The following is a 52624-nucleotide window of genomic DNA, read 5'->3' on the forward strand; positions in this document are numbered from 1 at the left end:
GCCGCCGCCCCCACCGTGGCCGTCTTCCTGCGCTTCCAGCGCCACTTCGTGGCCGGACTGAACCTCGGAGCAGTCAAGTGACGCCGTACCAGCGCTGGACCCTGCGCACCGAACACACGAGCTACACGGTGCGCCTGTCCCCGGACGGCCCGTGGGCCGAGCTGGACGCCTGGGGACCGCACAGCGTCGAGATCGGACCGTCGGCACTCGACTGGTCGCACCGCACCCACTTCGTCACGCCCGCCGACGCCGCCCCCGCCGAGTATCTGCCGTACGGACTCAGGCCGTTCACCGGAGCGGAACTCGTGGCCGAGCGCGCGGACGGCGAGCGAGGCGTGTGGTGGGCCTTCGAAGGGGCGCAGGAGACTGCGGGAAAGCTGCGGCTCGCGTTCACCGACGAGACCCTGGGACTGCGTACCGTCCTGTGCTACGAGACCGTGCCGGGCACCGATGTGATCCTGCGCTGGACCGAGCACACCGCGTCGCGGGAACTGCGCCTGGAACGCCTCGACTCGGCGGCCGTGAACGTGCCCGTCACCAACGGGGCCCGTCTGACCTACCTCACCGGCCAGTGGTCCCAGGAGTTCCAGCGCACCCAACTCGACCTGACCAGAGGCACGTTCACCATGGGCAGCACCCAGGGCGTGCCCGGCCACGCCTACGCGCCCTGGCTCGCGGTGCAGGACGCGACGACGGACGACGCCCCCGCCTACGGTGTAGCCCTGGAGTGGCCCGGCAACTGGCACATCACCGCCGAGGCAGAGCCCGGCGGCGCGATCCGGGTGCGGGCCGGACGGGTCCCGCACGAGGGAGCCGTGGCCCTGGCCCCCGGCGCGACCCTGACCACGCCCCGCCTCGCCTGCGCGTTCAGCCCCGACGGACTCGACGGCCTGTCCCGCGTCTGGCACCGCTACGACCGCCACCTCACCGGCGAGCGCCTGCACCGCACCCGCAAGGTCCTCTACAACTCCTGGGAGGCCACCGGCTTCGACGTCGACGCCGCCGGCCAGCTCGAACTCGCCAAGACGGCCGCGGACCTCGGCGCCGAGCTGTTCGTCGTGGACGACGGCTGGTTCACCGGCCGCGAAGACGACACCGGGGGACTCGGCGACTGGTATCCGGACCCGGCGGCCTTCCCGCAGGGCTTCGACCGGTTCGTCGAGGAAGTGCGCGGCCTCGGCCTCGACTTCGGCCTGTGGGTCGAGCCCGAGGCCGTCAGCCCCGGCAGCCGACTCCACGCCGAACACCCCGACTGGGTCTACCGCATCGACGACCGGCCCGCCCGGCTGGTGCGCAACCAGCTCCTGCTCGACCTCGGCCGCACCGACGTCCAGGACTTCGTGATCGGGACCCTGGACCGGCTCCTGGGCACCTACGACATCGGCTACCTCAAGTGGGACATGAACCGGCCGCCCACCGAACGCGGCCGCCCCGGCGCCGGGCACGCCGACCTCGACGGCGAGCACGTCGCCGGATACCTGCGCGTCCTGGACCACCTGCGCACCGCCCACCCCGACGTCACCGTCGAGGGCTGCGCGGGCGGCGGCGCTCGCATCGACCATGCGACGCTGGCCCGCACCGACGTCGTCTGGCCCAGCGACAACACCGCCCCGCTGGACCGGCTCAGGGTCCAGTACGGCTTCCTGCACGCCCACGCGCCGCACGTCATGAGCTCCTGGGTCACCGACGCGCCCGGCGTCTTCGACCCGCGCCCGCGCACCCTCGCGTTCCGCTTCGTCAACGCCATGTGCGGAGTGCTGGGAATCGGCGCCGACCTGCGCGCCTGGAGCGCGGAGCAACGGGCCGAGGCCGCGCGGTGGATCGCCCGCTACAAAGACGTGCGCGAGGTCCTGCACCACGGGGACGTCCGGCTGCTGGGCTCCCCGGCGGACAGCACCTGCGGTGTGCAGTTCGACTCCGGCGACCGCACGGTCGTCGCCGCGCTGAGCACCGGACGTCTCGACGGTGCCCCTCTGGTGCCCGGACGCCCCGACCGGCTGCGGCTGCGGGCGTTGGAGCCGGCGGCGAACTATCGGGACACGGCGACCGGGACGACGTACAGCGGAGCCCATCTGCTGCACTACGGGCTGCCTTTCGCCTGGAGCCGCGATCACGACGCCGACCTGGTGGTACTGACACGCCAGTGAGCCGCATAGGTTTCCCGGACGGCCCGCCCCGCTCACCCAGCTCACGACGGACGCTCACAAAGGAGTCGACCCCACGATGGACCAGTCCCCACGCCGGCCCGGTGACCGCTTCACCGGCCGCACGGCCGTGGTCACCGGCGCGGCCTCCGGCATCGGCGCCGCCACCGCCGTCCGCCTGGCCGAGGAGGGCGCCGCGGTGGTGCTCGCCGACGTGGCGCAGGAGCGCGGCGCGGCGCTCGCCGAGCGGATCGCCAAGGACGGCGGCCGGGCCCGGTTCGTGCGGGCCGACGTGGCGGCCGAGGACGACTGGCGCCGGATCGTGGCCGCCGCCCACGACTTCGGGCCCGTGGACGTCCTCGTCAGCAACGCCTACACCGTCGACGTGGCCCCCGCCCATGAGATGACCCTGGAGTCGTGGCAGCGCCAGCTCTCCATCAACCTCACCGCGAGCTTCCTCGGCTTCCGGGCGGTCCTGCCCGACCTGCGGGAGCGGCGCGGCGCGACAGTGCTGACCTCGTCCGTCCACGCGCGCGTCGGCATCCCCGGACACCCCGCCTACGCCGCGTCCAAGGGGGCCCTGCTGTCCCTGTGCGGCCAGCTCGCCGCCGAGTACGGGCCCGAGGTCCGCGTCAACGCCGTCCTGCCCGGGCCGATCCTGACCGCCGCCTGGGACCGGGTGCCGCCCGAGGAGCGGGAGCGCAGCGTCGCCGAGACGGCGGCCCGTCGCTTCGGCACCCCCGAGGAGGTGGCCGCGGCCATCGCCTTCCTCAGCGCCGACGAAGCCTCCTACATCACCGGCACGAGCCTCGTCGTGGACGGGGGCTGGAGCGTCGTGAAGGCCTCGGCATGACCAGCACCCCCGTCCGCACCCTTCAGCAGAAAGGCTGTACGACATGACGCCCTACGCCCGCCGCGGCGTGCACGGCCAGACCGTGGAGGCCCTCGCCCGCCGCATCCTGGGCGGTCGGATCCCCGAGGGAGCCACGCTCGACCTGGTGGCGCTGCAGAGCGAGTTGGACGTCAGTCTCACCGCCCTGCGCGAGTCCCTGAAGGTGCTCGCCGCCAAGGGCATGGTCGACGCCCGACAAAAACGCGGCACGTTCGTCCGGGCCCGCGCCGACTGGAACCTCCTCGACGCCGACGTACTGCGCTGGCAGTTCGAGGGCGCCGACGAGGCCACCGACGCCGACCGGACACTGCTGCGCAACCTCGCCGAGGTGCGCGCCATCGTCGAACCGGCCGCCGTGCGCCTGGCCGCCGAACGCCGCACCGACGCCGACCTCGCGGCCCTTGAAGCGGCGCTGGAGGCGATGGGGGCGCAGGGCACCGACCCCGCGCAGGCCGTGGACGCCGACCTCGCCTTCCACCGGGCCCTGCTGACCGCCACGCACAACGAACTGCTGCAGCGCATGGAGATGGTCATCGAGCCGGGTCTCGCCCACCGCGACCGCATCGTGCACAGCCACCCCCACAGCGAGGACCCCGTACCGGCCCACCAGGCCGTCCTGGACGCCGTACGCGACCAGGACGCCCAGGCCGCCGAGACGGCGATGCGGGCCCTGCTCGCCCAGGCCGGACGCGACCTGGACCGGATCGACGGCCCCGCCGACGGGGGCCCCGACGACACGAAAGGCACCGGCGGCAAGTGAAGATCACGCGCATAGAAACCTTCCTGGTCCCGCCGCGGTGGCTGTTCTGCCGCATCGAGACCGACGACGGCGTGGTCGGCTGGGGCGAACCCGTCGTCGAGGGCAGGGCCGAAGTCGTCCGCGCAGCCGTGGACGTCCTCGCCGAATACCTCGTCGGCCAGGATCCGCTGCGTATCCAGGACCACTGGCAGGTGCTGACCAAGGGCGGCTTCTACCGCGGCGGCCCCGTCCTGTCCAGCGCCGTCGCCGGCCTCGACCAGGCCCTGTGGGACATCGCGGGCAAGACCTACGGCGCCCCCGTGCACGCCCTGCTGGGCGGACCCGTGCGCGAACGCGTCCGCGTCTACGCCTGGGTCGGCGGCGACGAACCCGCCGAGCTCACCGACCAGATATCCGCCCAGGTCGAAGCGGGTTTCACCGCGGTCAAGATGAACGCGGCAGGCGCGACCTCGCCGATCACCACCCCGGCCGAGACCGCCGCGGTCGTCGCCCGCGTCGCCGCCGCCCGCGACGTCCTCGGCCCCGACCGCGATGTCGCCGTCGACTTCCACGGCCGCTTCACCGCCGCGAGCGCCCGCCGCGTACTGGCCGAACTCGCCCCGCTGCACCCGCTGTTCGTCGAGGAACCCGTCGTCCCCGAACACGGCCACCTGCTGCCCGGCCTGGTCGCCTCGACCCCGATCCCCCTCGCCACCGGCGAACGCCTCTACTCGCGCGGCGAGTTCCTGCCCGCCCTCACCGCCGGCATCGCCGTCGCCCAGCCCGACCTGTCCCACGCCGGCGGCATCTCCGAGGTCCACCGCATCGCCTCCCTCGCCGACACCTACGGCGCCCAGCTCGCCCCGCACTGCCCGCTCGGCCCCATCGCGCTGGCCGCCAGCCTCCAAGTGGCGTTCGCCACCCCGAACTTCCTCATCCAGGAACAGAGCCGCGGCATCCACTACAACAAGGACGCCGACCTGCTGTCCTACCTCGCCGACCCCGCCCCCTTCCGGTTCGTGGACGGCCACGCGCCCCGCAACGACGCCCCCGGCCTGGGCATCACCATCGACGACGCGGCCGTACGCGCGGCCGACCGCGCCGGACACGCCTGGCGCAACCCGGTCTGGCGGCACTCCGACGACTCCTTCGCCGAGTGGTGACGACGGTGCTGGAGATCACCACCGACCCCGCGCACGGCGGCCGCTGGACCTCCCTGCGCTCACCCCGGCGCGAATGGCTGTGGCACCGCCCGGCGCCGGAACGGGACAAGGCCGCACCCGGCGACGCGTTCGTGGACGCGGGCGGGCTGGAGGAGTGCGTCCCCACCGTCCGCGGCCTCCCCGACCACGGAGACGCCTGGTCGCGCCCCTGGACCCGGACCGGCGACACCGAACGGGTACAGGGGGACTCCTTCACCCTCGCCCGGACCATCCGCCCCACCGTCGACGGCGTCCGGGCCGACTACACCCTCACCGCACAGCCCGGCTTCCGCTTCGTCTGGGCGGCCCACGCCCTGCTGGACCTGTCCGGGAACGCGATCGCGCGCATGCCGGACGGCGCCGCCACCCGCCTGTTCCCCGAGGCCGCCCCACTCCTCGTTGAGCCCTGGCCCACCGGAGCACCCTGGATCACCGGCCGCTGGCCCACCCCCCACGGGCTGCCGCTCCATCGACTCGGCCCCGACGACGGCACCGCGGTCGGGGCCGTCGTCGACACGCCGCTGTGCTGCGTCCACGACGACCACGACCGGCTCGCCCTGGAAGTACAGGCGGACGGACAGCCCGTGTCGATCGCCCTGTGGCGCAACCTCGCCGGCTACCCCCGGCCGCACCCCTACCGGAGCATCGGCGTGGAGCCCATGCTCGGCCGCGTCTTCGACCTCGCCGACGCGGGCCCCGACGACGCCGCGTGTGTCCCGCCGTCGGGCGAGGTCCGCTGGCACCTCACGATCACCGGGGACTGCCGCTGCCCCGCGACCTCCGCACCGAAGGAGCACCGTCCGTGGACCTGACAGCCGCGCTGGCCACCCACCGCCTGGTCGCGATCGTCCGCGGCGACGACGCCGACGCCGCGCGCGTCCCGCCGTCGGGCGAGGTCCGCTGGCGACTCACGATCACCGGGGCCTGCCGCTGTCCGGCGACCTCCGCACCGAAGGAGCACCGTCCGTGGACCTGACAGCCGCGCTGGCCACCCACCGCCTGGTCGCGATCGTGCGCGGCGACGACGCCGACGCCGCGCTGCGCACCGTGCTGGCCCTGGCCGAGGAGGGCGTCGAACTGATCGAGGTCTCGCTGTCCGGCAAGGACGCCCTCACCGTCATCGAACGCGCCCGCCGCACCCTCGGACCGGAGCGCCCCCTCGGCGCCGGCACCGTCCTGACCGCCGACGACGCCCGCGCCGCCCACCGCGCCGGAGCCGACTTCGCGGTCACCCCGGGACTGGGCGACGGCGTCGCCACGGCACAGGAGTTGGGCATGCCGGTCCTCGCCGGCGTGCTGACCCCGACCGAGATCATCGCCGCCCGCGCCCTGCGCGTGGCCGCGCTGAAGATCTTCCCCGCAGCCCAGTCCGGGGGAGCGGCCTATCTCAAGGCCCTGCGCGGCCCGTTCCCCGACACGCCGTTCGTCCCCGTCGGCGGCATCGACGAGGCGGCCGCCCGCGCCTGCCTCGCGGCCGGTGCCCTCGCGGTCGGTGTCGGCTCACCCCTGGTCGGCGACGCCGCCGACGGCGGCAGCATCACCGCCCTCAGGGAGCGCGCCCGCCTGTTCCGCACGATCGTGGCGGAGGCGACGCCATGACGGCGGACCTGCGCGCCGCGCGCCCCGACCGCCTCGAACTCGGCGAGGGCATCCGCTGGACCGGCACGGACGTCGTCCTCGTCGACATCCTCGCCGGGCGGCTGCTGTCCGCTCCGCACGAACCGACGGCACCCCTGCGCACACTGGCCCAACTCCCCGTCCCCCTGGGCGCCGTGGCCCCGGTCGCCGGGCACTCCGGCACCTGGATCGCCGCCGCCGGCACCGGCATCTGCCTGTTGCACGCCGACGGCACCCTCGACTGGCTGGCCCGGCCGGAGGACGACGCCCCGACCCGCATGCGCATGAACGACGCCGTCGCCGACCCGTTCGGCCGGTTCTGGGCCGGCAGCATGGCCTACGACGCCGACGACGGCGCCGGTTCCCTGTACCGCCTCGACCGGGACGGCACGGTCGTGCGGGTCCTGGACGGCATCACCGTGCCCAACGGGCCTGCGTTCACGCCCGACGGCGGCCTCATGTACCTGGCCGACAGCGCCCGGGGCGTGGTCCGGCGCCATGCGGTGGACCCGGTGACGGGCGACCTCGGCGCACCCGAGGAGTTCGTGACGATCCGCGGCGGCAGCCCCGACGGCATGGCGGTCGACGTCGAAGGCGCCGTGTGGATCGCCGTCTGGGGCACCGGCACCGTGCGCCGCCACCTGCCGGACGGCACGCTCGACCGCACACTGCGGCTGCCCGCACGGCAACCGGCCGGCGTGTGCCTCGCCCACGACGTCCTGCACATCACGACCGCCCGCGTGGGCCTGGGCGTACCCGGCGACGAGGACGGCGCCCTGTTCACCGCACGCGTGGACGTGCCCGGCACGCCGACGCCCGCCTGCCGGCTCGACAGCGTCCGCCACCCCTCGACCCTCGGGGATCCGGCATGACCGCTCCCTGGCGCCCCGCTCCCGGCCCGGTCGTCTGCGTCGGCGAGACGATGGCGGCCCTGGCCCCCGACCCGCCGAGCCCCCTGCTGACCGCGCCCCGGCTGCGGCTGTCGGTGGCGGGAGCCGAGTCGAACGTCGCCATGTACCTGGCCGACCACGGCATCCCGGTCGCCTGGCTGTCGGCCCTCGGCGACGACCCCCTGGGCCACCGCGTCCGCGCCACGGTCGCCGCGCCCGGCGTCGATGTCTCGTACGTGCGCAGCGACCCCCACCGCCCGACCGGCCTGCTGGTCAAGGACCCCGGCCCCGCCGGGACGCGGGTGCACTACTACCGCCGCGGCTCGGCCGCCTCCGCACTCGGCCCCGACCTGCTGGACGGCCCACCCGTGCGTGCGGCAGCCCTGCTGCACCTGACCGGCATCACTCCGGCACTGTCCGCGTCCTGCCGCGACCTGGTGGCCCGGGCGCTGACCGACGAGCCCGGCACCCGCCCGTACGCGGTGAGCTTCGACGTCAACCACCGTGCCGCCCTCTGGCCGGACGGCGTGGCTCCGGCGGTGCTGCGCGACCTGGCCGACCGGGCCGACATCGCCTTCGTCGGCCTGGACGAGGCACAGGCGCTGTGGGGCGAGCACCTGACCGCGCGGGCCGTACGGGAACGGCTCCCGCATCCGCGCGTCCTCGTCGTCAAGGACGGGGCGAACGCCGCGACCGCGTTCACCGGCGAGGGCGCCGTCACCGTGCCGACGCCGCGCACGACGGTGGTCGAGGCCGTGGGCGCCGGCGACGCCTTCGCGGCCGGTTTCCTCGCGGGCCTGCTGCGGGGCGCGACCATGACCGACGCCCTGCGGCTGGGCCACATCACCGCCGCTTCCGCCCTCCAAGTGACGGGAGACCACGGCCCGTTGCCCGCCCCGGGGGAGATTCAGGCACTGCTCGCCCTGTCGACGCGGGAGTGGGCGCAGAGGGCGGTCGTGCAGCCGTCGGCCTGAGCCTCACCGGTGCTCGATGCGCGGCAGAGTATTTGCCCGCCTATGCTCCATTTGTGTGACGACTCTCTTCCAAGAGCTGGTGGCGAAAGAGCGCGCGGCCGAGCAGGCACACGGCCGCGTGGAGGAGCTGCGCGGCATGTACGGACCGCCGACGCAGCACGGCGGCTGGAGCCCGCGGCAGACCGAGACATACAACACCGCGCTGCGGGCCTGGCGGGACCTGGCCCGGGAGGTGCAGCTCGCGCTGGCCGAGTACGCCAGGTCACGGGGCGAGACGCGCAGCGACGTCGAGGAGCAGGTGCGCAAGGCGGTCTGGCCCACGGAGAGCGGCGGCACCGGGGCATAGGGGAGCCGGCCCCCGGTGTCGGCGTTCCTCTTGACGCAGTCAGTCTCGTTACGCAACTCTGAAGGTCAAGGGCCTTCATCGGGGAAGGGGTTGGTGCGGGGTGGAGTGGACGGGCGCACGCTACGCGGACACACCCACGGTCGAGGTGCGGGCGTGGATCGACGCTCCGCCGGACCGGGTGTGGCAGATCGTCTCCGACGTGACGCTGATGCCGGGCATGAGCGACGAGCTCCAGTCGGTCCACTGGCTCGACGGCGCGTCCCGCCCCGCCGTGGGCGCTCGCTTCGTCGGCCGGAGCAGGCACGAGGCCCTCGGGGAGTGGGAGACCACCTCGCACGTCATCGAGTGCCAGTACCCGCGCGTTCTCGCCTGGGCCGTCGACGACCCGTCCCGGCCCTCCGCCGTCTGGCGCTTCCGGCTCGACGGCAAGGACGGCGGAACCGAGCTGTCGGAGTGGATGCAGATGGGACCCGGCCGGTCCGGTCTGTCCTTCGCCATCGACGAGATGCCGGACAAGGAGCAGAAGATCGTGTTCGTGCGGATGCGTGAGTTCGAGCGCAACATGACCGTCACCCTCGGGCACGTCAAGAAGCTGGCGGAGGAGCGATGAGGACCGCGACGACGATCGAGGCGTCCGGTCTCGGTACCTGGCGGCAGCAGGCGGACTTCGTCGTCGAGGCGGAGAAGCTCGGCCTGGACATCTGCTGGGTGGCCGAGGCCTGGGGCTCCGACGCGCCCTCCGCGCTCGGCTACTACGCCGCCCGCACCGACCGCATGCTGCTGGGCTCCGGCGTCATGCAGGTCGGCACACGCACGCCGGTGGCGCTCGCGCAGACGGCGATCACCCTCTCCAACCTGTCCCAGGGGCGCTTCCTGCTGGGCCTCGGCCCCTCGGGCCCCCAGGTGATGGAGGGGCTGCACGGCGTCCCGTTCGCCCGCCCGCTGGCCCGCGTCCGCGAGACGGTGGAGATCGTGCGGCAGGCCATGGGCGGCGACAAGATCGACTACTCCGGCGACGAGTACCGCATCCCGCTGCCCGGCGGGGACGCCGTCCCCATGAGGCTGTCGATGCGGGCCGAACACCCCGTGCCGATCTACCTGGCCGCCCTGTCACCGGCCATGCTCCGGCTGACCGGCGAGGTCGCCGACGGCTGGCTCGGCACCAGCTTCGTGCCCGAGGGAGCGGCCGACGCCTACTTCGCCCCGATCGACGAGGGCCTGGCGCGCGGCGGACGCGCCCGCACCGACCTGGACATCTGCCAGGGCGCGGAGGTCGCCTTCGCCCCCGACGAGGAAGCACTGGGCGCCATGGTGGCCGACCGCAAGAAGGAACTGGCCTTCAGCCTCGGCGGCATGGGCTCGGCGTCCACCAACTTCTACAACCGTGCCTACAGCCGCCAGGGCTGGGCCGAGGTCGCCGCGGAGGTACGGCAGCGCTGGCAGGCCGGGGACCGGGAAGGAGCCGCCGCGCTGGTCAGCGACGAGATGGTGCTCGCGACGACACTGATCGGCACCGAGAGCATGGTCCGGACACGGCTGCGCGTCTGGCGCGACGCCGGCGTGGACACCGTCCGCCTGTATCCGGCGGGTGCGGACCTGGCCGCCCGCCTCGACACCCTGGGCCGCGCGATCGAGCTGGTCCACGAGGTCGGAGGGCGGGCGTGAGCGCGCGTACGTCCTTCGCGAACTGGCCGTGCTCCATCGCGCGGACCCTGGACATCGTCGGCGACGCCTGGACGCCCCTGGTCCTCAGAGAGGCGTTCTACGGAAGCCGCCGCTTCGACGAGTTCCAGGGCGAGTTGAGGATCGCCCGGAACACGCTCACCGACCGGCTGCGGCGCCTGGTCGAGGCGGGACTGCTGGAGAGACGGCTCTACGAGAGCGAGCCGCCGCGCCACGAGTATCTGCTGACGGAGCAGGGCAGGGACCTCTTCCCGGTCCTGGCCGCGATGGCCCACTGGGGCGACCGGTGGCTCGCCGGCCCCGAGGGACCGCCGATCACCCTGCACCACGAGGCATGCGGCCACGACGGACACGCCGAGGTGGTCTGCTCCGCCTGCGGCGATCCGATGCACGCCGACGACACCGTCGCCCGGATGGGCCCCGGCTATCCGGAACGGCTCAAGTCCCGGCCCGACGTGCGACGCCGCTTCTCGCCGGAGTGACGCAGGGCGGCCTGCCCTTCGGCGCGGGGCGGCCGGGCCCCGCCTCAACCGGTCACCGGATGCGGTGCCGCTTCCAGAAGGGGCCGAGGTCCTTGGTCGTCGCGGACTGCGCGGCCTTCTTGAAGTCGGCGGTGGTGGAGACGCCGTACCAGTGGTCGTGGGCGTACCGCTTGAGGAGGCGGGCCATGGTGCCGGCGCCGAGCGTGCGCTCCAGGTCCGCAAGCGCGCAGGAGCCGGCCGTGTAGACCAGGTGGTACTCGCCCCGGTGCGCGGCCCAGTACGCCATCGAGTTGGTCAGCGCCGTACGCTCCCCCGGCCAGTCGACCTCCGACCAGCAGCCGCGGGTGTCCCAGCCGTAGAAGCGCGCGTTGGCGTACTGGGCGAAGCTCTCGTCCAGCCAGGGCGCGCCGTACTCGTCGTTGCCGACGATGCCGTACCACCACTGGTGGGCCACCTCGTGGACGACGGCACCGCCCTCGTCGGTGGTGCCCAGGAGGACCAGTCCCGGGTACTCCATGCCGCCGCCGAACTCGCTGGTCATCACCAGGTCGATCTCGCCGTACGGGTAGCGGCCGAACTCCTTGCCGAACCGGTCCACGGCGGCGGCGCCGTCCGCACGCGTGAGGCGCACCCCCGTCGCGGACGTCTCCGGCGCCCAGTACGACTTCACCCGCACGCCCCCGGGCGTGGTCGCGACGGCGGTACGGAACGGGCCCGCGGCCCAGGCGAAGTCCCGGACACGCTGCGCGACGCTGACGGTGACGCTGCGACCGGTCTCGCCGGGGAGGGTCCGAGTGCGGCCGGTCGCGGGGATCTTGAGGTTCGAGGGGTGGTCGAGCGCCACACGGAAGTCGCCCGCCAGGGTGTAGAAGCTCTCACCCGTCGACACATACGGATCGAGGTGCCAGCCCTTCGCGTCGTGCACGGCGAGCACCGGCAGCGCGTTGCCGAGGAAGCGGAAGGCGCCCTCGCGGCCGAAGCGGTCGTTGTGTTCGGGGACGGTGATGGACACGTCGAAGGAGACGGTGGCGCGTTCGCCGCGCGCGAGCGGCTTCGGCAGGGCGATCCGCAGTGCCGTGCAGTTCACGCTGGGCCGGCCCGCGGTGCCGCCGCGCACCTTGGACACCTCGACGGCGGGCGGTGTGCCGGTGGTGCCGCACTTGTCGACGCCGTTGCCCCACAGGCGGACGTACACCTCGCTCAGCGGACGAGCGGAGGAGTTGCGGAAGGACACCCGCTGCCGGCCGGTCCAGCGGGAGCCGTCCGCGTTCGCGCGCAGCGTCACGTCGTAGCGCGGCCGATCGGGGGTCGCCGCCTCGGTGCCGGCGACGGTCTGCGGCCTGGGCGCCGTGAGGGCCTCGGACCCGGCGCCGCCCTGCGCCGCGAGCAGCGCGAGCAGGACAACCAGCAGACGGGCAACGGTTCTTGGCGTCCAGGCGGTAGACGAGGGCATGACAGCGGATCATGCCACAGAGCGTGAGGTAATGGCCCAGAATGGGGAAATGGAGTTCTTCTGCTACCACCGTGACCGGCCCGGCTCCCTGGCACTGCGCGAGCAGTTGCAGGAGGAGCACTGGTCGTACATGGACCCGTTCGCCGAGCAGTTGATCGCGCGCGGGCCGACGTTCGCGTCGGACGGGGAGACGCCGACCGGCAGCGTGCACATCGTCGACCTGCCCGATCCCGCCGCGGCCCGCGCGTTCGCCTTCGACGAGCCCAACTACCAGGCCGGCGCATACCGGGACGTGCTGCTGCGCCGGTGGCGCAACATGCTGGGACGCACGATGTGGGACTTCCCCGGTGGCCGCAGCGAAGGAAACCGGTACCTGGTGCTGGGCCTCGGCCCGGACCGGGCGGCCGACCCGGCCGAACCGCCGGAGAACGACGAACTCGTCGCGTACGGACCGCTGCTGTCCGATGACGGCACCGCCTGGCTCGGTACGGCGGCGCTGGTGCGCGCGCCGGACGCGGAGACGGCGCGCACCGTACTGAAAGCGGACCTGTACGCCGATGTCGAGGTCCATGACTGGGAGTTCGGCGGGCGCCGCTGAGGGCTTCAGGCCGGCGACGGTAGCAGTGTCGCGGGCGTGGGGCCGTCAGGGCGGACCGTGAAGCCGTACTTCGCCTTCGCGGGGGTGGCGGAAAACGCCACGACGTGGGCCGGCAGCAGATGTTCGAGCAGGACGGTCGACTCGCGGAGCGCGAACTGCATGCCCAGGCAGGCACGGGGGCCGATGCCGAAGGGGAAGTAGGCGCCGGTGTCGGTGGGGCGGCCGCCGGGGGAGAGGAAGCGCCGAGGGTCGAAGTGCTCCGGATCCGGCCACAGTTCGGGATCGCGGTGGGTGAGATACGGGCAGACCAGGAGATCGGTGCCCGCCTCGACCCGGTACCCGTCGAGGGTGTCGTCTTCGGCGGCGTGGCGGGGCATGAGCCACGCGGACGGGTACAGCCGGAGCGTCTCGTGGAGTAGTGCCTGGATGGCCTGGCGGCGTTCCTCGGAGTTGTCGTCCCCGGCGGCGAGCGCTTGCTCGCGGGCGGCGGGGTGCTGATCGAGAAGCAGATACAGCCAGGTCAGGGTGCTGGCCGTGGTCTCGTGCCCCGCGGCGAGCAGCGTCACCAGCTCGTCGCGGATCAGCCGGTCGGTGTACTCGGGCCGCTCGGCGCCGGCTTCCGTGAGTACGTGAAGCAGGCCCGGCCCGTCGGGGCCGACCTCCCCGGCGCGGGCGGCCTCGATCGCGTGCCGGGCCACCGCGTCGATCCGGGCGAGATCGGTGGCGACGGCCGCCCGGGCGTCCTCCGTGTCGGCGGGCAGCGTCGGCAGAGTTGCCCCCACGGCCTCGATGGCCTCCAGCTCGCGCTGGGTCTCGTCGTCGAGAGGGTGACCGGTGAGGGAGCGCCAGATGGCGTCCAGGGCGAAGCGATGCATCTCCCGCCCGACATCCAAGGTCTTGCCGGTACGGGCGTACTCGGCCCAGCGCTCGGCGGTCGTCCGGGCCGCCTCGGTGATCCGCCGGTCGTAGCGGCGCATCCCGGTACCGGTGAACTGGGACTGGAGCAGACGGCGTTGCCGCTTCCACGCCTCGCCCTCGGCGGACAGGACACCGTCGCCGACCAGCAGCCGGGCGCGGTGGGAGCGCTTGACGTACTGCTCCGGGTGGCGGGCGAGCACGTGCTGGACGGCCCGCGGCTCCGTGACGAGAACGGTGCGGGCGGGCCCGATGCGGAACGCCGCGACACCGCCGACGCGCTCGCGCACCTGAGCCAGCAACTCGACCAGTTCGCCGCTCTGCGAACGCCACCGCTCCACGAGCTCCGGTTCGGCTTCGGGCACCGGCCGGGCCGTGCCGGGCTGGTGCGGGAGGGAGCCGGGGCCGGCTTCGGTGTCCATGTTCCATCTCCTGGGTGAGCCACTGGAGTCGGCCGCGACGGCGCGTGCCGGTGCCACGGACTGTACGGGAGCGGAGACAGCAGGTGACAGTCCGCGTGGGGGTGGTCACGAGCGCGGGTGATACCCCCCGGAATGGCAGTCCGATCCGCCTGAAGCCCGAAGCCCGAAGCCCGAGGTCCAGGGCCTCGTTCGACGCAGTGGACCGCTACGGCCCGCTACGAGCGCCCCGCGTACGTCCCCGTCTCCTGCGCCTCCTTGGGCGTCACCGCGCGGCCGCCCGGATGGCGCAGGGCGCACAGGAAGCCGATGCCCAGAGCGATGGCCATGCCGTAGAACACCCACTGGTTGGCCTCGGCGAAGTCCATGCGGATCGCGTCCATCGCGTTGCGCGTCGCCGTAGCGGCGGGCCCCGTCCCCGTGGGTGTATTGGAATCGCCGTTGCCCGTGATGGACTCAGTGATGTTGTGGGCCACGTTGTCAGCGACGTTCGAGGGCAGGCCGCGGGATTCCAGGGTCTTCACGACGTTGGTGTTGGTGACATGGGTCAGGATCGTGCCGAAGACGGCCAGACCCACGCTCGCCGCGAAGTTGCGCACGGTCTGGGTGACCCCGGTGACCTCGCCGTAGGAGGGGCCGATGGCCCGGTTCACGGCGTCCGTGGAGGCGGGGGCCAGGATGAAGCCGATGCCGGCGCCGGCCAGGGCCGCGTAAGGCCACTGGTCGTGCATGGACAGGTCGGTGAGCTTGCCGGCCCACAGGGCGAATCCGACGGCGCCCACCACCGTGCCCATCTTCAGCGCCGGGCGCGCGCCCTGCTTGTCGAGGATGCGGCCGCCCCACTGCGAGGCGATGGCGAACCCCGCGAAGAAGTACAGCAGGAACAGCGCCGCCTGGTTGGGGGAGGCGCTCAGGGACACCTGGGCGTACACGGAGGCGAAGAAGAACAGCGGTACGAACGCGAGCATCGAGAAGAACAGCACCACGACGTCCACGGTGAACGCCTTGTCCCGGAAGACGCGCAGATCGATCAACGGGTCCCGCACGCCTCGCTCGTACCGGACGAAGGCGTAGAGAACCACCAGCCCACCCGCGATGCAGCCCCAGGTCGCGGCGCTGTCCCAGCCCCATGCCCACGCCTGCTGCAAGCCCAGGACGCAACTGCCCATCCCGACGGCGATCAGCACGGCACCGGGCACGTCGAGGGTGCCGGCCCGTCTGCGGTCCGCGATCCGGGCCCAGGCGGTGAGGGCGAGGGCCACGACGGCCACGGGCACGTTGACCCAGAACACCGCGCGCCAGGTCCAGGCCGTCAGCCAGCCGCCCAGCAGGGGGCCGAGGGCGGTCAACGCGCCGGACAGCCCGAAGAACAGCGCCAGGGCACGGCCGCGCCGCTCGCGCGGGAACACCGCCACCACCACGGCCAGCGCGGCGGGGAAGAGCAGTGCCGCGCCGAATCCCTGAGTCGCGCGGAAGGCGATCAACCAGCCCTGGGCCGCGTCACCCTCGGGGACACAGCCGCACAGCACCGACGAGATGACGAACACCAGCGTGCCGATCACGACCACCCGGCGCGGCCCGTAGAGGTCCGCGAGGCGGCCGCCCAGTGCGAAGAACGCGGCCAGGGACAACAGGTAGGCGTTCACCACCCACTGCATGCCGGAAGCCGACAGGCCGAGTTCGCGAACGATGTCGGGGGCGGCGATGGAGACGATGGTCTGATCGATGAACGTCATCGCCACGGCGAACATCATCGCCGCGAGCGCCAAGGTCTGTCGTGGTGCCGACCGGGGTACGGACGCGGTCTCGCCACGTCCCGGGGACGTGTCACTCACCCGTCCAGTCTGCGCCAGGCCGGTCGAGGCCGCATCACCAGCGGTGCGCGGACGTCGCGGCGACGAGTGGGCGTCGGTCCGCCGTACGTCGATGGTGACGCGGCGCGGACAGACGGACCGTCACTTCCGTGCGGTGGGCCCTCTGTCGGCGGCGCGCCGCCTCCGAAGGTCGTCAACCCGCCCGGGTCACCGCCGCGTCGAGCATGGGGCCGAGCTCCCGGGCCACGGTCGCCAACGCCCGTACGTCCCGCTCCGCCCGTGCCATCAGGATCGCGCCCTCCAGCGCGCTGATCATCAGCGTGGCGAGCCCCCCGGCCCGCTCCCGCGGCACCCCCATGTCCACCAGGGCGCGGGTCACCGGCCCGGTCCAGGCGGCGAACGCGTCGGACGCCGCCTCCCGCGTGGACTGCGTGGACTGCGCGCAGTCCACCGTGGCGGCCGCGACCGGGCAGCCGCCCGCGAACCCGATGGCCTCGTACTCGTCGGTCCACTGACGCACCATCTGCGCGAACAGCCCACCGGGCGTCGGCTCGTCCAGCGCGGCGAGGAACCGGGCGACCCGGTTGCCGGCGTACCGGCCCGCCCAGCCCACCGCCTCGTTGACCAACTGCTCCTTGCCGCCCGGGAAGTAGTGCTGGAGCGAGCCGCGCGGCGCCGACGCATGCGCGGCGACCTCCCGCATCCCCGTGGCGGCGACCCCGTCCCGCCGGATGAGCTGGGCCGCGCTGAAGACCATCCGCTCGCGCGGCCCTCGTTCGGACACCGCCATCCCGACCTCCATCCCCGTTCTGCGCAAGCTGCGCAGCCCCATCCTATGACCGCCGTCATAGAGTCCGAGTACTATGACCGCTGTCATAGCGGCCGGCGGCAACGGCCCGATCCTGGCGCGCGAGCGTGGATGAGAAGCGGCGGTGCATCGTGTACGTGGGTTTCATCGGCCTCGGCGTCATGGGACAGCCCATGGCGCTCAACCTGGCTCGTGCGGGAACGCCCCTCGTCGTGTGGAACCGCAGCCTCGACCGCAGTGATCCCCTGCGCGCCGCCGGAGCCGAGATCGCCCGGAGCCCCGCCGGCGTCTTCGAGCGGGCGCAGACCGTGATCCTCATGCTGGCCGACGAAGCCGCCCTCGACACGGTCCTCGGGCGCGGCACCCCGGACTTCGCCGCGCACGTCGCCGGCCACACCCTCGTCCACATGGGCACGACAGCGCCGGAGTACTCGGCCGCGCTCCAGGACGCCGTACGGGCAGTGGGCGGTCGCTACGTCGAGGCCCCGGTCTCCGGCTCCCGAGTCCCCGCCGAACAGGGCGAACTCGTGGCGATGCTCGCGGGCGACGACGACGCCGTCGCGGCCGTACGCCCACTCCTGGCCCCCATGTGCCGCGAGACGTTCGACTGCGGTGGCGTACCGGGCGCCCTGCTGATGAAGTTCTCGGTCAACCTGTTCCTGATCACCCTGGTCACCGGACTGACCGAGGCGTTCCACTTCGCCGGCCGGCACGGCCTCGACCAGCGTCTGCTCCGGGACGTCCTCGACGCCGGCCCCATGGCCAGCGCGGTCTCCCGGGGGAAGGCGCCCAAACTGCTGGGCCGGGACTTCGCCGTGCAGGCGGCGGCCGCCGACGTCCTGAAGAACAACCGGCTGATCGCCGAAGCAGCCCGCAAGGCCGACCTGGCGTCCCCTCTGCTCGACGTCTGTCACACGCTGTTCGGCGAGACCGTCGACCAGGGACACGGCGGCGAGGACATGGTGGCCGTACTCCATGCTCTGGAGGCCCGGACCGCGGGCCACGCACCACCCACCGTCCCGAACTCCCCGGAAACCAGCGGAGGTTGAGGAATGAGCTGGACGATCGAGCGACGCGGCCGGGTCGCCGTGGTGACCATGACGACCAATCCGGTGAACGCGCAGGGGCGGGCGTTCTTCGCCGACCTGCATGACGCGTTCGACCGGCTGGAGCGCGACCACGCCGAGTCGCCCGTGGTGCTGACCGGCACGGGCGGCCGCTTCTCCGCGGGCCTGGACCTGGGCGAGCACTTCCCCCTCTTCGCGGGTGACCGGGCAGCCGTGGGGGAGTGGTTCGCGGACTACCGGGCCACCAACGTGCGGCTGTTCACGTACCCGCGTCCGACCGTGGCGGCGCTGAACGGGCACGCGTTCGCCGGGGGCCTGATCACAGCGGCGGTGTGCGACCACCGGGTCGCGGTGGCGGAAGGGGCCAGGTTCGGGCTGAACGAGGTGCCGATCGGGATTCCGATGCCGGCGGTGTACGTGCGCATGCTCGCGTACGCGTGGGGCGAGCCGGTGGCTGCCCGCACCTGCCTGCGCGGCGAGATCTTCGGCCCGGAGCAGGCGCACGCGCTGGGGATGGTGCACGAACTGGCATCGGCCGAGGAGGTGTTGAACCGTGCCGTCGAGGTCGCCGGGACAACGCCGGAGGACTGCATCGAGCAGTACGCCTTCACCAAGCGGGCCTGCCAGGCCGCGGTGCTGCGCGACATCGCCGAACTGGCCGATCCGCTCGACGGGGAACTGCCCGCCGGGATGACGAGCGACCGGGCCCGGCATGCCCATCGACGGTACTGGCAGCAGCTCAAGGGCAGCCCCGCCCCCTGGTGAGCCATCGGCGGCCAGAAGGCCGCGCGTTCCTTGAGCAGGGTGCGTTCGGCCGGGTCGGTCGTCAGGCCGAGTGCCGGCCGGTCCGCGGTGCGGGCCTCGTCGGGGCGCTCCAGGGCGCACAGCAGATCGGCTCGGGTGGCGTGGAGCAGGTAGTAGCGGTCGAGCTCCGGGGCCAGGCCGTCCACTTAGTCCACGAACAGCAGCACGTACGTCAGGCGTCGCCTCCCTGCCCCAGCACGGCGGCCATCCGTCGCTCCAGCTCCTCGGGCGGCACGTCCTCCACATGCGTGGCCACGGTCCACCAGTGCCCGTACGGGTCCACGACGGACCCGTCCCGGTCCCCGTACAGCTGGTCCTGCGGTGCCCGCTTGAGCGTCGCGCCCAGCTCCACGGCACGGGCGACGACCGCGTCCACGTCCTCGACGTAGACGAACAGGAACGTCGGACTGCCGGGCAGACCGCCGGCGGGCGGCGCCTCGGTGCCCATCAGGCGCGTGGCGTCCTCGACGATCACGACCGAGTCCCCGATCTCGATCTCGGAGTGCAGGATGGTCCCTCCCGGACCCGGGACACGCGTCCGCTCGGTGGCTGCGAACACCTCGCGGTAGAACTCGAGCGCCTTGGCAGCGCCCTGGACGACCAGGCACGGGGTGACCCGGCGGTAGGTGTCGGGAATCGGATTCGGCGTGGCTGTCGGTGACATGGGTTCGCCTCCTTGTGCGGCTCCTGCGCAGAGCGGAATGCCCTGTCACCAAGAAGACGATCGGCGGCCCGGCGGATACGGCAGGCGCACCGACGTATTTCGGGGCCCGCCGACGGGAGCCGTCCGTCAGGGCAACAGCCGCCGTTCCTTCGCGACGGCCACCGCGCCCGCGCGGGTGTCGACACCGAGTTTGTCGTAGATGCGGCGCAGATGTGTCTTGACCGTGGCCTCGCTGATGAACAGGGCGCGGGCGATGTCGCGGTTGCCGATGCCTCGGGCGAGCTGGGCGAGGATGTCGCGTTCGCGGTCCGTGAGCGTGGGGCGGGGCCGGCGCAGGCTCGCCATGACGCGGCCCGCGACCGGGGCGGACAGGGCGGTCCGACCCTGGGCGGCGGCGTGGATCGCGGCGAACAGCTCGTCGGGGCGCTCGGCCTTGAGCAGATAGCCCGTCGCCCCCGCCTCGATGGCACGGGTGATGTCGGCGTCCGTGTCGTAGGTGGTCAGCACCAGGACGTGGGAGCGGGCGCCGGGGGAGGACGTGAGACGGCGGGTCGTCTCCACGCCGTCGATGCCCTCGCCCAGCTGCAGGTCCATCAGCACCACGTCCGGGACGAGCTTCGCGGCCAGCGCGAGCGCCTCCTCACCGGTGCCGGCCTCACCGACGACATCGATGTCCGGGGCGCTGTCGAGCAGGGCGAGCAGCCCGGCCCGTACGACGGCATGGTCGTCGCAGACCAGGATGCGCACGGGAGCGCGGTCAGGGGTCATCGGGGCGCCTCCAGGGGGACGGCCGCGGACAGGACGGTGCCTTCGCCGGGCGTGGACTCGACGGTCAGCGTGCCGCCGAGCGCGCGCAGCCGGGCCCGCATGGCGGGCAGTCCGTGGCCACGCCCGTCGTCGGGGGAGCCGGGCAGGGCGGCGGGGTCGAAGCCGTGGCCGTCGTCGGAGACGTCCAGGACGGCCGTGTCGTCGAGGACGGTGAGGGTGAGGGCGGCGTTGCCGGCGGCGGCGTGCTCGCGGACGTTGGCCAGGGCGCCCTGGGCGATCCGCAGCAGGGCCGACCGGARCCGGTCGGGCAGCTCGGGGAGACGGCCGTCGTCGTCGATGTGGACCCGTACGGTGAACTGCGCGCCGGACTCCCGGGCGGCCAGGGCACGCAGCGCCTCGTCGAGGCCCTCCCCGCGGGCGAGGTCGGCGGGCGCCAGGTCGTGCACGAAGCGCCGGGCCTCGGCGAGGTTGTGCTCGGCGACGGACGCGGCGGTGCGTACATGGGCGCGGGCCTTGTCCGGTTCGGTGTCCCACACCCGGTCCGCCGCCTGGAGCAGCATCCGCTGGCTGGACAGGCCCTGGGCGAGCGTGTCGTGGATCTCCATGGAGAGCCGCTGGCGTTCGGCGAGGGTGCCCTCGCGGCGTTCCGAGGCGGCGAGCTCGTGGCGGGTGCGGATCAGGTCGTCGATCAGGACGCGCTGGCGTGCGGTGTGCCGTTCCATCTGGAGGAAGACGGCGGTGGCCAGAGCGGCGACGGCCGGCGGCGCGAGGACCAGGTTCGGGTCGAACCGGCCCGAGAGCTGCACCTGCGCGGCGACCACGAACACGGTCAGGACCGCCACGAGAGCGAGGGCCGCGCGCGGTGGCAGCGTGCGCAGGCCCGTGTAGAACAGAGGCACGGCGCACCACGCGAAGCTGGGCGCGAGCACGACCAGGACCATCCACACCACCACGGTCAGCGCCAGCCACACCGCGTGCCGCCGGGTGGGCCGCAGACCCGTGTCGCCGGCCTTGGGACCCAGCAGGTGCAGCACCGTCAGCACGACGCACAGCGCGATGATCCACGGCGTACGCGGTTCGCCGGGATGGCGCAGCAGGAAACGGGCGAGCGCCCCGCCGAGCAGCAGGAAGAACGCCGCGTGCATCACGGCGCCGAGCCACCTGGTGTCCACGGTGCTCGGTTCGTGCGACCGGTTCCCCATCCGGGGCCGCCTCCTTCCCTGCCTGTAGGCGCTGAACTGGGCAAACACCTCCATTGTGGCCCGGTGTGGCCACGGGTGGGTCAACCGATCGGATGACCCCCGTGTCGTCCGTCCCATGTCCCCGGGGCAGCCGGAACGTCGACGGTCCGGGGCCGTTCGCGGGCCGAGGGTGGAGAGCGGACGAAGCGGGGCGGCAACCGGGCCGCCCGCCCACCGAAGGAGTCGACCGACCCATGAACCCCGTGCACAAGAAGTTCTCCCGCCGTGCCCGCGTCGCCACCGGCGGTGCCGTGCTCGCCGTCGTCGCCCTGGCGGGCTTCGGCGCGGTGTCCGCGAACGCCTCGTCGCCCGCCACGACGCCTTCGGCCGCCACCTCGGCCGCGGCCCCGGCCACCACGACCTCCACCCACCTGACGATCGATGCCGCCACCGAGGCCGCGCGGGCCGCGCTCGACGCCGCCGAGAAGGAGAACCAGCGCGTCACGGTCGCCGTCGTCGACCGCAACGGCAACACCGTCGTCACCCTGCGCGGCGACGGCGCCGGCCCGCAGTCCTACGAGTCCGCCGAGCGCAAGGCGTTCACCGCGGTCTCCTGGAACGCCCCCACGTCCCAGCTGACCGAGCGCCTCCAGCAGACCCCGAACCTGAAGGACATCCCCGGCACCCTGTTCCTCGCGGGCGGCGTCCCCGTCACCGCCGGCAACGCCCCCATCGCCGGCATCGGCGTCGCGGGCGCCCCGTCCGGCGCGCTGGACGAGAAGTTCGCGCAGGCGGGCGCACTGGCACTGGGGCGCTGACCTCCGGGCTCGGTCACCTCCCGACCAGTGGGCGGGGGCGGCACACCGCCCGGTGCCCGCCCTCGTCACCTCGCGCCAAGTGCCCCGGTCCGGGGCCGGTGAACGGTGTCGGTGGCGGCAACTAAGCTCCCGCCCATGAGTGAGGCAGACAGAGGTCCCGGCAGACGCGTGGTCGACGGGCGCTTCGAGTTGGAGGCCCGTCTCGGCGGCGGCGGGATGGGGACGGTCTGGCGGGCCAGGGACCTGGTGCTGCACAGGCTGGTGGCGGTCAAGGAGGTCCGGCCGCCCGACCGGGACCTGGCCGAATACGACCCCGAGGGCGCGCGGATGCTGCGCGAGCGTGTCCTGCGCGAGGCCAGGGCGCTGGCCCGGATCGACCATCCGAACGTCGTCACCATCCACCACATAGTCGACGGCGGCGACGGCACCTACCCGTGGATCGTCATGGAGTTGGTCAGCGGTGGCTCGCTGGCCGACCGGCTGGCGCAGGGGCCGATGCCGCCCGCCGAGGCCGCGCGGATCGGCCGGGGGGTGCTGGCCGCGCTGGCCGCCGCGCACGACACCGGCATCCAGCACCGGGACGTCAAACCCGCCAACGTCCTGCTGCGACCCGACGGCCGTCCCGTCCTCACCGACTTCGGCATCGCCGCGATCCGCGAGACGACGACCAACCTCACCGCCACCGGCTCCATCATCGGTACGCCCGACTTCATGGCCCCCGAACGCATCTCGGGGCACGAGGGCGGCGCCGCCTCCGACCTGTGGTCGCTGGCAATGATGCTGTACACCGCGGTGGAGGGGAACCATCCGCTGCGCCGGGGCAGCACCCTGGCCACCCTCGCCGCGGTCCTCAGCGATCCCGTGCCGCCACCGGTACGGGCCGGCGCCCTGGGCGATGCCCTGATGAGCGTGCTCGTGCGGGACCCGGCGGCCCGGCCGTCCGCCGCCGAACTGGACCGCCGGCTGGCCGACATCGAGTCGGGGCCGACCGGTCGGGTGGACGCGTGGAAGGAGCCCACGTCCTATCCGCTGAACCCGCCGCCCCTCTCCTCCTCCACCATCTCGCCCTCCTACCCGGGGACTTCCCCCTCGTCGACCACGTCCGTCCCGTTCGCCACCCCCGCGCCGACGGCCGCTCCGACCGGATTCGGGCCGCCGGTCCACCCCAGCGCCCTGTACGGCACGCCCCAGCCGGTCACCTCGCCGGTGCGCCCGGCACGTCGTCGTACCCCCAACCTGCCCGTCCTGCTGAGCGTCACGGGGACCTCCCTGGCCGGCGCGCTCGTGCTGGTGTGGTGGCTGGTGCCCTTCGGCGGCGGCTCGGGCGATTCGGGCGGGCGCACCCCGTCGACGACCTCGGCCCCGAACTCGACCCGGTCGTCCACCGCTTCGTCGGGCGCGTCGTCGACGGCCGAGGCCCCGGCCGCGCAGCGCTCTCCCGACGCGCAGACCGCCGGCCTGCTCACCCCGGACGGCATCCGCACCGCCATCAAGGCCCTGGAGGAGGAGACCGGCCGGGACAGGTTCGGCGACTTCACCGTCTACGAGGACTACGTGTCGGCCGAGGTGATGGTCGACGGCAGCGACACCAAGTACGACTCCTACACCTACCGCCCCGGACGAGGCGTGGAGCAGGGCATCATCAAGGGCTCCCTGTCCGGCGGCGATCAGCCCGTCACCCTCGACGGCTTCAACTGGGACGCCGTTCCCGCGCTGCTCGCCGAGGCGGACAAGAAGCTCAACGTCGAGAACCCGGACGCCCGTTACCTCATGGTGAGACAGCCCAACGACACCTTCGACACCCCGGCCGGCCTCGCCGTCTACCTCACGGACGAGTACGGGCAGGCCGGCTACCTGGAGGCGGACACCAAGGGCAAGGTGACGGACGTGCGGCCCGCAGGGGACTGACCCGCGGTCAGCCGTTCGCCGATGCGTCGCGCCTGCGGCCCCCAGAGGTCGTCGAGGCTCGTCACGGCCCCGTGCAGCTCGTGCGGGGCCACGCCACGCACGGCGTGTGCGGCCCGGGGTGACAGGCGGACCTCGACGCACTCGACCCGTTCGCCACGGATGCGGGCCGGACCGGGCCGCATCGAGGCGACGAGGCCGGTCAGGGGCCGGTGCCCGGCGGAAGCGTCCACCTCCAGCGAGGTGCCCCGGAGCCCGATGACGACGATCACGGCAGGCTGGGGGAGCACCCGCATGTCCAGCCCGGCGGCCATGCGGTCCCGGAAGCCCGCCATCCGGACGCCTTCGAGGGCCGTGCCGCCGACGGGCTGGGCGACCTCCCAGCCGTTGTCGGCATCGCGACCCGTGCGGGCCGGGCCCGATTGGTGTGTGCGCATGCCTCTACGGTCGCCGACTTCGGGCGTGCTGTCTTGGACGAAGTTCCGGCGGCCCGCCCGAGAGGGAGGGCCGCCGGAGGAACCGCGCGTCAGGCCGTGGCGGCCGGCAGCACGTGATCGCCCACCTTGTCCGTGCTCAGGCACAGCGAACAGACCACCGCGTCATGGGTGACGCAGGCGGTGAGGTCGGGGCGCTCGTACGCCTGGTGGCAGACGTGGCAGTCCAGGGTGAGCGCGCTGGGGTTGCCGTCGGCGTCCAGGAGGGGCTCGGCGATGCCGTCGTCGGTGCGGCGGAGGTAGTACCTGCCCTTGGTCACGACGGCAATGAGCGGCGTCAGGACGAAGGCGATCACCGCGGCGGCGACGGGGGAGTACGGCTGGAGCGAGTCGCCGAGAAGGTGGAAGTACATCGCGATGGACAGGCCGGAGGCGGCGACGAACGACACGACGCCGACCGGGTTGACGGCATGGAGCATGCCGCGCCGGAACTCCGGCTGGAGCGGGGACAGCTTCAGCACGTACTTGTTGACGCCGATGTCGGTGGCGACGGTGACGACCCAGGCGATGGCGCAGTTCGAGTAGAAGCCGAGGATGCTGTTGAGGAAGCTGAACATGTCGGCCTCCATCAGCGCGAGCGCGAAGGCCAGGTTGACCAGGACGAAGATCATGCGGCCCGGGTAGTGCCCGGTGACGCGGGTGAAGGAGTTCGTCCAGGCCAGCGAACCGGAGTACGCGTTCGTCACGTTGATCTTGATCTGGCTGATGACCACCAGGGCCACCGCGAGCGGGACGACCATCCAGGACGGCATCATCGCGTCGAAGGCGCTGCGGAACTGCTGGATCGGCTCGGGCGCGGCGGCCGGCCCGACCTCGGCGAGGATGTAGACGGCGAGGAAGACGCCGATGGCCTGCTTCAGCGCCCCGAGCACCACCCAGCCGGGCCCGGCCATCACCACGGCCGTCCACCAACTGCGCTTGTTCTGCTCGGTCTTGGGCGGCATGAAGCGCAGGTAGTCGATCTGCTCGCCGATCTGCGCGATGAGGGAGAGGCACACGCCCGCGCCGAGGAGTACGGACGCCGTGTTGACGCCGCCTTCGCCGTCGGTACCGGCGTAGGAGAGGAAGCGGTCGACGGTGCCGGGGTCGTTGGCGATCAGGTAGACCAGCGGGGCGACCATCAGGATCAGCCAGACCGGCGTGGTCCACACCTGGAGCTTGCTGAGCGCCTTCATGCCGTAGATGACCAGCGGGATGACCATGAGGGTGGACACCAGGTAGCCCAGCCACAGCGGGAGCCCGAGGCCGAGCTTGAGGCCCTGGGCCATGATCGAGCCTTCGAGGGCGAAGAAGATGAAGGTGAAGCTGGCGAAGATGACGCTGGTCAGGACGGAGCCGTAGTAGCCGAAGCCGGAGCCGCGGGTGATCAGGTCGAGGTCGATGTTGTAGCGGGCGCCGTAGTAGGCCAGCGGGAAGCCGGTGACGAAGATGACGACGGCGGCGACGGCGATCGCGACGAGCGCGTTGCCGGTGCCGTGTGCCAGGCCGATGCCGGCGCCGATGGAGAAGTCGGCCATGTAGGCGATCCCGCCGAGGGCGGTGGTGGCCACGACCATGGGGCTCCAGCGGCGGTAACTGCGGGGCGCGAAACGGAGGGTGTAGTCCTCCAGCGTCTCCTTGACCGCCTGGTCGGCCCCGGTCTTCGCCGGGTCGGCCGGTTCTGACGTCGTCACTCGTGACTCGGTCGTGCTCATCACGCCTCCCGGTGGGGCTGGGTGCGGGTGCTGCGGTGACGTGGGCGGCCCGGCATGGCGTCATCGGCAGGACGGGGGAGTCGACGGACCGTCATGAGGGGGTACGGCGGCCTGTATACGACGGTGATCCCACAGCCGGTCACGCTAGAAAGGTGTTGTTACCACCGAGTTTCCCTTGTCGTGAACACGATGTTTCGGGGGCGCCGTCACCGCCGGCGGGACACTGCCAGCTCGATGAGGTAGCGCTTGGTGATCCGCCCGCCGTACCGCCCGTCGATCAGCCCCGCGACGCACTCCAGCAGCCCGGCCCTGGCCTCGTCCGCAAGCGCCCGATGGCCGGAGTACGTCCGCAGCACCTCCAGGTACTCGGACGTCGTGTACGTGAGGTCCCGCTCGTGGCGGCGGAAGACCGCAGGACCGAACCGTCCGCTGCGCGCCACCTCCTGCGCATGGTCCGAGCCGACTATGTCGACGGCCGCGGGAGGCCGCAGTCCGGGTGTTGTCGCCGGATCGAACCGCTCGTAGCAGCGTTGCACCTCGACGAAGAACTCCTCGGTGCCGCCGTTCACATGCTGGGTACGCACCACCGCGAGCGCCCCAGCGGGACGCAGCGCGTCGGCGGCCTTCGCCATCCGCACGGCCAGGTCGATCCAGTGGAACGCCGTCGCCGACACGACCGCGTCGTACGGCTCCTGCGGCAGCGGCCAGTCCTCGAACCGGGCCGTCACCACGTCCGCCGCCGGGTACCCGGCCAGATTGCGGCGGGCGAGCGCGGCCATCTGCGCCCCCGCCTCGACGGCCGTGATGCGACAACCCCGCCCGGCCAGGGGCACCGTCGCCTGGCCGGTCCCGCAGCCCACCTCCAGCACGCGAGTGCCGGGGCCGACGCCGGCGAGTTCCGCGAGGTCGTCGTACAACTCGGGCGGATATCCGGGCCTGGCCCGGTCGTACAGCTCCGCGTCCTCGTCGAACGTCCGGCTCAGTCGCGCCCGCCGGGCCTCCTCGGGTCGGTCGTCGCGCTGTGCGGGCGGTGGGGTGTCGGGCATGTGGAGCAGGTTAGCGAGGTGCGGCGCCGCGCTGGTGCGGGGCGAGACTGCCCTCCTGCGGCGGTGCCGGGGATGCCCCTGCGGCAAGTGGCAGGTGGTAAAGCGCGGGTCGAAGTGAATCAGCACGCCCCGCATGTGGAGCGGGGGCCGAGGACATGCTTGGGGAAGAGAATCGTGCAGGGGAGGACACGGTATGAATCCGACAGCCCGCCTCGTGACCAGGCATTCCAGGCCGCCCGGAATCGACACCCTGAGATACACCCCGCGCAGCGGCCTCGACGCGATCCCGGACCCGCTCCACCGGGGAATGGTTGCAGCCGTCCTGGAGTCCGGTTCGGTCGACAAAATGATCGCCTTCACGGAATCCTTCGATCCGCCTGTCGACCTCGCCCAGGCCCGCAGAGACGCCGATCTGCTCGCGGCGGAGTTCGCGGCATTCGGCGTCACGGTTCCCGCCGCCACCACCCGCCACATCACGCTGATGAGGGCCCTGATGGCGCCCATCGACGACGACGCACTCGCTCTCGCGCTCGATCGAATCTGGGTGTTCACGACGTACACCGACGACGTGTGCTGCCACGACAGTGCCGAGGCCGAAGCGATCCTCCGGTCCGGCCTGCGCACCTCCCCGTCCGGATCAACTCCGCACACCCGGTACATCGAATTCATGTTCCAGGAGATCGCGCGGTTCAGTGACCCGACATTCCTCGCCGTCTACAAGAACTTCTTCCACGATGCGATCACGGGCGTCCTCATGGAGGCGGAGTTCACGCCGGAGGCAACGGACGGGATCGACAGCGACTACGTCCGCGGCTTCAACGGCTTCTCCCAATTCTGGTTCACCTCACTTCAGTTCAGCGACTCCTGTCTGAGCGCACGCTCGCACCGGGCCTTCTGGTCGGCGGTGCTGAGCCCGTGCGTCGCATTCCTGAACGACATGAACGACGTGCTCTCCTTCTACAAGGAGGCGGTGCACGGCGCAGACTTCGTCGCCGGCCGGATCTATCGCCGCTCGGTCCAGGCCGGCCTGCCCTACCTCACCGTCTACCGCGAGATCCTCGACAGCGGCATGGCGTCCTACCGCCGCATCCTCGACCTGGCCACCGAGGAACAGCGCCCGCATCTCGACCGCTACATGACCGCCTTCATCCACTGGCACTTCCGCAGCAGCCGCTACCGCTGGCAGCGCATCTACCCGGACCTCGCACCGATCGAGATCTGAGCCGGGACAGCACCCCCGGCACGCGGCCACGCCAGCACCGGTCGCCCCACTCTTCCGTCTCGTCCCGCCGGATCGCACCGGTTTCGGACGCGTAGGCGTGCTCTGCCTGGGAACCAGCAGCGGTGGGGGCAGCAACGAGTCACCGCGGCCGGAGCGCAGGGAGGCCGAAGAGGGTGTGATGGCGACCGAATCGCGTGGCGGCGGCGAACCGTCGCCCGAGGAGACGCAGAACTGGCAGGTCACGTTCGACGGGGGAGTCGGCGACGTGACGAGAGCCCGCCTGAGCGCGGAGCGGTTCCTGACAGGGCTGGAGCGGTCCTCACCACCGGCCACACCCGAGTACCGGGACGACATCGTGCTCGTCGTCACCGAGCTCGCCGCCAACGCCGTCCAGTACGCCCCGGGGCCGATCGGACTGACCCTGCGGCGGGCGTTCGACGGAGTCCACGTGACGCTCAGCGACACGAGTACGACCGCACCGGCGCCGCGCCCCTTCCACTCCGGCACCGGCCGTGGCGGCGGCATCGGCTGGTATCTCGTCCAGACGCTGTGCGACGAGGTCAGCGTGGTGGTGCGTGCGGACGGCAAGGACGTGCACGCGTTCCTGCCCTGGTGAGCCGACGGCCCGACGAACGGACCGCTCACATGAGCGGCACGAACACGGTGACGGTCTTGCCGCCCTCCCGGCGGCGCTCGATGTGGATCTCACGGGACAGGCGGATGATCAGCGGCCACCCGTATCCGCTGCCCTCGTGCGGGTGCGGAAGGGTTCCGGGGCCGTAGGCGGCCGAGGGGACGGCGTCGCTGTAGTCGTGCACGCTCAGCCGCACCCCCTCGGACAGCAGGGTCACCTCGAAGCCCGCCAGGCCGCCGCCGTGCCGGATCGCGTTGGCGACCAGCTCCGACACGACCAGCAGGAGATCCATGACGGCCGTCTCCCCGGCCCGGTGCGTCGCAGGGCGCCACGCCTCACCGACGACCGACCGTACGTAACTGCGCGCTGCCGCCGCGCTGGTGATCGCGACCGACCGGGTGCCCGCCGTACCGGTGTCCCCGTCCGGATGGCGCTCCGCCGGCTTCACGGCCGCTCGTTCGCAGCCCGCGGGACGCCCGTGAGCTGCCGGGCATCGCGGGCGCGCACCAGGTTGACTGCGGTTCCCGTCACTTCAGCTCTCCTCGCTCTGCGTGGCTGCCCCTGGGGCTCGGTTACCCGGGCGCGTCCGAATCATGGGGCAGCGTGGCGTAATAGGCACCAACGGCGGACAGGTACTCGGGATCGCGGGTCTCGCGGTCGGTGCCGAAACGGGGAGCCTCCTTGGCCTCCGCGCGGGTGCAGCGCACGGTGACCACCCGGGCCTGTGTGTCGATGCCGGTGACCAGGCCGGCCGGGATCAGCAGACTCCTGCCGAACACCCATGCGCCCGTGTCCACGATCAGGTGCTGCAGGGGGGTGTCGTCGGCCTGGCGGTCCACATGGCCGATGGTCCCGTCGGCCGCCTCGACGGTGTACCCCGTGAGCGTCCGACCCTCCTGATGACCACTGGCGGGACGGTACGACCAGATTCTGTCCGTGCTCACATCGCCTCCTTCTCGGTGTCGTTGCTGCTTCCCGCTGCGCCGGGCCGGTCGGGTCGTCCCTCCTGGGACTGATCGTCGCTCCTGCCACCGAGCGCGTCGTCGCGCACCTGTGCGCAGCACCGGCTGATGAGSCGMGAGACATGCATCTGGGAGARGCCGAGGTGGTTGGCGATGCGACTTTGCGTCATGTCCTCGAKGAAGCGCAGGTACAGGATCGTGCGCTCGCGCTCGGGCAGACGCCGCAGCCCCTCCTTCGCCGCCTCCCGGTCGACGACGACGTCGTACGCCTCGTCGCACGCGCCGATGGTGTCGGCGAGGCTGAATCCGTCGTCGCCCGACGACATCTCGGCGTCCAGGGACAGCGTGCTGAAGCTGTCCAGCGCCTCCAGCCCCGTGTTGACCTCGTCCTCGGTGAGCCCCGCGTGGGCGGCGATCCGAGCGACCGACGCAGGGGAGCCGCCCGCGGCGTCGGTCAGGTCGCGGCGTGCGACGCGGACCTTGTTGCGCAGGTCCTGGACGCGACGGGGGACCCTGAGGGCCCACATCCGGTCGCGGAAGTGCCGTTTGATCTCACCCGTGATGGTGGGCACGGCGTAGCTTTCGAAGGCCCCTCGGCCGGGCTCGTAGCGGTCTATCGCCTTGACCAGTCCCAGGGCCGCGACCTGGCGCAGGTCCTCCAGGGACTCGCCGCGGTTGCGGAAGCGGCCGGCGATGCGGTGGGCCATGGGCAGCCAGGCCTTGGCCAGTTGGTCGCGCAGCGCCTCTCGCTCGGGCCCGTGGGGCAGAGCGGCAAGGCGGGCGAAGTCGGAACGGGTGTCGGGGGCGTCGTCGTGGACGCGTCCGCCCCCGCGTGGTGCCGGCGCAGACCGGCGTCGCTGGGGGCCCGGCGGATCGCGTATGTGGCTTGCGATCCGGCTGCGTTGGCTCGGGATTTGGGGTACTTCCGGGATGGGGGGTATCGGGTGCGGACGTTGCGGGCGTTCGATCTGTTTCCGATGACGCATCATGTGGAGTGTGTGGCGATTTTGGAGCCTGCCGCGAAGGGCCTCTGACCTGCTGTTTTGTATTCCAGGTGGTCAGTTCGACTTGTTTTCGCTCGCGGAATGCGTCGACTGAGAACGGTCTGAGCTGCAACTTCAAGGGCTGGCGCGGGTCTCGCGGGCGACGTGTCGATGCTGAATGCAGAATTTTGACGCTCGGATGACGCTCGAATATCGGAAGCCTCAACCTCGCGGAACTCTCTGGCCCCGGGCCGCGCGGACCGGGGCCGTCGGCATGGGGCAAGGACTCCGGTTCGGGGGTCCGACTGCACCTCGCCAGCGGCGGCGCGTGCTGCTACCTCGTCGCACGCGCCCTGGAACCGAGAGCGCGGCCCGACCGGGCCACAATGGACGGCGCCGTGGTCCGAGGTCTTGAGTGGCTGGTATCACCTCGCCACCTAGATACCAGTCCGGTATCATCGCCGTATGGCGATGACACTCCGACTCCCCGACGACCTTGACGCGAAGCTCACCGAGCGGGCTCGTCGGGAGCGCCGCAGCAAGCAGGAACTTGCCATCGAGGCCATCCGTGACGCCCAGAATCGGGCCGAGCTGAAGGTCGATGACGTCCTGGCCGAGCTCATGGACAGCGATGCGGAGATCCTGGATTACCTGAAGTGACCGAAGTGCGCTACATCCAGATCGACGAGATCCTGGCCATCGCTCGCACGGTCAACGATACCGAGCACAGCGTGCGTGACATGGGACTTTTGGTGTCGGCGATCGAACGGCCACGGACGAACGTGTTCGGGGCCGAGCTGTATCCCACGCTGCACGAGAAGGCGGCGGCACTGCTGCACTCCGTTGCCCGCAATCACGCGCTGATCGATGGCAACAAGCGCACCGCCTGGCTTGCCATGCGTGTCTTCCTGCGGCTCAACGGCGTCAGCGCCAGTACCGTCCCGCCACCCGTCTCCATTGCCGGCCCGTTCGTCGAGGAAGTCGCGCAGGACAACATCGATGTACCGGCCATTGCCAAGCGCCTGTCGGCCTGGTTCCCCGTTTCCTGACGTTCGACGTCGTGAGGTACGGAACGGAATGAGGTTCCGTGAGCGGTGCTGGCTCCTGGCAGTCCGCCGGGCGGACTGATCCCGTTCTTGTGGGACCCGTTCGTTCAGCAGGTTGATTCGTATGCTTTCGCGAGACAGCGGGTCCGCTCGGCGCGGAAATGGCGTCCCGAGAGAGCCTTCCCGTTTGGGCGGCAGGCAAGGTCCACATCGGCTACGGCGGTCTCTTCCCAACCAGCACCCGCCCCTCTTTTCCCAGCGGTCGCGGAACGCGCCGTCCGTGCCCCTCGCGCGCCCCCCGTGCGCACTGAGCCGGTCCTTTCGCCTCCAACAAGCTGTGTCTGCGGTGATCCATCGTCCGCGTCCGCAACTTGGAGGGGGACAAGATGCCAGAGGAGTGGATACGGGCTCTCGTTGCGGACTTTGGATCCGAGTGCAGGGAGCGGCTGAGGGTCAGCGACACGGAGGCGTCCATCAGCCTGCCGGTGGCGAAGCTCGTGGAGACTTTCGGGGCGCGCTGGAAGCTGAGTCCTCGCCTTCATCCTGAGTATCCCTTGCCCGAGGCTCGGGTGCGTCCGGACTACGCGGTGGAGACATCGGGGCGCATCACCGGCTTCCTCGAGCTGAAAGCCCCCGGGCACGACGTCACGCCTGACGGCTTCACGAAGCGGGACCGGGAGCAGTGGGAGCTGATGCGTCGGCTGCCCAACGTGCTGTACAGCAACGGTCACACCTGGTGCCTTTATCGGGGCGGTTCGCGGCCTCTCCGCACGGTTCGGCTCGAAGGTGATCTGTACCGGTCCGGCAACCGGTTGCGTACCAGCGAGGTCGACGGAGCGGCGTTTCGGGATCTCCTGCGGGAATTTCTCGGGTGGCAGCCCCAGCGCATCACCAGTGTCAGCCAGTTGGTGTCGTCTATTGCTCCGCTGTGCCAGTACCTGCGAGAGGAGGTGCTGGAGCAGCTCGCTCTCGAACGCAGAGCGCCAGACGGTCCTCGCAGCCGGCGGCGGGATCCCAAGCCCTTCACCGCCTTGGCGCACCACTGGAGCAAGGTGCTCTTCCCCTCAACCGATGGGCAAGACCCCGACCACCTCTTCGCCGACCGTTACACCCAGACGATCGCCTTCGCCCTGCTGCTGGCCCGTATCGAGAACGTACCGCTCGCCGACCGCAACTTCAGCGACCTTGCACGTGAGTTGAAGGCCGAGAACACGGTCATGGGTCGAGCCCTGCAGTTGCTGACGGAGACGGTGGACGCCGAGTTCGCCCGCCGAATCGACACGCTCGTGCAGGTCATCGATGCTGTCGACTGGGAGGCGATCCGAGCCCGGACGCCCGATGCCCACGTTCATCTCTACGAGGATTTCCTCCAGGAATACGACCGCGAGCTGCGTAAACGCTCCGGCACGTACTACACCCCGCCCCGTCTGGTGAAGGAGATGGTTCGCTTCACCGACGCCGTCCTGCGCACCCGCCTGGGCTGTGCGGAGGGCTTCGCGGACGAGCAGGTGACGATCGTCGACCCCGCCATGGGCACCGGCACATTCCTCAGCGAGATTATCGACAGGGTCGCTGAAGAACGCTCCCGTCGAGGGGAAGGCTTTCGCGGCGAAGCGGTGGAACAGCTGGCGGGCCGGCTGATCGGCTTCGAGCGTCAGATGGCTGCCTTTGCGGTCGCCCAGATGAGGATCACCCAGACCCTCCGCAAGCAAGTCACCGACACTCAACTCGGCGATCTGCGACTCCATCTCGCCGACACCCTCGCGGATCCGTATGAGAGGGCCACGCTCTTCACGTTCCTGCCCGATGGCGATCCTCTGGTCGAGAACACCCGCAAGGCGGACTGGATCAAGCGCGAGCAGAAGGTCACCGTCATGATCAGCAATCCGCCGGACCGGGAGAGAGCCGAGGGGGAGGGCGGCTGGGTGGAGAGAGGCCGCGAGGGGGATGACAGAGCACCTCTGCTTAATGCCTTCCGCCTCGGGGGCAGGAACGGAGTGCACGAGAACAAGCTCAAGAACCTGTACGTCTACTTCTGGCGCTGGGCCGCCTTCAAGGTCTTTGAGCAGCACCGTTCCGAGTCGGACCGCGGAATCATCGCCTTCATCAGTACCGCGGGCTTCCTCAGCGGGCCTGGTTTCGAAGGGATGAGGAAGTATCTGCGTGAGACTTGTTCGGAGGGCTGGATCATCGACCTCAGCCCGGAGGGCATCCAGCCGCCGGTGCGGACACGCCTCTTCGAAGGTGTGCAGCAGCCCTTGGCGATCGCCGTGTTCGTCCGCAGCAGGGCCGAGACCACACCCGCCCACATCAGGTACTTCGCCCTCGACGGCAGCACTCGCGAGGAGAAGTACACACAGCTCGAAGCCCTTGGGCCGGACAGCGACCAGTGGCGGTCGGTGCGCCAGGCCGCCCGGGCCCCGTTCATGCCCGCGGCACAGGGAGCCTGGGACACATATCCCGCGTTGGACGATCTGCTGCCATGGAAAGTGCCTGGCATACTGCCGAAGCGCACATGGGTCTACTCCCCGGACCCTGACACGCTGCGTTCCCGGTGGCGGAGACTGACCGCCGAGACGGATATCGCCGAGAAGCGCGCCCTGTTCAGGGAAACCCACAGCCGTACCATCGACCGGCAGGTCAAACCGCTCCCAGGCTCGGCACAGCCACACCAGCCGATGCTGGAGGCGGGCCCCGAGTGTCCGGAGCCGGTGCTTTTCGCCTTCCGCCCCTTTGACCGGCACTGGATCATCCCGGACAACAGGGTCCTCGACAGATGCTCGCCACAACTGTGGGAGAGCCGGGCCGAGGGACAGATCCACATCGTGGAGCAGCACTCCGATCGTTTCGGCGACGGCCCCGCCACGCTGTTCACGGCGCTTATGCCGGATATGGATCACTTCGCCGGCTGGGGAGGCGGCAGAGTGATTCCCCTTCTGCAGAGAGACGGTACCCCCAATGTGACCCCCGGCCTTCTCCAGCACCTTCGCAACTCCTTCGGTGGGGTGCTTGTCACCGCTGAGGACTTGGCCGCGTACATCGCCGCGATCACGGCTCACCCCGGATTCCGGTCCCGCTTTGACGACGAACTCATAACCAACGGCGTCCGCGTACCCCTCACAGGCGACGCCGCCCTGTGGTCGGAGGCGCTGCACATCGGGCGGAAGGTGATCTGGGCCTCCACCTTCGGAGAGAGGCTCGTGGACCCGGTGGTGGGGAGGCCCGGCGGACCCCAGGAGGTCTGGACGACCGCACAGCCGGCGATCACGTACCAGAGACAGGTCGGCAGGGACGAACTACCCGAGAGTTTTGTATACGACCCCGACCGTCTGGAACTCCATTTCGGCCAAGGTGTTTTCGGGCCCTTGACTCAACAAATGCGGGATTACCAGGTCAGTGGACAGAACGTTCTCGACGGCTGGCTGAAACGCAGGACGGGACCGCCGTCTCGCAGGGCCGTCAGCGAGCTGGACCGCATCCGGCCCGAGCGGTGGCTGCCTGCCTGGAGCGAAGAACTCCAGTATGTGCTGGCCGTCCTGTGGCATCTGGTCGAGCTGCAGTCGGCTCAGAACGAGCTGCTCGACCGTGTTCTCATGGCACCACTGGTCAGCGTTGCCGAGTTGCAACGCCGGAACGTCCTGCCGGTCCCGGACACCGCCCGTCGTTCCGCGCCCGCACCGCTACAGACCGACCTCATCCCCGGCACCGAGGGAATCGAGGCGCGCGAGCCGCACGCCGTAAGGCCACTCACCGCAGAAGGGAGTTCTTCGGCCGGCGCTCCCACGCGGCCACGGAGGAGCAGGAATTCCGGCGCCACGCAGTCGTCCCGTAGAAAGCGACAAGATCCGTAGAGCTCTTGATGACGGTGACGCGTCTGCTCACGGACTGGACCCTGCTCCTGCTCCTGCACGGAGACGAGGAGCGGAACGCCTTCGCCGTCGAGCCTGAAAGGGCATCGGCCATGAGACCGCCCGATTCTCGCCGGTTGAAACCGCTGATCCGTGACTCGCCCTTGAATGTCAGCACCGCCCTCTACGGTGGAGATCCGGATGCCGCCGAGGCAGCGGGGGAAGGGCGACAGGCGTGCGCAGGGTGCCACCGGAGATGTTCCGGTTCACGACGGTGGAGAGATCCGATCTGTACGGGGCAGTGCTGGATGTCTTCGGCATGGCCGGCGAGCACCTGGAGACGGCGCTCGGGCTCGACGTGGTGCGAGAGCGGCTGCGCGGGGTCGGCTGGGTGGCGGCGGTTGAGAATGAGGATCTACATGAGGCGCTCAGGAGACTTGTGCAGTGGGAGCTCTTGGATGTGGTGCACAACCACGCGGAGAACTACCGCACGGCCGAGGAATATGAACGGCGCAACCTGCAGTATTCGCTGACCCGCCGGGGCGAGGCTGCTCTTGCCGGAGTGCGGCACGCGCTTGAGGTTCTGGCTTCCACGGGCGCGCTGCAGACGGCCGTGCTGGAGGCGATCGCCGATCGGCTCGACGAGCTGTGCCTGCTCTCCGGTGAACCCGCGTCGGCTGATCGACGGATCTTCAGCACGCTGCGGGAGCTGGAGGGGCATCTGGACGCTCTGGTGGAGAACACCAAGGCGTTCAACGGCGAACTGCAGCGCCTCTTGCGCGCCGAGGGCGCGGATCTGGAGGTGTTCCGTGAGGTCAAGGCTGCCACGGTCGCGTATCTGCAGGAGTTCCTGGTAAACCTCGACCGGCGCGGGCAGGCGGTCGCCGCTGCCGTGGCTCGAGTGGAGGAGCGGGGGACCGCCGTACTGCGCGAGCGGGCCCTGCGCGGGGCAGAGCTCCCGCCGGTGGCCGGTGGGGATCCCGCGGCCGGCTGGCTGGAGAGCAGGCGGGCGCGCTGGGCGGGCCTGCGTGCGTGGTTCCTGGCGGACGACGGTGCCCGACCTCGGATCGAGCAGCTGCACGACATAGCCCGGCGGGCCATCGTCTCGCTCTTGCAGGTTCTGGAGCGGATCAACGAGTCGCGGCGCCGCTCATCCAGCGCCGTGCAGGACTTCCGGGAACTGGCACGCTGGTTCGCGGCGGCCCCCGCGGAAGAGGACCTGCACCGGCTGTGGTCGGCGGCCTTCGGGCTCGGTTCGGCCCGCCATGCTCATCTCGCCCACTCCGACCCTGAGCTGATCCCGTCGTCCCATTCCTGGTCCGAGGCCCCACCGGTGGAGGTGTCGGCGCTGCTGCGGACCAGTGGACGGACGGAGCGGTTCACTCGCACGGCCAAGGTGCGGGACGTTGCGGCTGTCAGGGCGGAGCGTGCCGAGCGGGCTCGCGCGGAGCGAGCGGAACTCGCACGCGCCTGGCAGGTGCTGGAGACAGTGGGACCTGTTCGTCTTTCCACCTTCGGCACGTTGGATCCCGCTGTCTTCGACCGTTTGCTCGACCTGTTTGGCCGTGCCCTGGCCGCCCGGCCGGACGCGAGCGGTTTGAGGCGCGCCACGACGGGAGKCGGCCGGGTTGAGATCGCTCTGGCACCGCCTTCCGATGAGCGCACCGCCGTACTGCACACCGCGAAGGGCTCACTGACCGGACCGGACTACGTCGTCCACATCACAGCGGCGGGTGGAGCGAGCGTCTCCTCGGCCCTCCGTGCCACGGCGCAGGAGGCCGCAGGATGAGCACCCTCGCCAACCAGCTGGCCGCCGCGGAACGGGAGGAGGTCGCCCGCGCCATCCGTCTCCTCCTGGCCCGCCCCCTTCTCACCGAGACTGCCGACCCGACTGGCTTCGAACTGGTACGACGCCGTCGCGAGCCGCTGGCCCAGTGGTTCGACTACACCTGCGGCTGGAGCCTGGTGGTGGAGCCTCGCCGAGGCTACGCCCGCCTCACCAAGGTGCGCGCCAACCCGGACGGCTCCCGCCCGGCTCGTAGAGCGCGTTCCGGCAGGGCCCCGTTCGACCGTCTGCGGTACGTGCTGCTGTGCGTGACCGCGGCCGAGTTGCTGTCGATGCCGATGACAACTATTGGCATGCTCGCCGACCGTGTCGTGCAGGCCACGGCGGCCGACCGGGCACTGGCCGCGTTCGCCCCGGTCCACAAGCCGGAGCGGATGGCATTCGTCGATGTCCTGAAGTTGCTGGAGTCGTACGACGTGCTGCGCGCGGTGGATGGTACGACCGAGGCGTACGTCGAGTCCGCGGAAGCCAAGGTCCTCTACCGCGTGGACACCACCCTGCTGATGCGGTTGCCCGCCGCGCCCGTCGGCGCCTCCCGACTCGCCGTACCCCCGGACGAGGTGCCCGCGCGGTTCGAGGAACTCCTCACCGGCCTGGTGGGGGAACGCCGCTACGGCGGCGCGGTCGTCGACGGGACGGCCGACGAGACGCACAGCGAGAGCGCCGCCACTGATGCACAACGCAATCTGAGGCTGCGCCACTCGGTGCTGCGCCGCCTCTTCGACGACCCCGTGCTGCACCGGGCCGACCTCGCCGAGGACGAGCTGGCCTACATCTCGTCTCTGACTGGACGTCAGATCCTGCGTCGATCGGTCGAACAGGCAGGCTTCCTCTTGGAGGAACGTGCGGAGGGCTTCCTGCTCGTGGACCCGGATGGGATCGCCACCGATGTCCGCTTCCCCGACGGCACTTCCACTGCCAGGGTGGCCGCACTGCTCCTTCTGGAGCCGCTCTGCGCCACGCCCGCCGGAATGCTGCCCGAACAGCTCACCGAGGCTGGAGCGGGTCTGCTGCGGCGCTTCCCGCGCTGGGCCAAGGCGTATCAGTCCGAGGACGGCGCGGTCCGGCTTTCCGAGGACGCGATACGCGTCCTGCGTGATGTCGGGCTCGTCCGCGCGGCCGGGAGGCGTGTCGTCGCATACCCGGCCGCGTACCGCTATCGCTTGACGGAGACGACGAGTCCGGATCCGGATGACAAGCTCGGACCGGGGTGGGACGTGAGCGAGCGCGAGAGGGCAGGCGCCGTGGTTTCTGGTGGCGTTACGGCAGAAGGGGACCAGCAGTGAGTGTGACAGAGCTTCCGGTCCCGCGGCGGCCCGAGTCTGCCGAGTCGCCTGCGACACCGGCGACGGCGGTAGATGCGGCCCGCAGCCGCTGGCAGCCGCACCGCGCGGGCATCCTCAACGTTTGGCGCTACTACGACGAGACCTTCACTTTCCATCAGGGCCGCCTGCTGCTCCGCGGCCAGAACGGTTCGGGCAAGTCCAAGGCGCTTGAGCTTCTTCTGCCCTTCCTCTTCGACGCCAGCCTGCGTCCCAACCGCCTGTCCACGTTCGGTGGTTCGGAACGCACCATGCACTGGAACCTGCTTGGCGAAGGCGCCGTCGGCAAGACCCGTGTCGGGTATGTGTGGATGGAGTTCCGCCGCGTCGGCGACGATGGCGCCGAGCGGTGGTTCGGCTGTGGTGCGCGTCTGCAGGCGAGCGTGCACACCAGCGGGGCACACGCTGACTACTTCACCACCGGCTCCAGGATCGCCCACCCCACCGGCGTCCTCCTCGTCAACGAGGCGGGACAGCCGCTGACACGCGCAGCTCTGGTCGAGGTACTGCGCGACCGCGGCGACGTCCATGCCTCGGCCACCGACTACCGCACGGCTGTACGACGTGAATTGTTCGCCTGTATGGGGGAGCAACGTTATGAGTCGTTGTTGTCCGCCCTGCTCCAGTTGCGCCAGCCCAAACTGTCCGAACGGCTCGATCCGTCCCTGCTCTCCATCCTGTTGTCCCGCGCCCTTCCCCCACTGGACGAAGGCGAGATCGCTGAACTCGCCGAAGGATTCGAGCGGCTGGACCGCCAGCGCGAACACCTCAAACGGCTCGACGACGAGGTGACAGCGGCACAGACCGTCGCATCCCGGCAGCGCGCCTACGCACGACGTGTCCTGCGTGCTGGCTCGGCCGCGCTGATCTCGGCGACCACGGAGATGGACGACCTCACCCGCGCCGCCCGCCAGAGCGCCGAGGAACTCGAACAGGCTCTGACAGAACGGGACTCCGCTCAGGCCCGGCGCGAGGAACAGGAACTGCGCGCGCACGCCCTGGAGGAGACCGTCGAGGGGCTGCGCGAGAGCGACGCGTACAAGCAGGGCGAGGAACTCGACCGGCTCCGCCGGCGTACGCAAGAAGCGGCAGCCGTCGCCGGACGACAGCGTGCCACTGCGCAGGCCACTCAGATCAGCGCGGAGCAGGACCAGAGCTACGCCGACGAGGCGGCGGCCCAGGCCCGCACCTTCGACGAGCACGCGCGCGAAGCCGCCGAGGAAGCACGCCGGTCGGCCCGGGCGGCGGGTATGGAGTCGATCCATCATGAGGTGAAGACGCTTCTAGACACGGATTCCGTACGAAACCTCGCAGACAGCCCGGACCACGAGGCCGGTGGGCGTCGGCCCTTGGGCTCCGCCGGTTCACGCACGCCGGGCGAGAACGGGGCACGACAGGCCCGCGGGCTGCTGCGGGGTGCGGTCACCGCCCGCCGCCAGCAGGTCGCCCTCATCACCGAAGCGATGGACGAGCACGACCGAGCGGTACGCGACCGGGGCGCCGCCGAGAGTCTGCTGGACGAAGCCCGTACCCGGCTTGCGGAGGCGATCGCCCAGCGGGACGAGGCGTCCGAAGCCTGGGACGGTGCCCTTGCCGTACAGGCGGAACGGCTGCTCGGCTGGGCCGGCGACTGCGCGGAACTGTGCATAGCCGAGGTTGGGGAACTGGCGGACAGAGCCGCGTCCGAGGCCGAGGTGACGGCACTGGTCGAAGCCGCCGCACGCCCGCTGGAACAAGAGATCGCCACAGCGGAGGCCACTGCGCGAGCGGCATGTAGGGAGCTGCGGGACGAGCGGAGTCGACTTGAGGCGGAAGTTCGACGGCTGAGCCACGAGACCGACCTGCCGCCTTTGCCCCCTCCTACCCGCACCGCCATCCGCACTGCGACGGCGGGCGCACCTTTGTGGCGACTGGTCGCCTTCCACGAAGGTGTTCCGGTTCCCGTTCAGGCTGCGGTGGAGGCGGCACTGGAGGCATCGGGCCTCCTGGATGCGTGGGTCAGCCCCTACGACGGGATCACGCTGCCGGGGCACGACACCCGAGCCGAGGCGGCCTTGGCCGCGACCGCCTCGGGGCCCAGTCTGCTGGAGGTGCTGAAACTCGAGGAGGACATCCCCGTCCCGGTCGACACCGTGACCCGTATCCTCGCCGGTGTCGCGTACGGCACTTCACTGCCCGGCGGTCACCCCGCGGCCGTCTCCGCCGACGGTGCCTGGCGTCTCGCGCTGGCCACCGGAACGTGGAGCAAGCCGGAACCCGCTTACATCGGTGCCCTCGCGCGGCAACGGGCCCGGCAGCGCAGGATCGGTGAACTGACCGAGCACATCAGCGAGACGAACGCCTCCCTCGCCACGCTCGACGACCAACTGCGCGGCCTCGGCGCTCGCCGCGCCCGGCTGGATGCAGACCGCGCGGCGCGACCCGACCACCGGGAACTTGACGCCCGTCGGCGCGACTGGGACCGAGCCGAGGAGAAGGTGGCTGCCCGGGACGATGCCGTGCGCGACGCGGCAGCCCATTTGGCCCGGTGCGAGACCAAGGTGGCAGGTGACCTGGGCACGCTCAGCCGTCGGGCCGCGGAACACGGACTTCCCACCGATCGTGACCGGTTGCATAAGCTCTCCTCCGACATCGACAGGTTCAGGGACCTCGCCGACAGTTGGGTGGACGCCCGTCTCACCGCGACCGCTGCCGCCGACAGGGCTTGTCAGACCACCGCGCAGGCAGACCGCTCGCGCCGAGCCGCCGAGGAACAGGCCGAGACCGCCGCTGCCGCCGAAGCCGAGGCGACGGGACTGACGGCGCGCCTGGAGGCGGTGGAGGCCACCGTCGGCGAGGACTACCGGCAGATCGTCGCACGCGTCGCCGAGGCGCGCGCCGAACTGCGGCGCTGCCGTGAGGAGGTGAGCCGTGCGGCCGATCTCCTCCTGCGCCTCGAAGGCCGTATCGGAGGGCTGCGGGCAACCAGTGGCCAGGACGCCGAACGACGGGAACAAGCCGTCGCCACCCGGGACCGCGCGGCGCACCGGTTCCGGCATCTGTGTCTGGTGGGGCTCGCGGAGGATGCGGGTATCGCACCGGAACTCGAATCCGGAGACGGCGCGAAGGCCACTCTGGAGGCCGCCCGTGCCACAGCGGCGAAGTGGTCCGGCATCCCGCACGCCCCACGCAACCTGGGCGATGCCGCGACCCGCCTTTCCGAAGCGGTCCACGAAGCCCGCCAGCGCCTCGGTGCCCGTGCCGACCTGGATCTGGAGCCCGACGACGAGATCCAGCTGTTCACCGCCACCCTGGACGGTATGCGGGTGGGTGCGACGGGCCTCCTCACCACGCTCACCCAGGAGCGCGATCGCAGTAGTTACGACATCACCACCGCCGAGCGGAGCCTCTTCGACCAGATCCTCACCGGCGACATCCGTCGTCACCTCGCCGCCCGCATCCGTCAGGCCGCGGAACTCGTCGACCGCATGAACGGGCACCTGGAGGGGGTTCGTACCGCCTCTAACGTCGCCGTCCAGCTTGTCTGGGACGTCCGTCCGGATCTCCCGGAGGATACCCGCACCGCCCGTCAGCTGCTGCTCAAGGACCCCGGCCGGGTCAACGAGACCGACCGGGAAGCCCTTCACGCGTTCTTCCGGGCCCGTATCGAGGAGGCCAAGGGCAGCGACACGGCCGCGAGCTGGGAGGAGCAGCTCGGCGAGGTGCTCGACTACACCGCTTGGCACCGCTTCACCGTGCGCCTCGATCGGGCGAACGGAACCGGCTGGCAGCCGCTGACCAAGAAGCTGCATGGCGCGCTCTCCGGCGGAGAGAAGGCCATCGCTCTTCACCTGCCGCTGTTTGCCGCCGTCGCCGCTCACTACGAGGCCGTGCCGCTGGCACCCCGTCCCATCCTGCTCGACGAGGTCTTCGTCGGCGTCGACGCCGTCAACCGCGGGCAGGTCTTCGCCCTGCTCACCGCGCTCGACCTTGATCTCATGGTCACCTCCGACCACGAGTGGTGCACCTACGGCGAACTACCCGGCATCGCTGTCCACCAACTCCTCACCGACGGGGACGACGACGCTGTCACCAGCGCTCGCTTCGTCTGGAACGGCACCGGTTTGGAGGCGGGATGACCCACACGGAACCGGCCCTAGGTGAAAGCACTCTGCGCCGTCCCGAGCTCCGCTCGCTCTGGCAGACGGTCCACAGCCGACTGTCCTCCGGCCGCCCCGTCACACGGGTGCGCCTCGGACCGCTTGACGAAGCTCAGCGCGAGGCTCTTGCCGACCTTCTGGGGCTGGACCGCCTGCCGGATCCTCACCCTTCCGTCTCGCTGGCCCGCCTGGAAGAGGCCGTCACCGAGCTGTCCGGCTTCTCGGTGCGTGAAACCGTCACCGAACTCGTAGGTCCCCTCGACGATCGCGCGACAGATCGACGCCGTAAGGAAGACGAACGTGCCGAGCTGTGGGCATGGTTGAACGGTCATGCCACCGTACGGGCCCAGCCCGCGCTTGCCGACTGGACCGCGTCGTGCCGAGCCACCGGCATGGTCGGTGGCTCACCGGAACTGACCCGAAACCTGCTGGCAGACGCGTTGACGGTGCTCGCGGAACTCCCGGCCCAGGCCGAGCCCCTGCCCGTCTTCGCTGCCCGGGTCCTGAGGGGCGACTCCCACGCACTCGACGACGGTACCCGCCTGTCCACACTCGTCCTTCGTGCTCTGGCGACTCTTCACGACACCGCCGCGCCGGAGTCCGCGGCGGACCGGCGCGCCCTGTGGACTCGCGCCGGCATCGCCGACGACGACCTGTCGTCCGCCGTTCTCGTCGCTGGACTACGCCCGGCCGGTGACGGTCCGCTCGCCCGTGTGGCCCGTGTCTGTACCGAGGCCGGTCAGGCCGCCAGCCTGACCCTCGCCCAACTGCGGTCCCCGGGCGAGTTCACCCTCGCCTCCGATCCCGCACCCATCGTCCACTCCGTTGAAAACCCCAGCATCCTGGCTCTGGCCGTACGCCGCTTCGGTCCGGACTGTCCGCCGCTCGTGTGCACATCCGGCTGGCCCAACAGCGCGGCCATCCACGTCCTCCGCCTTCTCGCGGATCAGGGCGCTCTCCTCCGCTACCACGGCGACTTCGATGGCGAAGGCATCCGTATCGCCGCCTATCTTCTGGACAAGACGCCAGCTCGACCCTGGCGCATGACGGCGGCGGACTACCGGGCCGCGGTCGCCCGCACACCGCACGGACCTGAGCCCGGCCGACTCACCGAGGCTCCCTGGGACCCAGAGCTGACCCGTGCCATGGCCGAACACGGTACCGCCGTGGTCGAGGAACTGGTGGCCGGCGTCCTGTTGGCGGACCTGATCGAAGCGGCTGGTTGAGTAAGCTGGTCCGGCCAGTCGTGGCGCTCATTTGACGCTCTGGGTGCCCTCACGCTCCTCGGCGAGCTGAGAAAGATGCTCTGACCTGGTCTTTTCCACATCTCACTCAGGCCGACACCTTTCCGATGACGCATCATGTGGAGTGCGTCGCGATTCTGGAGCCTGCGGCAAAGGGTGTCTGACCTGCTGGTTCGTGCGGTGTGCAGGATGAGCGCTGTGGGCGTTAAGGCCGATATCTCGACGCTGAAGTGACGCTCGTGACGCCCGTTCTGATGGGCAGTCAGGTGTGCCGCGCCGCCGCTTAGTACGAACGAACCGGGAGTGGGGAGTGCTCACCGTCAGGCCGGCGCCTGGGGTGGTGCCGGTGCCCCCGGGGCGATGCTGCGTGGCGCGCCGGGTGCTCGACGAAGCGAATCGGTCATTGCCTGGCTCGTTAACGCGCTGTTGTGCGGGAGTTGGTGGATCAAGGTCAGCGGGCCGTTAGTATCACGGCGTGATTACGGCTTGGTCAGTCCCGCGCATGGTGCGGGCCCGTTTGTCTGCGGGTCCGTCGCTGTGTGTGCTGGCCATGGCCGTGCTGTTCGGCGTCGTGTTCACGCACGGACTGGACGTCGAGAGCGTCAAGGGGCATGTGGTGACCAGCGCCGCAGCGCCCGCGCAGGTGGTGCCCGAAGAGGCCCTCGGTGCAACGGAGACGCAGGTTCTGTCCCGGCCCGCCGCGATGGGCGAGCCGCATGAAGGCCACGGCCCGGCGCATCCGAGTGAGCACTGTGTATCCGGCCAGCCGCCGCAGGGACCGGTGGTGGCGCCGCCCTGCTCCGCAGCTTCGGTTGGCGCATCGACCGTTGCCCACCGTGCGTCGGTCACACTGCGCTGGGGTGAGCCCGTGCTCGTTGCCGGGCCGCCGACGTCCCTGAGATTGTCCGTGGTTCAGCAGGTCTAGAAGCCGCGTCCTCCCCTCCTGGCTGTTCCAGCCGGCCCGGCTCGACGGGCGATGAGAACGGTTCGCCGCTCCCGCGCGACACCCACCGGATCCCGCACACATGCCCGGGACCCGGCTCTGCCTCGTCGATGCCGTCCTGCCCCCACCCATGCCTGCCGCTTCCCTTCGCCATGGTTGCCGCCGTGGCCGAGGAGACGGCGGGTGCACGGAGGACCTGTGCCGACCCACTCCCGTACGCCGACGTATGCCCCGCGGGCCGTGGCCGACCCGCGCCGGCCGCGCCCACTCTCCGCTCTGCTGCACGCTGCCCTGCTGGCGGTCATCGGCCTGTGCGTGCTCGCACACGGGCCGTCCGAGGAGCCGGGGCGACCGACACCTGCCGTCACCGCGGCGTGGGCGCCGCCGGCGGGCGAAGCGTTGCCCCACGGACCGCACCGCCACCAGGGGGACGCGGAGTGCGCCGTGGACGAGGCCGTCCGTACGACCACCCAGGCGGTTCAGCAGCCGCCCGTCGACGCCGGGGCGGCGGCGCTCGTCGGTGCCCCGGCGGTCCTGGGAGGGCCGCCCGCACGCCGCCGTCCGCACCGGCGCCGCGGCAGACGTACGGGCAGGACCGCCCTCGTCCGCACGTCCCGGTGGCGCATCTAGACCTCTCGCCCGCAGCCGGCCCCGCACCGGCTGCCGCGTGACGGCCACCACGCCCGGACCGATCGTCCGCCGTGCGGCCGTGGCGCGAGATGAGCACGCACCGCGCATTCATCCGCGCATTCATCGAGCGAGAGCGAAAGAGATGCAGTCACTGCAGTCACTGACGAACAAGTCGCTGACGAACACCGCCGTCACGCCCGACCGTTCAGCCCTGTCGGCGCTGGTGGGCAACACGCCGCTGCTGCGGGTGTCGGAGCCGCTGGCACCGGCGGACCGTGGCTTCTGGGCGAAGCTGGAGGGCTTCAACCCTGGCGGGATCAAGGACAGGCCCGGTCTGCACATGGTGGAACGGGCCCGCGCCCGGGGCGAGTTGCAGCCCGGCGCCCGGATCATCGAGTCCACCAGCGGCACGCTCGGCCTGGGCCTCGCCCTGGCCGGCATGGTGTACGGCCACCCGGTCACCGTGGTCACCGACCCCGGGTTGGAGTTGTCCATGACCCGGCTGCTGACCGCCTATGGTGCCCAGGTCAATGTCGTCTCCGAACCGCACCCCACCGGCGGCTGGCAGCAGGCCCGCCGCGAACGGGTCCAGCAGCTGATGGCCCAGCACCCCGGCTCCTGGTGCCCGGACCAGTACAACAACCCCGACAACACCACCGCCTACATCCCGCTCGCCCTGGAACTGGCCACCGAGCTGGGCCATATTGACGTCCTGGTGTGCAGCGTGGGCACCGGCGGGCACTCCGCCGGAGTCTCCCGCGTGCTGAGGCAGCTCTACCCTGGGCTGAAGGTCGTCGGGGTCGACACCATCGGTTCCACGATCTTCGGCCAGCCGACCCGGCCACGGCTGATGCGGGGCCTGGGATCGAGCATCTATCCCCGCAACGTCGCCTACGAGAACTTCTCCGAAGTCCACTGGGTGGCCCCGGCCGAGGCGGTATGGACCTGCCGCCAACTGGCCGCCTCGCACTACGCCACCGGCGGGTGGAGCGTCGGTGCCGTCGCCCTGGCCGCGGGATGGCTGGCCCGCAGCCTGCCCGCGGACACCCGGATCGCGGCGATCTTCCCCGACGGCCCGCAGCGCTACCTCGGCACGGTGTTCGACGACGACTACTGCGCCGCCCACGGCCTGCTCGACGCCCCGCCCGCGCCCGAGCCGGAGGTCATCGGCCGCGCCGACGAGAAGGAGGTCACCCGCTGGACCCGGTGCACCACCGTGACCGACCCGCTCACGTCGGCCGAGCCGTCGGAGGAGACCGACGCGATGGAGGAGACCGACGCGACGGAGGAGGGCCGGTGAAGGGCACCCTCGCACAGGTCCGCACCTACGAACGCAGCGTCCAGCTGCTGATGGTCAATCAGTTCACCATCAATCTCGGCTTCTACATGCTGATGCCCTACCTGGCCGCCCACCTGTCCGGCACCCTCGGTCTGGCCGGCTGGGTCGTCGGACTCGTCCTCGGCGTAAGGAACTTCAGCCAACAGGGCATGTTCCTCGTCGGCGGGACGCTCGCCGACCGGCTCGGCTACAAGCCGATGATCGTGGCCGGATGCGTGCTGCGCACGGCCGGCTTCGCGACGCTCGGACTGGTCGACTCGCTGGCCGCGCTGATCGCCGCCTCTGCGGCGACCGGGCTCGCGGGGGCGCTGTTCAATCCCGCGGTCCGGGCGTATCTCGCCGCCGACGCGGGGGAGCGCAGGGTCGAGGCGTTCGCGCTGTTCAACATCTTCTACCAGGCCGGGATCCTGCTGGGCCCGCTTGTGGGGATGGTGTTGACCGGGGTGGACTTCCGCATCACGTGCCTGGTGGCCGCCGGGATCTTCGCGTTGCTGTCCGTCGTGCAGATCCGCGCTCTGCCTGCCCGCCGGGCCGAGGACGCCGCGCCCAAGGAGGGCCGGGGCCGGGACGGCGTATTGACCCAGTGGCGCGGCATTCTCGCCAACCGGCCGTTTCTGCTCTTCTCCGGCGCGATGATCGGCTCGTACGTCCTGTCCTTCCAGGTCTATCTGGCGCTTCCGCTGGAGGTACGGCGCCTTGGCGGGGAAGGCGAGTTCGGCACGGCTGCGGTGGCGGCGCTGTTCGCCGTTTCCGGGCTGAGCACGATCGTCGGCCAGACCCGGGTGACCGCCTGGTGCAAGGCCCGCTACGAGCCCGGCCAGGCGCTGACCCGGGGGCTGGTCTGCATGGGCCTGGCCTTCGTGCCCCTACTGCCGGCCACCGCGATGCCCGTCCCGGAGGCCGGCGGGGGACTGTGGCTGCTTGCGGCGGTACCGCCTACGCTCGCCGCGCTGCTGCTGGCGGTCGGCACGATGATCGCGTACCCCTTCGAGATGGACACCATCGTCCGCCTCTCGGGTGACCGCCTCGTCGCCACGCACTACGGCCTGTACAACACCATCTGCGGAATCGGCATCACCCTGGGGAACCTGCTCACCGGCGCCTCACTCGACGCTGCCCGCGAGGCCGGGATGCCCGCACTTCCGTGGATCTCGCTGGTAGCGCTCGGTCTGGCCTGCGCCGCCGCCCTGTACGGCCTGCACCGTACCGGCCGCCTGGCGACCCCGACGCCAGGGCCACAGCCCGTGGCCGCCTGAGCCATCGGGCGGGGGGCAGGGGCGGGCACCGCACGGTGCCTGCCCCTGCGGGGCAGTGCGTTGAGCCCGCGTGGGGCTTGTGCCTACCGGGTTGGGCAGTGCCGTGGCTGCGACCACTGCCCAACCCGGAGACTTCACATCTGCGGTACGAGTTCGGGGTGCTCGTGCTCGCAGGCGTCGTCGATGCCGTAGGTGTCCCACGCGGGGAACGGATCGGCGGCCAGAAGGATTTCGCCATCGTTCATGAGGCAGTCGGCAACGGCGGCCTGAAGAGCCTCGGTGCGCAGGCCGGTTCCGATGAAGACCAGTTCCTGGCCCCATGAGCTGTCCGCGTCCCGGGCACCGGAGGGTTCGAAGCGGGCGACGGAGCCGGCCTGTGACCACAAGCCGGTCACGCCCGGACGGCTGGCGAGCCAGAAGAACCCCTTGGAGCGCAGGACCTGTCCGAAGCGGCCGCTGTCGAGTTCCTCGGTGACGAGCGTCCACAGGCGCCCCGGGTGGAATGGCACCTGGGAGCGGAAGACCGTGCTGGAGATGCCGTACTCCTCGGTCTCCGGCACGTGATCGCCGTTGAGTTCCATGACCCAGCCCGGGGCCTGCTGGGCCCGCTCCAGGTCGAACAGCCCGGTCCCGAGCACGTCGCCGAGTTCCACGCGAGCGCGGGTGGCGGCCACGATCCGGGCCACCGGGTTGAGGCGGGTCAGTGCCGCGCGCAGCCGGTCGGCGCTCTGCGCATCGACGAGGTCGAGCTTGTTGAGCACGATGACGTCGGCGAACTCGATCTGGTCCATCAGCAGGTCGCTGACGGTGCGTTCGTCGTCCTCGTACTGGTCGAGTCCGCGTTCGGCGAGTCCGTCGCCGCGTTCCAATTCCGGCAGGAAGCCCGCGGCGTCGACGACCGTGACCATGGTGTCGAGGCGGGCGAGGTCGCCGAGGGTGGCGCCGTCGTCGCGGAGGAAGGCGAAGGTCGCTGCGACGGGCATCGGTTCGGAGATGCCGCTGGACTCGATGAGGAGGTAGTCGAAGCGGTCCTCGCGGGCGAGGCGGTCGACCTCCTCGAGCAGGTCGTCGCGCAGGGTGCAGCAGATGCACCCATTGGTCATCTCGACCAGACGCTCCTCGGTCCGCGACAGGGCGGCCTCGCCGCCGCGCACGAGTGCGGCGTCGATGTTGATCTCGCTCATGTCGTTGACGATGACCGCGACGCGCAGGCCCTCGCGGTTGCTCAGAACATGGTTGAGCAAGGTGGTCTTGCCCGCTCCGAGGAAGCCGGACAGGACGGTGACGGGCAGTCGTTCGGCCATGCCCGTCAGCCTTCGGGGCGCAGCAGACCGCGCTCGTACGCCTTGGCCAGCCGCTGCGGCACCAGGTGGGCGACGCCGTCGACCGTGATCGGCACGAGCTGCGGCGTGATCGCCTTCCACTGAGCGCGGCGGTGACGGGTGTTGCTGCGGGACATCTTCCGCTTGGGTACAGCCATGGTTCGGGTCCTCTCTGGGCGGCGCGACGCAGACGCTACATGAAAATGGATTCCATTTCTAATGCGGGCTTTGTGTCACTGCGGCATCGGGATCGCATGCCCTGCGCACCAGGGCCCCGCCAGACCGTGATGGGCGGACCGACCGATCGCACGCCGGTCGTGGCCGCCGCCTCGCCGCCGTGCACCGACGCCGGCGGAGCCGCAGCGTGCATCCGCGGCCGTGTGAGCGGTCGTTCTCAGTCCGCAGGCTCGGCGGTCCAGTCGATGCGTGGCGGTACGACCCGTGCGCACAGGGGGGTGCCGCAGGCGTCGGTCAGGCCGAGTGTGCCGACCAGTAGGCCGCTTCGTGTCCAGGCGTCGAGTACCTCGGCGGGGACGGCGTCGAGCATGAGTTTGGCTCGCCGGAACATGGTGAAAGCGCCGGCGTCGTCGACCGTGCCCCACGACAGGTAGATGAACCGGCCGCCCGGACGGCCTTGTACGTACGGGCCCTTCACGTCGATGCCGGTCGGTGTGGCGGTCGTGGTGCACTCCAGGGTCCAGGTCGCCGACGGAGCATCACCGGGTTGGGGGTCGAGGAGTTCGGCCGGGCGGTCGCGGCGCTGTACGGCGACGTGGATGTTGCGGTAGGCCGGGACGGAGCCGTCGGCGGGGACTCCGGGAGGGCAGGTCGGACCGGGCAGGTCGACGGCGTCGATGCGGATGCGCAGGGCGGCTGTCATCGTGTGGCCAGGCCGACTCGTAGGGGTGTGGTCTGCATGGTCAGGTCTCCTCGCGTCCCGGACGTGGCTGCGTCAGCAAGTGCCCGAAGATGGCTCGGCCGAGGGCCTCGGCGCGGGCCTGGTCGACGGCCCTGCCGGTGTGGTCGGGGTGCTGTTCGGCCCAAGTGCGGGCGTGGCGGCGGCTGGTGAAGAAGTTCAGGGCGCTGCAGGCGACGTCGGCAGCCGGGCCGGTGCAGCAGCGCCGACCGACGTAGACCACGGCGGTGGCGGGCTGCCAGGTCATGTGTCCGTCGGTGGAGGTGATGGAGATGGTCTCGCCGCTGATCGGATCGGCGGAGGTGATCACCGCGTCGGTGTCGAGCATGTCCGGGATGCCGAGTGCGTCGATCGCGCACATGGACCAGATCTGGGTGCCGTCGGTGAGGCGGACGCGATGGTGGGTGGGTACCGCCGAGAACGGATAGGCCGCGCGGACATGGCCCTCGTCGTCGAGGGTGAGGAAGTCCTCGACCGCGAGCTCGGCGAGTACCTCCGGCGCGGTTCGGCCGTGCGCCGCGGCCACCGCCGCCAGGTCCGGCGTCGCGGGCGCCTGCCCGGTTGCCGCGAAGTGACGGAGTATCGCCTGCTGCATGCCGCGCAGGCCGCCGGTGACCGGGGTGAGTCTGCCGCGTCCCGCCCGGCCCACCGCGTCGAGGGCGAGCCCGTCTTCGGTCGCGACGGCACTGATCAACGCATTGCGAAGGTCAGCGACACTCGGCGCTCCGTCCGTCGCCCCGTCCGGTCTCCGGTACAGGCGGCACGAGACGGAGGCCGGAGCGTCCGCCGTGGCGAACGGGTCCACGCCGTCCACCAGGACGGTGGGTGAGCCGGTCATGCCGAGGCGGGCGGCCTGTGCGTCGTCGGTGACCTCGATCCACTCGATCACGGCTTCCAGGCCGCCCAGTGCGGCGTCCAGCCGGTCGCCGACGACCGGGGCGTTGGGGCAGTCGGGCACGGTCAGCACGGTGATCCGCATGATCGGCTCCTTGCTCAGGCATCGGCGGCCGACGGGATGCGGGGGCAGCAGTCCAGCGCCGTCGCGTTGTCCGCGGCCAGAGAACGGGCCAGCAGGACGAGGTCCGCGACGCGGGGGTCGCCCACGGTGTAGCGCAGCTTCCTGCCGTCGCGGCGGGCGGTGACGTAACCGCAGTCGGCGAGGCAGGACAGGTGGATGGAGACACGTGGCTGGGAGATCCCGGCGTGCGCGACACAGTCGGCTGCGGTGCGCTCGCCGCGCAGGATGAACTCCAGCAGCTTGAGCCGGGTCGGGTCGGACAGTGCGCGGAAGAAGCGGGCCGTGGTGTCCAGGTGAGTGCAGGCGGCTGCCTCGGGTGCTGTGGGCGGTGGGGGCGGTGTGGCGGTGGACTTCATCGGTGGGGCCTCTCCCTGTGTGCCTGTGCGCCTATTCGCCTATTCGCCTGTGCACCTATTCGCCTGTACGAATAGTATGGCCGGGCACTTCTATTCGGCAACCCGAATAGGATGCGGGTGTGCGGAGTGTGCGGACCACGGGTTCGCTCAGGGAGGCGGGCTTTGGGGGGCGGGCTTTGGG

The 52624-nt window shown here is 71.0% G+C and carries 50 protein-coding genes and 1 pseudogene (1 of these 51 running past the window's edge); 33 read left to right on the forward strand and 18 right to left on the reverse strand.

Going from position 1 to position 52624, the window contains the following annotated elements:
* The 14 genes from EAO75_RS14530 to EAO75_RS14590 form a co-directional block, all read left to right on the forward strand.
* Positions 1-81: the final stretch of a carbohydrate ABC transporter permease gene (locus tag EAO75_RS14530; RefSeq protein ID WP_147995474.1), read on the forward strand. 768 nt of this gene lie to the left of the window's left edge; the window shows 81 of its 849 coding nt (coding positions 769-849); its start codon lies beyond the left edge, outside the window; it ends in the stop codon at positions 79-81.
* Positions 78-2147, forward strand: coding sequence for an alpha-galactosidase (locus tag EAO75_RS14535; RefSeq protein ID WP_147995475.1), 2070 nt, complete (start codon positions 78-80; stop codon positions 2145-2147). Before EAO75_RS14530 ends, EAO75_RS14535 begins: the two co-directional genes overlap by 4 nt.
* A gap of 76 nt (positions 2148-2223) precedes the next feature.
* Entirely contained in the window at positions 2224-2997 is a 774-nt protein-coding gene (locus EAO75_RS14540) for an SDR family NAD(P)-dependent oxidoreductase (protein WP_147995476.1), read from the forward strand.
* 43 nt (positions 2998-3040) lie between these two features.
* Positions 3041-3796, forward strand: a complete 756-nt coding sequence (locus tag EAO75_RS14545; RefSeq protein ID WP_147995477.1) for a FadR/GntR family transcriptional regulator — start codon at positions 3041-3043, stop codon at positions 3794-3796.
* Positions 3793-4938, forward strand: coding sequence for a galactonate dehydratase (gene dgoD, locus EAO75_RS14550; protein ID WP_147995478.1), 1146 nt, complete (start codon positions 3793-3795; stop codon positions 4936-4938). Before EAO75_RS14545 ends, dgoD begins: the two co-directional genes overlap by 4 nt.
* Before the next feature lie 5 nt (positions 4939-4943).
* The gene (locus EAO75_RS14555; RefSeq protein WP_147995529.1) at positions 4944-5789 is read left to right on the forward strand and encodes a hypothetical protein; all 846 of its coding nucleotides are present in this window, start codon (positions 4944-4946) and stop codon (positions 5787-5789) included.
* The gene (locus EAO75_RS47315; protein WP_187284439.1) at positions 5780-5953 is read left to right on the forward strand and encodes a hypothetical protein; all 174 of its coding nucleotides are present in this window, start codon (positions 5780-5782) and stop codon (positions 5951-5953) included. Before EAO75_RS14555 ends, EAO75_RS47315 begins: the two co-directional genes overlap by 10 nt.
* Positions 5944-6576, forward strand: coding sequence for a bifunctional 4-hydroxy-2-oxoglutarate aldolase/2-dehydro-3-deoxy-phosphogluconate aldolase (locus EAO75_RS14560; RefSeq protein ID WP_147995479.1), 633 nt, complete (start codon positions 5944-5946; stop codon positions 6574-6576). The genes EAO75_RS47315 and EAO75_RS14560 overlap by 10 nt, the downstream gene beginning before the upstream one ends.
* Positions 6573-7466 carry an SMP-30/gluconolactonase/LRE family protein gene (locus tag EAO75_RS14565; RefSeq protein ID WP_147995480.1) on the forward strand — a complete coding sequence of 298 codons (894 nt, stop codon included), beginning with the start codon at positions 6573-6575 and terminating at the stop codon, positions 7464-7466. Before EAO75_RS14560 ends, EAO75_RS14565 begins: the two co-directional genes overlap by 4 nt.
* Positions 7463-8458 (forward strand): sugar kinase, encoded by a 996-nt coding sequence (locus tag EAO75_RS14570; RefSeq protein ID WP_147995481.1) that lies wholly within the window; start codon positions 7463-7465, stop codon positions 8456-8458. Before EAO75_RS14565 ends, EAO75_RS14570 begins: the two co-directional genes overlap by 4 nt.
* A gap of 55 nt (positions 8459-8513) precedes the next feature.
* Positions 8514-8804 carry a hypothetical protein gene (locus tag EAO75_RS14575; protein ID WP_147995482.1) on the forward strand — a complete coding sequence of 97 codons (291 nt, stop codon included), beginning with the start codon at positions 8514-8516 and terminating at the stop codon, positions 8802-8804.
* A 100-nt stretch (positions 8805-8904) separates the two neighbouring features.
* On the forward strand, positions 8905-9414 hold the full coding sequence (locus tag EAO75_RS14580; RefSeq protein ID WP_147995483.1) for an SRPBCC family protein: 510 nt from the start codon (positions 8905-8907) through the stop codon (positions 9412-9414).
* Positions 9411-10469, forward strand: coding sequence for an LLM class flavin-dependent oxidoreductase (locus EAO75_RS14585; protein WP_147995484.1), 1059 nt, complete (start codon positions 9411-9413; stop codon positions 10467-10469). The genes EAO75_RS14580 and EAO75_RS14585 overlap by 4 nt, the downstream gene beginning before the upstream one ends.
* The gene (locus EAO75_RS14590; protein ID WP_147995485.1) at positions 10466-10969 is read left to right on the forward strand and encodes a winged helix-turn-helix transcriptional regulator; all 504 of its coding nucleotides are present in this window, start codon (positions 10466-10468) and stop codon (positions 10967-10969) included. Before EAO75_RS14585 ends, EAO75_RS14590 begins: the two co-directional genes overlap by 4 nt.
* 52 nt (positions 10970-11021) lie before the next feature.
* On the opposite strand, the gene EAO75_RS14595 is transcribed toward EAO75_RS14590, so the two are convergent.
* A complete protein-coding gene (locus tag EAO75_RS14595; protein WP_147995486.1) occupies positions 11022-12422 on the reverse strand; it encodes a M1 family metallopeptidase in 1401 nt (466 codons plus the stop codon).
* Positions 12423-12471: 49 nt separating this feature from the next.
* On the opposite strand from EAO75_RS14595, the gene EAO75_RS14600 reads away from it, so the two are divergent.
* Positions 12472-13020 carry a YciI family protein gene (locus EAO75_RS14600; protein ID WP_147995487.1) on the forward strand — a complete coding sequence of 183 codons (549 nt, stop codon included), beginning with the start codon at positions 12472-12474 and terminating at the stop codon, positions 13018-13020.
* A 5-nt stretch (positions 13021-13025) separates the two neighbouring features.
* Here the strand turns inward: EAO75_RS14600 and EAO75_RS14605 are convergent, their stop codons facing one another.
* The 3 genes from EAO75_RS14605 to EAO75_RS14615 form a co-directional block, all read right to left on the reverse strand.
* Positions 13026-14357, reverse strand: coding sequence for a cytochrome P450 (locus tag EAO75_RS14605; RefSeq protein WP_147995488.1), 1332 nt, complete (start codon positions 14355-14357; stop codon positions 13026-13028).
* Positions 14358-14572: 215 nt separating this feature from the next.
* Positions 14573-16108, reverse strand: a complete 1536-nt coding sequence (locus EAO75_RS14610) for an MFS transporter (protein ID WP_147995530.1) — start codon at positions 16106-16108, stop codon at positions 14573-14575.
* A gap of 253 nt (positions 16109-16361) precedes the next feature.
* Entirely contained in the window at positions 16362-16958 is a 597-nt protein-coding gene (locus EAO75_RS14615; RefSeq protein WP_147995489.1) for a TetR/AcrR family transcriptional regulator, read from the reverse strand.
* Between the two features lie 149 nt (positions 16959-17107).
* Between EAO75_RS14615 and EAO75_RS14620 the strand changes: the two genes are divergently transcribed.
* Together EAO75_RS14620 and EAO75_RS14625 are read left to right on the forward strand one after the other, a co-directional pair.
* Positions 17108-18025 (forward strand): NAD(P)-dependent oxidoreductase, encoded by a 918-nt coding sequence (locus EAO75_RS14620; protein WP_147995490.1) that lies wholly within the window; start codon positions 17108-17110, stop codon positions 18023-18025.
* Between the two features lie 3 nt (positions 18026-18028).
* Positions 18029-18808 (forward strand): enoyl-CoA hydratase/isomerase family protein, encoded by a 780-nt coding sequence (locus EAO75_RS14625; RefSeq protein ID WP_147995491.1) that lies wholly within the window; start codon positions 18029-18031, stop codon positions 18806-18808.
* Positions 18809-19019: 211 nt separating this feature from the next.
* Here EAO75_RS14625 and EAO75_RS14635 read toward each other — a convergent pair whose 3' ends face one another.
* The 3 genes from EAO75_RS14635 to EAO75_RS14645 form a co-directional block, all read right to left on the reverse strand.
* The gene (locus EAO75_RS14635; protein WP_147995492.1) at positions 19020-19511 is read right to left on the reverse strand and encodes a VOC family protein; all 492 of its coding nucleotides are present in this window, start codon (positions 19509-19511) and stop codon (positions 19020-19022) included.
* 126 nt (positions 19512-19637) lie between these two features.
* Complete coding sequence (locus EAO75_RS14640) at positions 19638-20279, reverse strand: response regulator (protein WP_147995493.1); 642 nt, start codon at positions 20277-20279, stop codon at positions 19638-19640.
* Entirely contained in the window at positions 20276-21481 is a 1206-nt protein-coding gene (locus tag EAO75_RS14645; RefSeq protein ID WP_147995494.1) for a sensor histidine kinase, read from the reverse strand. The genes EAO75_RS14640 and EAO75_RS14645 overlap by 4 nt, the downstream gene beginning before the upstream one ends.
* A 233-nt stretch (positions 21482-21714) precedes the next feature.
* Between EAO75_RS14645 and EAO75_RS14650 the strand changes: the two genes are divergently transcribed.
* Positions 21715-22278 (forward strand): GlcG/HbpS family heme-binding protein, encoded by a 564-nt coding sequence (locus tag EAO75_RS14650; protein ID WP_187284440.1) that lies wholly within the window; start codon positions 21715-21717, stop codon positions 22276-22278.
* A 135-nt stretch (positions 22279-22413) separates the two neighbouring features.
* Positions 22414-24186 (forward strand): serine/threonine-protein kinase, encoded by a 1773-nt coding sequence (locus EAO75_RS14655; protein WP_147995495.1) that lies wholly within the window; start codon positions 22414-22416, stop codon positions 24184-24186.
* Here the strand turns inward: EAO75_RS14655 and EAO75_RS14660 are convergent.
* The 3 genes from EAO75_RS14660 to EAO75_RS14670 form a co-directional block, all read right to left on the reverse strand.
* Entirely contained in the window at positions 24129-24620 is a 492-nt protein-coding gene (locus EAO75_RS14660) for a hypothetical protein (protein WP_147995496.1), read from the reverse strand. The two genes, EAO75_RS14655 and EAO75_RS14660, sit on opposite strands and share 58 nt — an antisense overlap.
* Positions 24621-24709: 89 nt before the next feature.
* Positions 24710-26371, reverse strand: coding sequence for a purine-cytosine permease family protein (locus EAO75_RS14665; RefSeq protein WP_147995497.1), 1662 nt, complete (start codon positions 26369-26371; stop codon positions 24710-24712).
* 206 nt (positions 26372-26577) lie between these two features.
* A complete protein-coding gene (locus tag EAO75_RS14670; protein ID WP_147995498.1) occupies positions 26578-27417 on the reverse strand; it encodes a class I SAM-dependent methyltransferase in 840 nt (279 codons plus the stop codon).
* A 214-nt stretch (positions 27418-27631) separates the two neighbouring features.
* On the opposite strand from EAO75_RS14670, the gene EAO75_RS14675 reads away from it, so the two are divergent.
* Together EAO75_RS14675 and EAO75_RS14680 are read left to right on the forward strand one after the other, a co-directional pair.
* Positions 27632-28639, forward strand: a complete 1008-nt coding sequence (locus EAO75_RS14675) for a hypothetical protein (RefSeq protein ID WP_147995499.1) — start codon at positions 27632-27634, stop codon at positions 28637-28639.
* 178 nt (positions 28640-28817) lie between these two features.
* The gene (locus tag EAO75_RS14680) at positions 28818-29255 is read left to right on the forward strand and encodes an ATP-binding protein (RefSeq protein ID WP_147995500.1); all 438 of its coding nucleotides are present in this window, start codon (positions 28818-28820) and stop codon (positions 29253-29255) included.
* 25 nt (positions 29256-29280) lie between these two features.
* Here the strand turns inward: EAO75_RS14680 and EAO75_RS14685 are convergent, their stop codons facing one another.
* From EAO75_RS14685 to EAO75_RS14695, 3 genes are all read right to left on the reverse strand, one after another.
* The gene (locus EAO75_RS14685) at positions 29281-29721 is read right to left on the reverse strand and encodes an ATP-binding protein (protein WP_147995501.1); all 441 of its coding nucleotides are present in this window, start codon (positions 29719-29721) and stop codon (positions 29281-29283) included.
* A gap of 124 nt (positions 29722-29845) precedes the next feature.
* Positions 29846-30217 (reverse strand): PRC-barrel domain containing protein, encoded by a 372-nt coding sequence (locus EAO75_RS14690; RefSeq protein ID WP_147995502.1) that lies wholly within the window; start codon positions 30215-30217, stop codon positions 29846-29848.
* On the reverse strand, positions 30214-31167 hold the full coding sequence (locus tag EAO75_RS14695) for a SigB/SigF/SigG family RNA polymerase sigma factor (protein ID WP_410092306.1): 954 nt from the start codon (positions 31165-31167) through the stop codon (positions 30214-30216). The genes EAO75_RS14690 and EAO75_RS14695 overlap by 4 nt, the downstream gene beginning before the upstream one ends.
* On the opposite strand from EAO75_RS14695, the pseudogene EAO75_RS14700 reads away from it, so the two are divergent.
* The 12 genes and pseudogenes from EAO75_RS14700 to EAO75_RS14755 all read left to right on the forward strand — a co-directional run.
* Positions 31087-31269, forward strand: a pseudogene (locus EAO75_RS14700) (RNA methyltransferase); the annotation flags it as partial. The gene EAO75_RS14695 and the pseudogene EAO75_RS14700 overlap by 81 nt on opposite strands.
* Positions 31270-31683: 414 nt before the next feature.
* Positions 31684-31878, forward strand: coding sequence for a ribbon-helix-helix protein, CopG family (locus tag EAO75_RS14705; RefSeq protein WP_147995503.1), 195 nt, complete (start codon positions 31684-31686; stop codon positions 31876-31878).
* Entirely contained in the window at positions 31875-32267 is a 393-nt protein-coding gene (locus EAO75_RS14710) for a type II toxin-antitoxin system death-on-curing family toxin (RefSeq protein WP_147995504.1), read from the forward strand. Before EAO75_RS14705 ends, EAO75_RS14710 begins: the two co-directional genes overlap by 4 nt.
* Before the next feature lie 482 nt (positions 32268-32749).
* Entirely contained in the window at positions 32750-36115 is a 3366-nt protein-coding gene (locus tag EAO75_RS14715) for a type ISP restriction/modification enzyme (protein ID WP_261989290.1), read from the forward strand.
* Between the two features lie 253 nt (positions 36116-36368).
* Complete coding sequence (locus EAO75_RS14720) at positions 36369-37901, forward strand: TIGR02677 family protein (RefSeq protein ID WP_261989291.1); 1533 nt, start codon at positions 36369-36371, stop codon at positions 37899-37901.
* A complete protein-coding gene (locus tag EAO75_RS14725; RefSeq protein ID WP_147995507.1) occupies positions 37898-39244 on the forward strand; it encodes a TIGR02678 family protein in 1347 nt (448 codons plus the stop codon). The genes EAO75_RS14720 and EAO75_RS14725 overlap by 4 nt, the downstream gene beginning before the upstream one ends.
* Positions 39241-43398 (forward strand): TIGR02680 family protein, encoded by a 4158-nt coding sequence (locus EAO75_RS14730; RefSeq protein WP_147995508.1) that lies wholly within the window; start codon positions 39241-39243, stop codon positions 43396-43398. Before EAO75_RS14725 ends, EAO75_RS14730 begins: the two co-directional genes overlap by 4 nt.
* Complete coding sequence (locus EAO75_RS14735) at positions 43395-44645, forward strand: TIGR02679 family protein (protein ID WP_147995509.1); 1251 nt, start codon at positions 43395-43397, stop codon at positions 44643-44645. The genes EAO75_RS14730 and EAO75_RS14735 overlap by 4 nt, the downstream gene beginning before the upstream one ends.
* Positions 44646-45213: 568 nt before the next feature.
* Positions 45214-45588: a hypothetical protein gene (locus EAO75_RS14740; RefSeq protein WP_261989292.1), complete on the forward strand. Its 375-nt coding sequence runs from the start codon at positions 45214-45216 to the stop codon at positions 45586-45588.
* 216 nt (positions 45589-45804) lie between these two features.
* Positions 45805-46236: a hypothetical protein gene (locus tag EAO75_RS14745; RefSeq protein WP_147995511.1), complete on the forward strand. Its 432-nt coding sequence runs from the start codon at positions 45805-45807 to the stop codon at positions 46234-46236.
* Between the two features lie 142 nt (positions 46237-46378).
* Positions 46379-47536 carry a PLP-dependent cysteine synthase family protein gene (locus tag EAO75_RS14750; protein WP_147995512.1) on the forward strand — a complete coding sequence of 386 codons (1158 nt, stop codon included), beginning with the start codon at positions 46379-46381 and terminating at the stop codon, positions 47534-47536.
* On the forward strand, positions 47533-48831 hold the full coding sequence (locus tag EAO75_RS14755) for an MFS transporter (RefSeq protein WP_147995513.1): 1299 nt from the start codon (positions 47533-47535) through the stop codon (positions 48829-48831). Before EAO75_RS14750 ends, EAO75_RS14755 begins: the two co-directional genes overlap by 4 nt.
* Before the next feature lie 134 nt (positions 48832-48965).
* On the opposite strand, the gene EAO75_RS14760 is transcribed toward EAO75_RS14755, so the two are convergent.
* The 5 genes from EAO75_RS14760 to EAO75_RS14780 all read right to left on the reverse strand — a co-directional run bounded on the left by EAO75_RS14760 (position 48966) and on the right by EAO75_RS14780 (position 52443).
* The gene (locus EAO75_RS14760; protein WP_147995514.1) at positions 48966-50135 is read right to left on the reverse strand and encodes a GTP-binding protein; all 1170 of its coding nucleotides are present in this window, start codon (positions 50133-50135) and stop codon (positions 48966-48968) included.
* Between the two features lie 5 nt (positions 50136-50140).
* Positions 50141-50311 (reverse strand): 50S ribosomal protein L32, encoded by a 171-nt coding sequence (gene rpmF, locus EAO75_RS48565; protein WP_147995515.1) that lies wholly within the window; start codon positions 50309-50311, stop codon positions 50141-50143.
* A 236-nt stretch (positions 50312-50547) separates the two neighbouring features.
* Positions 50548-51033 carry a DUF5990 family protein gene (locus EAO75_RS14770; protein WP_147995516.1) on the reverse strand — a complete coding sequence of 162 codons (486 nt, stop codon included), beginning with the start codon at positions 51031-51033 and terminating at the stop codon, positions 50548-50550.
* A gap of 40 nt (positions 51034-51073) precedes the next feature.
* Positions 51074-52048 carry an alkylmercury lyase family protein gene (locus EAO75_RS14775; RefSeq protein ID WP_147995517.1) on the reverse strand — a complete coding sequence of 325 codons (975 nt, stop codon included), beginning with the start codon at positions 52046-52048 and terminating at the stop codon, positions 51074-51076.
* 14 nt (positions 52049-52062) lie between these two features.
* Positions 52063-52443: an ArsR/SmtB family transcription factor gene (locus tag EAO75_RS14780; protein WP_147995518.1), complete on the reverse strand. Its 381-nt coding sequence runs from the start codon at positions 52441-52443 to the stop codon at positions 52063-52065.
* Positions 52444-52624 lie beyond the last annotated feature (181 nt).

Source organism: Streptomyces sp. UW30, from assembly GCF_008042075.1.
Classification (GTDB): Bacteria; Actinomycetota; Actinomycetes; order Streptomycetales; family Streptomycetaceae; genus Streptomyces.

Excerpts from the sequence above, each read along its gene's own strand:
- EAO75_RS14540 (WP_147995476.1), top strand. The coding sequence starts at position 2,224 with ATGGACCAGTCCCCACGCCGGCCCGGTGACCGCTTCACCGGCCGCACG.
- EAO75_RS14545 (WP_147995477.1), top strand. The coding sequence starts at position 3,041 with ATGACGCCCTACGCCCGCCGCGGCGTGCACGGCCAGACCGTGGAGGCC.
- EAO75_RS14565 (WP_147995480.1), top strand. The coding sequence starts at position 6,573 with ATGACGGCGGACCTGCGCGCCGCGCGCCCCGACCGCCTCGAACTCGGC.
- EAO75_RS14570 (WP_147995481.1), top strand. The coding sequence starts at position 7,463 with ATGACCGCTCCCTGGCGCCCCGCTCCCGGCCCGGTCGTCTGCGTCGGC.
- EAO75_RS14585 (WP_147995484.1), top strand. The coding sequence starts at position 9,411 with ATGAGGACCGCGACGACGATCGAGGCGTCCGGTCTCGGTACCTGGCGG.
- EAO75_RS14595 (WP_147995486.1), bottom strand. The coding sequence starts at position 12,422 with ATGCCCTCGTCTACCGCCTGGACGCCAAGAACCGTTGCCCGTCTGCTG.
- EAO75_RS14600 (WP_147995487.1), top strand. The coding sequence starts at position 12,472 with ATGGAGTTCTTCTGCTACCACCGTGACCGGCCCGGCTCCCTGGCACTG.
- EAO75_RS14605 (WP_147995488.1), bottom strand. The coding sequence starts at position 14,357 with ATGGACACCGAAGCCGGCCCCGGCTCCCTCCCGCACCAGCCCGGCACG.
- EAO75_RS14610 (WP_147995530.1), bottom strand. The coding sequence starts at position 16,108 with ATGATGTTCGCCGTGGCGATGACGTTCATCGATCAGACCATCGTCTCC.
- EAO75_RS14615 (WP_147995489.1), bottom strand. The coding sequence starts at position 16,958 with ATGGCGGTGTCCGAACGAGGGCCGCGCGAGCGGATGGTCTTCAGCGCG.
- EAO75_RS14625 (WP_147995491.1), top strand. The coding sequence starts at position 18,029 with ATGAGCTGGACGATCGAGCGACGCGGCCGGGTCGCCGTGGTGACCATG.
- EAO75_RS14635 (WP_147995492.1), bottom strand. The coding sequence starts at position 19,511 with ATGTCACCGACAGCCACGCCGAATCCGATTCCCGACACCTACCGCCGG.
- EAO75_RS14640 (WP_147995493.1), bottom strand. The coding sequence starts at position 20,279 with ATGACCCCTGACCGCGCTCCCGTGCGCATCCTGGTCTGCGACGACCAT.
- EAO75_RS14650 (WP_187284440.1), top strand. The coding sequence starts at position 21,715 with ATGAACCCCGTGCACAAGAAGTTCTCCCGCCGTGCCCGCGTCGCCACC.
- EAO75_RS14655 (WP_147995495.1), top strand. The coding sequence starts at position 22,414 with ATGAGTGAGGCAGACAGAGGTCCCGGCAGACGCGTGGTCGACGGGCGC.
- EAO75_RS14660 (WP_147995496.1), bottom strand. The coding sequence starts at position 24,620 with ATGCGCACACACCAATCGGGCCCGGCCCGCACGGGTCGCGATGCCGAC.
- EAO75_RS14665 (WP_147995497.1), bottom strand. The coding sequence starts at position 26,371 with ATGAGCACGACCGAGTCACGAGTGACGACGTCAGAACCGGCCGACCCG.
- EAO75_RS14670 (WP_147995498.1), bottom strand. The coding sequence starts at position 27,417 with ATGCCCGACACCCCACCGCCCGCACAGCGCGACGACCGACCCGAGGAG.
- EAO75_RS14680 (WP_147995500.1), top strand. The coding sequence starts at position 28,818 with ATGGCGACCGAATCGCGTGGCGGCGGCGAACCGTCGCCCGAGGAGACG.
- EAO75_RS14705 (WP_147995503.1), top strand. The coding sequence starts at position 31,684 with ATGGCGATGACACTCCGACTCCCCGACGACCTTGACGCGAAGCTCACC.
- EAO75_RS14725 (WP_147995507.1), top strand. The coding sequence starts at position 37,898 with ATGAGCACCCTCGCCAACCAGCTGGCCGCCGCGGAACGGGAGGAGGTC.
- EAO75_RS14735 (WP_147995509.1), top strand. The coding sequence starts at position 43,395 with ATGACCCACACGGAACCGGCCCTAGGTGAAAGCACTCTGCGCCGTCCC.
- EAO75_RS14740 (WP_261989292.1), top strand. The coding sequence starts at position 45,214 with ATGGCCGTGCTGTTCGGCGTCGTGTTCACGCACGGACTGGACGTCGAG.
- EAO75_RS14750 (WP_147995512.1), top strand. The coding sequence starts at position 46,379 with ATGCAGTCACTGCAGTCACTGACGAACAAGTCGCTGACGAACACCGCC.
- EAO75_RS14760 (WP_147995514.1), bottom strand. The coding sequence starts at position 50,135 with ATGGCCGAACGACTGCCCGTCACCGTCCTGTCCGGCTTCCTCGGAGCG.
- rpmF (WP_147995515.1), bottom strand. The coding sequence starts at position 50,311 with ATGGCTGTACCCAAGCGGAAGATGTCCCGCAGCAACACCCGTCACCGC.
- EAO75_RS14770 (WP_147995516.1), bottom strand. The coding sequence starts at position 51,033 with ATGACAGCCGCCCTGCGCATCCGCATCGACGCCGTCGACCTGCCCGGT.
- EAO75_RS14775 (WP_147995517.1), bottom strand. The coding sequence starts at position 52,048 with ATGCGGATCACCGTGCTGACCGTGCCCGACTGCCCCAACGCCCCGGTC.
- EAO75_RS14780 (WP_147995518.1), bottom strand. The coding sequence starts at position 52,443 with ATGAAGTCCACCGCCACACCGCCCCCACCGCCCACAGCACCCGAGGCA.